This is a genomic window from Pseudomonas sp. KNUC1026, assembly GCF_021650705.1.
Lineage (GTDB): Bacteria > Pseudomonadota > Gammaproteobacteria > Pseudomonadales > Pseudomonadaceae > Aquipseudomonas.
Window position 1 is genome coordinate 2,227,727 of sequence record NZ_CP087138.1, and the last position, 57,671, is coordinate 2,285,397.

The following is a 57,671-nucleotide window of genomic DNA, read 5'->3' on the forward strand; positions in this document are numbered from 1 at the left end:
CACAGCAACAGCCGACTGAACACCCCCCCGAGCAACCCGCAGGCAACCCCTGCCACCAGCACCGCCAGCGCCGTGCCCCAGCCGGATTCCTGCGCGCTGAGCTTGCCGAAATAGTTGTAATTGCCTTGCACACCGATGGCGACCATGCCGGCCAGGATGATGGTCGACAGCAACACGCCGCTGGTACGGGTTTCGAGCTTGCGGCCCAGTTCCTCCACCGCGAAGGCAATGCCGGCCAGCGGCGTGTTGAATGCTGCGGCGATGCCGGCGGCACCCCCGGCAAGGATCAGGTCAGGGGCACGAATGATGCGGGCGTGAGGCAGCCAGCGATGGAACAGGTGCATCACCGAAGCGGCCACCTGCACCGAAGGCCCTTCCCGCCCGGCCGAAAACCCGCCCAGCAGTGCCAGGCAGCCCAGGCCGACCTTGCCCACCGCGATGCGCATCGACACCAGCCGGCCCACTGGCTTGTGCTGGCCGGCCAGGCGCGTTGCGGCAATCACTTGCGGAATGCCGCTGCCTTGAGCACCTGGAAAAAAACGCACCGTCAGGCCCACCACCAGCATGCCGATGGCCGGCGTGATCAGCAGCGCCAGCCACAGGTGCCCTGCGGTGAGCCAGGCAAAGCCGGCCAGTGCCCGCTCGGCGAGCCAGGCGAACCCTACCACCAGCAAACCCGCGCTGATGGCGGCAGCCCATAGCGTCAGCCGGGTACGCCAGCGCACCGAAGACACTCTGCGCCGGATGACACGAAAGAGATTCAACGGCGCCGGCACCTGTAACAAGAAATGAGCATCGACTGTAAGGGGCGCGCCAAGCCAGTGCAAACCCGCTTGAGCGGCACGACTTTTTGAACCGGTTGCACGGCCCGCTTGCCCACATTCAAGTGCTACCGAACCCTCAACCCAAAGGACCGAACCATGAGCCACTCATTCAAGACAGGCGACGCCCTACGCTGGAACGCCGAAGCCGGCGAGATCGACGGCAAGGTGGTCAAGGTACATACCCATGACCTTACCTTCATGGGCAAGCACCGCCCGGCCTCGCAGGAGACGCCACAGTACGAGGTGCGCAGCGAAAAGACCGGCAAGCACGCCCTGCATCACGGGGATGCGCTCAAGCACGCCAAAGGATGAGCGTGCCTCAGAGCGCCGGCTTGAGCTGCTCTACCAGCCACGAGTGCAGCGCCGGGTCGCCCGCTGCGACCACCGCGCCGCCGTGCTGGGCAGTGCTGCCATCCCAGGCAGTCATGCGCCCGCCAGCACCTTCGATGATCGGAATCAGTGCCTGCACGTCGTAGGGTTTGAGGCTGTCTTCGATCACCACGTCCACCAGGCCCATGGCCAACATGCAGTAGGCGTAGCAATCGCCGCCGAAGCGGGTCATGCGCGCCTGGCCGCTCAAGCGTTCGAACGCCGCCTTGCGGCTGGGGATGTCGAACAGTTGCGGCGAGGTGCTCATCACGATGGCATCGCTCAGGCGCTCGCAGGCGCGGGTGCGCAGGCGCCGCTCGCCCAGCCATGCGCCGTCTGGGGTGCCAACGAAACGCTCGCCGGTGAACGGCTGGCTCATCACCCCAAGCACCGGGCGCTGGCCGTCGTTCAAGGCAATCAGCGTGCCCCACAGTGGCAGGCCGGTGATGAAGGCACGGGTGCCGTCGATGGGGTCGAGCACCCAGGTCAACGGCGAGGTGCCGGGCTCGTGCCCGTATTCCTCGCCGAAGATGCCGTGCTCCGGATACTCGGCATGAATCAATTCACGCATGGCCTGCTCGGCGCCCTGGTCGGCCAGGGTCACCGGGTCGAAGCCGCCCTTGAGCTTGTTCTCCACCGCCTGAGCGGTACGAAAGTACGGCAGCGCAGCATCAGCGGCGGCCTGCGCCAGGGTGTCGGCGAAGGCGCGCAACTCGGCGAGCGGCAAAGGGGTGGCAGGCATGGCGAAGTCTCCGTCGGATCGTGCGCGCATGCTGCCTGAAAGCGCTTTATCGAGCCAGCGCTTTGCCCAGCGTCTCGATGTTGCTGCGGTAGAAGCCAAGGTAGGTGCTGCCCGGCCCTTCTGCGCTCAGCGCGTCGGAGTACAGCGTGCCGCCGATACGCGCGCCGGATTCCTCGGCGATCTGCTTGAGCAGGCGCGAGTCGGAGATGTTCTCCATGAACACCGCCTTGATGTGCTGCTCGCGAATCTGCCTGACCAGCCCGGCCACATCGGCGGCGGTGGCTTCACGCTCGGTGGAAAGGCCCTGGGGTGCGATGAACTCGATGCCATAGGCCTGGCCCAGGTAGCCGAAGGCGTCATGGGAGGTGACGATGCGCTTGTTGCCAGGCGGCAGGCTGCCGAAGGTCTTGGCGGCGACTTTCAGCAGGTCGTCGATCTTCGCCACATAGGCATCGTGGTTGCGCTGGTAGTCGGCGGCATGCGCCGGGTCGACGGCGTCGAGCCCCTTGAGGATGTTGGCGGCATAGATGCGCGCGTTGGCCAGGCTGTTCCAGGCATGCGGGTCGGGGATGGTCTGGCCGTCTTCTTCGAGCGTGCGCGGCAGCACACCATCGCTGGCCTTGATCACCTTGGCATGGGTTTCGGTGCTGGCCACCAAGCGGTCGAGCCAGGGCTCGAACTGCAGGCCGTTCTCGACGATCAGGTCGGCGGCCAGCACCTGCTTGCCATCGGCCGGCGTGGTTTCGTAGGTGTGGGCATCGGAGTCCGGGCCCACCAGGTTGGTCAGAGCGATGTGGTCGCCACCGATCTGGCGGGTCATGTCGGCCAGGATGCTGAAGCTGGTCAGCACCTTGACCGGCTCCGCCGCCTGGGCGCTGAAGGGTAATGCGAGGGCAAGCAACAGCAGGGCACGGCGCATGGCAAGGTCCTTTTACAGGGGGATGGGCAGAGCGGGACCGGTGCATGACCCCATGCACCGGCCCAATGATCACGGACACCAGGTAGAACGCCCCGGCCACCACCACAATGGCCGGGCCACTGGGCAACGAGGCGTAGAACGACAGCAGCAGCCCCAGCGCCACGGCCACGCCACCGAGCAACGACGCCAGCAGCAGCCGCGGCGGCAGGCGGCGGGTCCAGAAGCGTGCGGCGGCGGCCGGCAAGGTCATCAGCCCGACCATCATCAGCGCGCCGATGGCCTGGAAACCCACGACCAGGTTCAGCACCACCAGGCCGAGGAACAGGCCGTGGGCCCACGGGCCGAGGCGGCTGACGCTGCGCAGGAACAACGGGTCGAGGCAATCGAGCAGCAAAGGCCGGTAGAGCACAGCCAGCAGGACGAGGCTGAGCACGGCGACCCAGGCCATCGCCTCAAGGGTTGCCGCGTCCACCGCGAGCGCCGAGCCGAACAGCAGCCCGAGCAGGTCCAGGCGCTTGCCGGCCAGCCCCAGCAGCAATACGCCGCTGGCCAGGGAAATGGGATAGAGCGCCGCCAGGCTCGCGTCTTCGCGCAAGCCGGTATTGCGCGTGACCCAGGCCGACAACCCGGCCACACCCAGGCCGGCACCGAGCCCGCCAAGGGTCAATGCAGGCAGCGACAGCCCGGCGATCCAGAACGCCAGGGCCGCGCCCGGCAGAATGCCGTGGGAAATCGCATCGCCCATCAGGCTCATGCGCCGCAACATCAGGAAAACGCCCAGCGGCGCAGTGCTCATGGCCAGCAGCACGCCGCCGAACAGGGCGCGGCGCATAAAGGCGAATTCGACGAAAGGCTGCCAGAGGTGTTCGAGCATCACGCCACCTGGCTCAGGTGCAAGGCATCGGGGCCGAGGCTCAGGCAGCACTGGGCATGGCGCTGGACACTGGCAAGGTCATGGCAAACGACCACCAGCGTGCGGCCCTCGCCATGCCAGCGGCGCACCTGCTCCCACAACACGGCCTGGCCGGCTTCGTCGAGGTTGGCGTCAGGCTCGTCGAGCAGCAGCAGCGGCGCTTCGGTCAGGCTCATGCGCGCCAGCAAGGCGCGCTGCAACTGGCCGCCGGACATCGCCTGCAAGCTCAGGCCCGCCAGCCCTTCCAACTGCCAGGTGGCGAGGGCTTGCTCCAGCTGGGCCTGGCGGCAGGCACGTGACAACCGCCGGCCCCAGAACCCGGCCGACACCAGCTCACCCAGTTGAACCGGAAACTGCCGGTCGATCGCCTGCTGCTGCACCAGGTAACCCAGGCGCCCGCCTCGGCCGAGGTTGACCTCAAGCTTTCCAGCCAATGGTTTCTGCAAGCCGGCGATCACTTTGAGCAAGGTGGTTTTGCCGGTGCCATTGGGGCCGGTGATGGCCGTGAAGCTGCCGGCGGGAAGATGCAGGTCCAGAGGCGGCGTCAATGGGCGGTTGACCGGCCCCCATTGCAAAGCGGTGCAGTGGATCATGGTGTCGACATGCGCAGGATGGACACGCATTGTTACACTATAACGTGTCGAAACAAAATGAATCCTTTGTCATTCACATCGCCCCACGCGCAGATCCAGGGAACCGGTACGCCTGAACGCTGACCAACTCTTTTTGCCACAACCGTTGCGGAGGCTACCGTGAACTACCCCGACATCCTGCTTCACATCGACGGCCAATGGCGCCCTGCCCTGGCTGGCGCCACGTTGCCGGTGACCAACCCAGCCAATGGTGAAGTGATCGGCCAGCTGGCCAAGGCTGACGAAGCCGACCTGGACGCCGCCCTCGCCGCCGCCGAACGCGGCTTCCAGACCTGGCGCCGCACGCCCGCCTTCGAGCGCTACAAGACCCTGCGCAAAGCCGCCGAGCTGCTGCGCGAACGCGCCGAGGGCATTGCCAGGCTGATGACCCTGGAGCAAGGCAAGCCGCTGGCCGAAGCGCGCGCCGAAACCCTGGGCGCCGCCGACACCATCGACTGGCTGGCCGAAGAAGGCCGCCGTGCCTACGGGCGCATCATCCCGGCGCGTGCCGAGGGCGTGGAGCAGAAGGTGATCCGCGAGCCGGTCGGCCCGGTCGCTGCATTCACCCCCTGGAACTTCCCCATCAACCAGGTGGTGCGCAAGCTCACGGCGGCGCTGGCCACCGGTTGCTCGATCATCGTCAAGGCCCCGGAAGAAACCCCGGCCTCGCCTGCCGAGCTGGTGCGTGCCTTCATCGATGCCGGCGTGCCCAAAGGCGTGATCGGCCTGGTGTATGGCGACCCGGGGCAGATCTCCAGCTACCTGATCCCGCACCCGGTGATCCGCAAGGTCACCTTCACCGGCTCCACCGGCGTGGGCAAGCAACTGGCGGCACTGGCCGGCCAGCACATGAAACGCGTGACCATGGAGCTGGGCGGCCACGCCCCGGCGCTGGTGTTCGCCGACGCCGACCTGGACGAAGCCGCCAAGCTGCTGGCTGCGAGTAAATTCCGCAACGCAGGCCAGGTGTGCATTTCGCCGACCCGCCTGCTGGTGGAGCGCAGCGTGTACGACGCCTTCGCCGAGCGTTTCGTCGCTCACGCCAAGGCACTTAAAGTGGGCGACGGCCTGGCCGAAGGCACCCAGCTGGGCCCGCTGGCCAACGACCGCCGCGCCCTGCCTTGCGCAAGCTGATCGAGGACGCCAAAGCCAAGGGCGCGACCGAGCTGCTGGCGACCGAAGTGCCCAAGGGCCCAGGTTACTTCTTCGGCCCCACGGTGCTGGGCAACATGACGCCCGAGATGGCTGCGATGAACGAGGAGCCCTTCGGCCCCCTGGCCCTGCTGATGCCGTTCGACACCCTCGAACAGGCCCTGGCTGAAGCCAATCGCCTGCCCTACGGCCTGGCCTCCTATGCGTTCACCACCAGCACCCGCACTGCGCAGGCGCTGAGTGACGGTATCGAAGCCGGCATGCTGACCATCAACCACATGGGCCTGGGCTTGCCCGAGGTGCCGTTTGGCGGCGTGCAGGATTCGGGCTACGGCTCCGAGGGCGGCACCGAAGCCATCGAGGCGTACCTGAACACCAAACTGGTCACCCAGCGCGGCTGAAACCTTCATTGGAGAGCAGTGCCCGCCCCTGCTAGGCTCAAGGCTTCGTTCACGGCCCCGAAGGAGGTCATTGCCATGCCCGAAGCCCACAGCCTGCCGCGGCTTTTCCCGCAACCGGATGAAATCCCCGAGGCTTACCGCCTCGGGGCACCGCAAGAGCAGCGCGAGTATCTGGTGGACGGGCGCTTCGAGCAGTGGCCCGGCCCGCTGGCGCTAGTGCGCAGCCCCATCTACCTGCACACCCCGAAGGCGACCAGCAAGTGGTGCTCGGCGCCACACCCCGGCTGGACGCTGCGGCAGCGCTGACTGCATTGGATGCTGCCGTGCGCGCCTACGACAAAGGCCGTGGCGCCTGGCCAACCCTGCGGGTGGCCGAGCGCATCGGCTACGTCGAAGGGTTCCTGGCCCGCATGCGGGCGCAGCGTGAGGCCGTGGTCACTCTGCTGATGTGGGAAATCGGCAAGAACCTCAAGGACGCGCAGAAGGAATTCGACCGCACCTGCGATTACATCGTCGACACCATCAATGCCCTCAAGGAACTTGACCGCCGCTCCAGCCGCTTCGAGCTCGAACAGGGCACACTCGGGCAGATCCGCCGCGTGCCGATGGGCGTGGCGCTGTGCATGGGCCCCTACAACTACCCGCTCAACGAAACCTTCACCACGCTGATCCCGGCGCTGATCATGGGCAATACCGTGGTGTTCAAGCCGGCCAAGTTCGGCGTGCTGCTGATTCGGCCGCTGCTCGAAGCCTTCCGTGACAGCTTCCCTGCCGGGGTCATCAACGTGATCTATGGCAGCGGCCGCGAGACGGTCACCGCCCTGATGCAGAGCGGGAAAGTCGATATCTTCGCCTTCATCGGCACCCACAAGGCCGCCGCTGACCTCAAGAAACTCCACCCCAAACCGCACCGGCTGCGCTCGGCGCTGGGCCTGGATGCGAAAAACCCCGGCATCGTGCTCGCCGACGCCGACCTGCCCAATGCCGTAGAAGAAGCAGTGACCGGTGCGCTGTCATTTAACGGCCAACGCTGCACGGCGCTGAAGATCCTCTTCGTGCACCGCAGCATCGCTCAGGCTTCACCGAACAGTTCTGCGCACGCCTGGCCAGGCTCAAGCCGGGCATGCCGTGGGAAGACGGCGTGCAGCTCACCCCGCTGCCCGAAGCCGGTAAGCCTGATTACCTCGCAGGCCTGGTGACCGATGCCCTGGACAAAGGCGCGCATGTCGCTAACCCGGGCGGCGGCACGGTGCGCGAGTCGTTCTTCTACCCCGCGGTGCTCTACCCGGTGGATGCGCGCATGCGTGTGTACCACGAAGAGCAGTTCGGCCCTGTGGTGCCCATCGTGCCGTTCGATGAGGTCGACGAGGTGATCGACTACGTGCTCGATTCGCAATACGGCCAGCAGCTTTCCCTGTTCGGCAAAGACCCTGAACTGATCGGCCGGCTGGTGGACACCTTCGCCAACCAGGTCGGGCGCATCAACCTCAATGCCCAGTGCCAGCGGGGCCCAGACCAGTACCCGTTCAATGGGCGCAAGGACTCGGCCGAAGGCACGCTCTCGGTAGACGACGCACTGCGCACCTTCTCCATCCGCACCCTGGTGGCCACGCGCTTCACTCCGGCCAATCAGCAACTGGTGAGTGACATCCTGCAAGAGCGCCGCTCCAGCTTCCTCACCACGGACTACCTGTTTTGAAGGCGCTGTGGTGGTGCCTGGCCCTGGCGCCGATGGCCCAGGGCGCAACAACCTTCGAGCATTTCGAGCCCGTGCCGGGGCAAGGCACGCTGGGGTTCTACAGCAACCAGGCAGCCAACCCACGGGAGGCGATCATCGCCTTCCATGGCCACCCTCGCGATGCACGCCATACCTTCGAAGCCGCGCAAACCGCTGCCACGCCAGGCACGCTGGTGCTGGCGCCGCTGTTCCAGGTGCCTGAAGGCCGCGCCGACCGTTGCCATAGCCGGGGCGAGCCCGAAGCACAACGCGGCGACCTGCTCTGGACCTGCAGCACCTGGCTGACCGGCGGGCCGGCCAGTAACGCGGCAGAGGTGACCGCCTTCGGCGCCATCGACCAGTTGGTGGCCGAGGTTCACCGGCGCTGGCCACAGGTGCAGCGCGTGACCTTCGCCGGTTTTTCTGCCGGAGCGCAGTGGGTGCAGCACTACGCAGCTTTTGCCGCGCCGGCGCCTGCGGGTATGCACTTGCGCTTCGTGGTCGCCTCGCCCGGCACCTGGCTTTACCAGAGCGAGCAGCGGCCGCAGCCACAGGCCGGTTGCCCTGAGCAGAACCAGTGGAAGTACGGCTTCGAGCAGTTGCCCGCCTGGCTGCCTTTCGATGCCGAAAAGGCGCGCCAGCATTACCGCCAGGCCGATATCACCTACCTGGTCGGCGAACGCGACCAGGGCGATGCGCCTGGCGCTCACGACCGCATCCTTGACCGCAGCTGCGCCGCCCAGGCGCAAGGCGACAGCCGCCGGGCACGCGCCGAGGCCTTCACCCAGAGCGTGCAGGCGCCGCTGGCGGTGGTGCCCGAATGTGCCCATGAGGTCAGCTGTGTGTTCCCGTCCACCGAGGGGCGCCAGGCGTTGAACCCGGGTTGATGCCTCAGGCGGGCAGCCGTAAGCTGTCGCCCTTTTCCCTGCCAGGGCCCTGCCATGCCTAAAGCCTCACGCTATGCCTTGATCAGCCTGCTGGTGGTGCTGTGCGTGGCCGCGCTGGCGTGGTGGGCGCGCCCGCAACCTGCGCAAGCCCCCACCGAGGCCGCCAAACACAGCTATTCGCAAGCGCTGGAGCAGGCCCGTCAGGGCCAGCCGGGCGCCGCCCGCGTGCTCTACCAGCAGCTGGCACGCACTGATCTCACCGCCGACCGCCGCGCCAAGCTCTATGCCGAGCTGCCCCATTACCCGAGCGCGCGGGCATTGGCCCTGGCCAAGGCCGACCTGCTCGAAGGCGACCTGCTGGTGCGCCATGCGGCGATCGATGCAGTCAGCGAACTGGCGCAGGGCAACGGCCGCGCCAAGCTGCTCGGCCCGTTGCTCGACGACCCTATGGCCGACGTGCGCTACCACGCTGCGCGCGCGCTGATGAACCTTGCGCCCGATGACCTGGGGGTTTACTTCGGCCCGTTGCAGGCAGTGCTCGACGACTACGTCAAAACCCTCGAAAACGAGCACGATAAACCCGCCTCGCAAGCTGAACTTGCGCGCATCTACCTCCACGATGGCGACTACCAGCAAGCGATGCTGGCGGTGGAGCGAGTGCTTGCGCTCACGCCGGGCGACCTTGATGCGGTGGTGATGAAAGCCCGCGCCCTTGACCTCGAAGGCCAGCCCGACAAAGCCCGCGCCGTGCTGGCCGAGCCCCTCAAACGCGAACCGGATTCGGCCTTCATGCAGCACCAGCTGGGCCTGTGGCTGCTGGCGCACCAGCAGGAGGAATTCGCCCTGCTGGCGCTGACCCGCGCGGTGGAGCTGGCGCCGGACGCCGGCGACTACCGCTACGACCTCGCCCTGGCGCTGCACGGCATGGACCAGCTTGACGCAGCGCAAACCCAACTCGACGAACTGCTGCGCCGCGACCCTGCCAACCGGCGTGCTCGCCTGACGCTGATCGATTACTGGAAACAAAGCGGCCAGCTGCAGAACGTGCAGGTGTTGCAAGCGGAGCTGGAACGGCAGAACCCGGACGACCCGGCGCTGCAACAAGGCCTTTGACCTGCCTGAAGCTTCGTTCAGTCTGCATACAGCAACAATGCGTTACAAAGAAGTCGTCATCACTTGCCGATGAGGCTTGCTCCCATGAAAGTTCGTCTGATTGCCCTGGTAGTCGCGCTGGCCAGCGCCAGTGGTTGCGTGGTTCATGAAACGCCCCGCTATGCCTACCGTGAACCACCGCGCCGGGAATATGTGGAGGAAGTGGTGGCGCCGCAGCCGCCGCCTCAGGAAGTGATCGAGGTCGAGCCAGCGCCGCGCCCCGGGTACGTCTGGGCCCGAGGTTACTGGCGCTGGAACGGCAACCGCTACGTTGCTACCCGTGGCCACTGGGAAGCGGTGCGCCCTGGCTACCGCTACGTGCATCCTTACTGGGAGCAGCGCGGAGACGGCTGGCACTGGCACGTGGGCGCCTGGGTGAACGGCTGATCGAACACCCCGGTTGCAATGGCCAGGCATGTCGCCTGGCCGACCATATGCGTCACCTCACGCAGGGCGGCATTGTCATCGAATTGTAATAATCGACCGACAATAGCTACAGACCCGGAGTCTGAATGTTCGCCCTCTTCCGCCCTGCCCCGCATCGCACACCCCTTCCCGCCGACCAGGTCGACCCGCTCTACCGGCGCCTGCGCTGGCAGATCTTCGCCGGCATTTTCTTTGGTTACGCCGGCTACTACCTGCTGCGCAAGAACTTCTCGCTGGCCATTCCCTACCTGGTCGAGGAAGGCTACAGCCGCGCCGAGCTGGGCGTTGCGCTATCGGCGGTGGCCATCGCCTATGGGCTGTCGAAGTTTTTGATGGGGCTGGTTTCGGACCGCTCCAACCCGCGCTACTTCCTCACCGCAGGGCTGCTGATGTCGGCGGGGGTGATGTTCCTGTTCGGCTTCGCACCGTGGGCCACCTCCAGCGTCGGGGTGATGTTCGTGCTGCTGTTTCTGAACGGCTGGGCCCAGGGCATGGGCTGGCCGCCGAGCGGGCGCACCATGGTGCACTGGTGGTCGCAAAAGGAACGCGGCTCGGTGGTGTCGGTATGGAACGTGGCCCACAACGTGGGCGGTGGCCTGATCGGGCCGCTGTTCCTGCTCGGCCTTGCCTGGTTCAACGACTGGCACGCTGCGTTCTACGTGCCGGCCACCGTGGCCGTGGCGGTGGCGGGTTTTGCGTTCCTGACCATGCGCGACACCCCGCAATCGGTCGGCCTGCCGCCGGTGGAGCAATACCGCAACGATTATCCGGAGGGCTACCAGAGCACGCACGAGAAGGAATTCAGCACCCGGCAGATCTTCGTCGACCATGTACTGCGCAACCGCATGCTCTGGTACATCGCCCTGGCCAACGTGTTCGTCTACCTGCTGCGCTACGGCGTGCTCGACTGGGCCCCGACCTACCTCAAGGAAGCCAAGGGCTATTCGGTCGACACCAGCTCCTGGGCCTACTTTTTCTACGAGTGGGCCGGCATCCCCGGCACGCTGCTGTGCGGCTGGCTCTCGGACAAACTGTTCAAGGGCAACCGTGGCTTGACCGGCATCGTCTTCATGCTCGGGGTAACGGCCGCGACGCTGGTGTACTGGCTCAACCCCAGCGGCCACCCGGCGGTGGACCTGGCGGCGCTGTTCACCATCGGTTTCCTGATCTACGGCCCGGTGATGTTGATCGGCCTGCAGGCCCTTGAACTGGCGCCGAAAAAGGCCGCCGGCAGCGCGGCGGGCTTCACCGGCCTGTTCGGTTACCTGGGCGGCTCGGTGGCCGCCAGCGCGCTGATGGGCAAGGTGGTCGACCACTACGGCTGGAACGGCGGGTTCATCCTGCTGGTCAGCGGTTGCGTGCTGGCCATCGTGTTCCTGTTGCCGACGCTGCGTCAGGCGCCGCGCCACAGCTCCTCGTAGAGCAGCCAGAAGGCCGTGCCTGCCAGCAGCGCGGCCATGCACAGGTTGAACAGCATCAACGCCCGCGGGTTGCCCAGCCACACCCGCAGGCGCTCACCGCCCCACACCCAGGTCAACAATGACGGCACGCCGATGCAGAAGGCCGTGGCGGTGATGGTGAGCGCGCCTACCAGCTTGCCGCCGCTGGGCATGAACAGCACGCCGGCGTTGAGCACCATGAGCCAGGCCTTGGGGTTCACACACTGAAACAGCATGCCGCCGACAAAACCGATCGGCTCGGCGATCGCCTTGCGCCCTGGGGCACTGGCGCGGGCCAGTTTGAGCGCGATCCACAGCAAGTAAAGGCAACCGGTCACGGCCAGTGGCTTGCGGATCGGGTCCATCACCCCGGCTGCGCCGGCCAGCAGCAGGGTGCCGATGAAGAACTGCGTGGCATTGCCTACCAGGATGCCGGACAGGTGCGGCAGCGTGCGGCGCACCCCGAAATTGGCGCCGGAAGCAGTCAGCATGATGTTGTTCGGGCCGGGGGTGATGATCATCACCAGCAGGTAGCTGAACAGGGCGAGAAATTCGGTCATGGCACAGGCTCCTTGTCGATGGGCCTATGCTAGCGAGCTGTAACAGATGGATACAGATCCAGAGAAGCTGTGTTTCAATGGTGACAGTTCCCGCCAGCCGAGCCTTCGCCATGAGTACAGCCCTCGCCCCCCGCACCCGCTACCAGGCGCTCGCCGAAGAACTCGCCCAGGCCATCCACGCAGGCCGCCTGCCCGCTGGCAGCGGCCTGCCCTCGCTTCGCGAATGTGCAAGCCAGCGCGGGCTGAGCCTGAACACCGTAACGGCAGCCTACCGGCTGCTCGAAGACCAGGGCCTGATCGCCGCACGGCCGCAGTCGGGCTTTTACGTGCGCAGCGTGCTGGCCGAGCCCGATGCGTCGCTGCGCCGGCAGCCCAGCCAGGTACAGGGCAGCGCACAGCAGCAATTGCTGGCGGAGGTGATGGAGGCGCAGGCGCAGCCCGGCATGCTCAACCTGGCACTGGCCATTCCCAAGGGGCCACGCTTCTACCCGCAGGAGCGGCTGGCCAAGGTCACCGCACAACTGCTGCGCCAGCAGCCGGAGTGGCTGAGCCGCTATGCACTACCCCCCGGCCCTCTGGCGCTGCGCGAACAGGTGCGGCTGCGCGCACAGCGCCTGGGCATGGCCCTGCGCGCCGAGGACATCGTCATCACCCACGGCGCCATGGAGGCGCTGCAACTGGCCCTGCGCGCCTGCACCCGGCCCGGCGACACGGTCGGCATCGAAGCGCCGGCCTACTTCAACATCTACGACCTGCTCGCCAGCCTCGGGCTCAAGGCACTGGAGCTGCCGACGCACCCGCGCCATGGCCTGTTGATGGACGAGCTGGAGCAGGCCATGGCCGACGGCCGCATCGACGCGCTGGTGTGCATGCCGACGGTGCACAACCCGCTGGGCTGCAACATGCCGCTGGCCAATCGGCAACGCCTGGCGGCCCTGGCGCAGCAGCATCAGGTGCCGGTGATCGAGGACATGGTCTATTCCGAGCTGCAATACGCCGAGCCGCCGGCCCCGGCCGCCCGCGCCTTCGACAGCGAGGGCTGGATACTGGTGTGTTCAAGCTTCTCCAAGGCCATCGCCCCGGATTACCGGCTGGGCTGGATCGACGCCGGCCGCTACGCCACCGCCGTGCGCCACCTGAAATTTGCTTCCAGCGGCGGTGAGTCGGAACTGCTCTGCCAATCGCTGGCGGCGTTTCTGCAAAGCGGGCATTACGACCATCACCTGCGCAGCATCCGCAGGCTCTATGAGCAGCAGGTGGCGAGTGTGCGCGGGCTGGTGGCGCGTCATTTTCCCGAAGGCACTCGCGCCACGCAGCCAGAGGGAGGCTTTCTGCTGTGGCTTGAATTGCCGGCTGGGGTCGACAGCCTGGCGCTGTTTCGCGCAGCGCTGGCCGAGGGCGTGGTGATCATGCCCGGCCAGGTGTATTCACAGGGCGCGCGCTACAGGCACTGCATTCGGTTGTCCTGTGCGCAGGTGCTGGATGAGCGCTATGTCGATGGGATGAAAGTGTTGGGGGCGCTGGCTTGTGAGGCGGCTGGTGTTTCCGAGGTAAGTTGAGGGTGTCAGAAATTTTGTGTTCGGGCATAACATGAGTAAGAGGTGCATGTATGCCAACCAAAAAGAAACCGGTTCGAGAGTTACCGAAGGTTCCGAAAGAGCTGCTTGGAGCGCTTACGGCTGTGATGGCTGTGCAGTGGCGATCAATGGGGATCAATGGCGATACGATTACCGTGATGGTGATGGATGCGAAGTCTTCGGTGAATGGCGTGAGTAAGGCCGGTACACCGCATGGGGATTCGAGGACGCGGTTGGTGGGGTGGCTGGCTAATAAATCAATTGCCGACTCTGATCCTGCTTTACGCGATTCTTTACAAGCGGCGTTGGATTCAGGAAAAGCCAAGGTTCAAGGTGTAACAGTCAAAGTCGGTGTTCCCGCTCCCGGTCAAACAGGTGTAGCAGAATCTAAGGTGGAACCATGGAACAAGAAGTAATTCAGCGCGAGCGCTTGGGCATAAATCCGAAATGGCCCTCCTACAAGAGTGTGCTAGGGCGCATAGCCAAGGGGCCACACGTCTCAGATGAATACGAGTTGAATGGCATTCGTGAATATGTTGAGCGCGGCGATGCATTTGCGAAGCCATCAATGCCTGTACCGAATAGTGACAACGTTACGCGTAGTAGCTCCGAATGGATGGCAGTCACACGAGCGCACAAGGTCTTGGCAACCGCACCAGATAATCCGCAATGGCTTCTGAAATTGGTCCATTGGCTGCGATATTACCAAGTGGGAATTTGGCAGTTGTTCTTCTGGGCGGGTCAGTTCGACATTATTGGCAAAGCGGCAGGCAATGATCGACGCCGCCAAAACTTCAGCATCCAAACTGCCACGAATATGATGGCCGCCATGGCGATCGTGGGCTGGAAGGACGCCGTCATCCATCAGGGCTATCTCACCCATGCGGCTCTCAAGCGTGGGCATCAATTAGTGGTTGAGTACGAAGAGCAACACCGCCGCGCCCAAGCCTTTATGCTACGTGTATTTGCCGATTGGGTGGGCGATGTCTCGCATCAATGGCCTGCTTATGCTTACGACGAACCCATCTACGAAGCCTTGTTGGCCAAGTGGCGCACTCCCAGCCCTGATGACCTTCTGCCCTGCCTGTTGGCTGCGTGTGACCGCCACACTTGGCAAACCGGCAAAGAGAGCCAGAAGAATTCCTACGACTTCAATCAGGACTGGCACTTGGAGCGCGTGCCGGTGGAAATTATCTATATCCTGCGCCTGCGTCAGTGGGAAGGATTAGTCAATCCGCTGAAGATTAATCATCCGCTGATGGCCGCGCCCTTTGACCAATTGCCGCCCGAGCAGCCGGTGCCTGAATTGGACGAGCTAATGCAAGGTGTGCTAAAGCGAGCAAGGGAAGACTGGCGACAGTACGATGAAGTGCTGTCTTTACCAGCATTGAAGAGTTGAACAGGTGCAAAAAGGGCTAGATAAGATCGTTGTGCGCGCCGATAATGATTTCGGCGCGAAGGTCAACGGAAATGGCAAATTCTGAGGCATGGCAGGATCAGCCGTCTGCTCGGACTTACGTCCGAACAAGAGCTAACGCAGCAGCGCGTTTTCCTCCTCAAGAAAACCGACCCGCGACTGCCTCTTCGCAAGCATCTGCTTGAGAAGTTGAAGATCGTCAGGGAGGTTTTCTCATGCCCTGGATTATACGGAATCACGCCACAAATCCCGGCGTCAAAACGTGATGAGGACGGTTACGCCATAAGGTCAAAACCGTCGAGCATCCGGTTGAGTTCCTAGACAGTCAGAACAATTGCTTCGTCGGTCTGATCGGGCGATGTTTTGAAACGCTCAGACTCCAGGCGCTTGAGCCAAAGGCAGAAGCCGTTGCGTTCCTAGTACAAGATTTTCAAGCGGTTGCGTGGCTTGTTGAGGAAGACGAAGAGCACGGAAAGCCGACGGGCTTGGGGTACAGATACACTTTTTCGACTCTTGCATCGGGACGCATCATGGTTGGCGGGCTCCAGAAAGAAATCGGGAGCACAGCATCCGGGATCAAGCAGCGACTTTGAATGTGGGGTTCATGGAGCGCTTACCAAACAACTTCGCCAAGGCGCCTCCATCGAGCAGGCTAGGGAAGCTGCCAAGGCAACCGCAAGCTTTGCTGGGCCTATGCAAAACAACTTGGTCAACATGCTCGATCACGTAGGTGTCCACACGCTGCTAGGCATCGGCAGCTGCGCTCGACTCTTCGATACGCACCGTCATCTGGTGCACTACACTTCAGCGTTGCGCTATCCAGTTTTCATAGACGGTCAGAATTACAGCGGCAGCCCAGCCATCCTCAGTCGCCCCAGCTTACGTCGCCAGGTTGAAACCCATCTGGCGCCAACGCAGAGCGAATCAGCTATTTCCTAGGCAACAAATCTCGGGAAAAGCTATCGGCCAAAACTAATCCTGCAGCATTAGACACCGCAAAATCACGAATTATGGAGAAGCTAAATACGCTCCAGGAGGCGAACAGTTTTTAATCCCCAAGAGATTTCTGCTGCAAGTAGTCACCGCCTGGGGCGGGCGGCAATTTCCCTCTCTCTCGCGGGGCTAGCCCGGCTTACTACCCGAGTAGTACAGCGGCTCTGGTTCTCAGTAGCCGCTTTTCTTTTACCAGCAGCATTTTCAGCATGCTGAAAACACCCAATGTTGGAAGATCACCTGCTCAAGTATTTTCCTTTCACTCATTAAGATGATGCATCTAACGCTGACAAAAAGCCTCAAAACTGCAGCAAACTTTTTCGAGTCGGCGCTCATCTGCCAGCCATAAAAAAACATTTTCATAGCCATCTTCATTCAAGCACAACATAAATTCATTGCCTCCATCATCATAGGCAAAAGGAACAAACCCTTTTAATTCAGGCCAAGCTTGATAAAAATCTAGAATCAGTTTATCTATAGGTAATCGACCGTACCTGACTGAATGAAAACCGTTGATACTGTAAATGAAATCATCAACTTCCAGGCGAGTAACCTCTGGAAAACCACCATTGTTTTTTATATAAAGACGTTTGAAGATTGAGGGTAGGTTTCCTTTTACAATTTTTTCAATCTCTTGAAAATCGCCTAAGCTTATCTCGGCTTCAGACTCTTTGAGTACTAACATCCTGCTGTTCCTCTTCTTGCAATAACAGTGGAATTTCCACGTGCCGGAAAGATATAAGCTTTTCCAGTCGCCTCTTTGTATTATGGTACTCCCCTGTAAACGGCATCCCCCTGTCAGCGTTTCGCTCCCCCGTTGCATTGTACCCCTATCTGTTTTGGATCATGATCCTCCAGATGATGCCAGACATATCCTCGCGGGGTGATTTTTTTCCAAGCTTTCCACCTTATGAGATCAGCACTGAAGTAGTGCCGAAGACTCGCCGGGCCGGCACCGAATAATTTTTTCAGATGATTGAACTGACGGCCTTTAAGGTGCGAGGAAAATGCGTGATAACAGAACAATTGCCAGGACCCATCTACGCTTGGAAATTGACACAGATCAAAATAGCAAACAGTAAAATTCAAAAGCCAGATACTTTTTCAAACTTCTCTCTCCCTCAACTACATCTATTGCCGACAGTTCTTATGAAACGTCAGCCGCCAAGCAGGATGCTGCACTGATGTAGAAACGGAAGTGGAGTGGCTCTGCAGAAATGCATTTCAGAAGCGGCCAGGCAAGGCGGAACAGGCAAAGAAACGGCCAAGCTCACCTTCCATTTCGCAGATCATCTATTCGCGAAAGCCGCCCACCACCCCTGCGGTTCTCAGCGATCATCCTCACGAATCGAAGACGGATGCCGGCACAACCCGTCAATCTCGATCTCCATATAGGGAAACAGCGGCAACTGCATCAGCAGATCATGCAGCGCCTCGACGCTCGGCACATCGAAAACGCTGTAGTTGGCGTAATGCCCGGCGATGCGCCAGAGGTGGCGCCAGGTGCCGTCGCGCTGGAGGTTCTGCGCCAGTGCCTTTTCGTCGGCCTTGAGCTGAGTGGCTTGAGCCGGGGCCATGTCGGCTGGCAGTTTTACCGTCATCTTTACGTGGAACAGCATGGTGGTTTCCTTATCAACGGCGGGCGAAGCGCGACAATTGCGCCTCGTCGAGGGCCAGGCCCAAGCCTGGGGTGTTCGGCACATGCAGCTCGAAGTCGCGGTACACCGGCGCTTGGCGCACGATCTCCTCGGTCAGCAGCAACGGGCCGAACAGTTCGGTGCCCCAGGTCAGCTGGCGCAGGGTGAGGAAGGCGTGGGCTGAAGCCAGGGTGCCGACCGAGCCTTCGAGCATGGTCCCGCCGTACAGGGCGATGCCCGCCGCCTCGGCGATCTGCGCAGTGCGCAGCACGGCGCGGGGGCCGCCGTTCTTGGCGATCTTCAGGGCGAAGATGCTGGCAGCACCGTCGGCGGCCAGGCTCAAGGCGTCTTCGACGCTTTCGATGGATTCATCGGCCATGATCGGCGCAGGGCTGCGCCGGTTCAGGCGCACCTGGCCGGTGCGGTTGGCCCGCGAGATCGGCTGTTCGATCAGGTCGATGCCGTGTTCGCCCAGCACCTGGCAGCCGCGGATGGCCTGGGATTCGTCCCAGTACTGGTTCACATCCACGCGCACGCTGGCGTAATTGCCCAGCGCCTTCTTGATCGCCACCACGTGCTTGAGGTCCTGCTCCAGCGGGTTGGCACCGATCTTGAGCTTGAAGATGCGGTGTCGGCGCAGTTCCAGCATCTGTTCGGCCTCGGCGATATCCCGGGCGGTATCGCCACTGGCAAGGGTCCAGGCCACTTCCAGGCTGTCGCGTACGCGCCCACCCAGCAGCTCACTCACCGGCAGGCCCAGGCGCTTGCCGTGGGCGTCGAGCAAGGCGCTTTCCAGGCCGGACTTGGCGAAAGTGTTGCCCTTGGCGAGCTTGTCCAGCTTGAGCATGGCCGCGTTGATATTGACCGCTGCCATGCCGACCAGGGCCGGGGCCAGGTGCGCGTCGATATTGGCCTTGATGCTTTCCGGGCTTTCATAGCCGTAGGCCAGCCCACCGATGGTGGTCGCCTCGCCGATGCCCTCGATACCGTCGCTGCAGCGCAGCCGCAGGATCACCAGCGTCTGCTGCTGCATGGTGTGCATCGCCAGCTTGTGCGGGCGGATGGTGGGCAGGTCGACGATCACCGCCTCAACCTGTTCGATCACTGCATGGCTCATGTGCCTGGAAACCTCGTGGCGGGCGGCGCCATCGCGCTGCTGTCTTCGTTGAATGGACGGGCAAAGGATTGCCTGATGGTGGCTGGCAATCCAATATCGTTTACCTCTGCCACCATACCCAGGAAGTCTGATGGAGCTTCGCCACCTGCGTTACTTCAAGGCGCTCGCCGAAACCCTGAACTTCACCCGCGCCGCCGAACGCCTGCATATGGCCCAGCCGCCGCTGAGCCGGCAGATCAGCCAGCTCGAAGAAGAAGTCGGCACGTTGCTGGTGGAGCGGGGGCGGCCGCTGCGCCTGACCGAGGCGGGGCGCTACTTTTATGAGCAGACCAGCATCCTGCTCCAGCAACTGGAGCAGATCGGTGCCACCACCCGGCGCATCGGCCAGGGACAGCGGCACTGGCTGGGTATCGGTTTTGCGCCCTCGACCTTGTATGGGTTGCTGCCGGAGCTGACGCGCAAACTGCGAGGCGACGCCGAGCTGCAACTGGACCTGGCCGAGATGACCACGGTGCAGCAGGTCGAGGCGCTCAAGGCCGGGCGCATCGATATCGGCTTCGGGCGGATCCGCATCGACGATGCGGCCATCGAGCAACGGGTGTTGTACGAGGAACCGCTGGTGGCCGTGCTGCCGCGTGGCCATGCGCTGGGCGGCACCACGCCCAGCCTTGCGCAACTGGCCGCCGAGCCCTTCGTCCTCTACCCCGCCACCCCTCGGCCCAGCTATGCCGACCACCTGCTGGCGCTGTTCGCCCAACAGGGCTTGAGCATCAAGGTCGGGCAGTGGAGCAACGAATTGCAGACGGCACTGGGGCTCGTTGCGGCTGGGCTTGGCATTGCCCTGGCGCCCACTTCGGTGCGCCAACAGCATCGCGCTGACCTTGAATACATCGCCGTCAGCGACAGCGAAGCCGTCAGCCCGATCATCCTCAGCCGGCGCAAGGATGACGCGGGGCCTGAGTTGCAGCGCTGCCTGGAACTGATCGAGGGGTTGCTGGCAGAACGAGGCCGATAACCTCCCTCAGCGGCAAGTTGGTCTGTTCCTTGCTCGGAGACAGGCAAGCCGACGGTGATCGGCACCAAGGATCACATTGCCGCCCGGTCATTATCCAGATCCTGCAACGACCCTCCGGTCACTGCAGGATCGGCTGCCCGAAAGCGTGCAAGCGTGGTTGCCTGTGTAACGAGAGGTGACAATGATCTCCAACCCAGCAAGCCTTGCGAGCGGTGAATGCTTCAGTGATTTGCAGCTGTTCACCCAACAGAACCAGTTGTTCCTGCATTACGACCTGGACAGCGTGCGCAGCAGTGTCGGGCGCATCTTCAAACCCCATGAGCTGGCCGCCGTGCGCGGAAGCGAAACGGTCGGTGCCAGCATGCACCACGTCGCCCGCGGCGGCCTGGCCCTGAGCCGCCTGGAATACGCCACTGAAGTGGATATCGACCCCGGCCGCCTGGAAGACTTCTACCTGATCCAGATCCCTATCCAGGGCGGCGCGCTGATCCGCTGCGAGGGCTTCGAGTTCGAGTCTTCGCCCCAGGTCGCCTCGCTGCTGTCGCCCACGTTGCCCGCGCGCATGCGCTGGCAAGGGCACTCGCCCCAGCTGACCCTGCGCATCGAGCAGGCCGACATGGCCTACCACTGCCGCCAGCACATTGCCCAGGCCAGCCAGCGCCTGCCGCAATTCGACCCGCGCCTGGACTTCTCGCGGCCGGGCGCGGCGTACTTTCTGCAACTGCTCAACACTCTGGCCAGTGCCATCGGCAGCCCCGAGCACCCATTGCACCAGCCACTGGTGCTCAAGCAGTTCGAATCGGCGCTGCTCAACTCCCTGCTCTACGGGCAGCAGCACAGCGTGCTGGACACGCTGGAGCGCCCGGCGCAGAAGAACGTCTCGCCCTACTTCATCAAGCGCACCGAAGCGTACATCCGCGAGCACCTGCATGAGCCACTGAGCGTCGAATCGCTGGCCGAGCAAGCCGGGGTCAGCGTGCGCACGCTGTTCGCCGGTTTCCGCAGCTTTCGCAATACCAGCCCGATGGCTTACCTGCGCGAATTGCGCCTGGAGCGGGTGCACGAAGAGCTGACCAGCAACGAACAGGCGCTGGTGACGGACGTGGCATTCAAATGGGGGTTCGCTCACCTGGGGCGGTTTGCCCAGGAGTACAAGCGGCGGTATGGGGAATTGCCTTCGGCGACGCGGCGGTTTCGGGTGTCTTGAAACTTCGATCTTGAGCGCCCGGGTGCGAGGGCGCTCAACACGCGTTCACGAGGCGAAGGTCAGCGCAAACGCGCCAACGTGCCGGACGGCGACTCGCCAAACGCCTTGCGGTAATCGCTGGCAAACCGCCCCAGGTGCCCGAACCCCCACTCCAGCGCCACATTCGACACACTCGCTGCCGTGCCGCCGCGCAGCAGCTCGCTGCGTACCGAAGTCAGCCGGTAGTGCTTCAGATAGGCCATGGGTGTCAGCCCATGATGGCGCCGAAACCCATCGAAGAGCTTTTCCCGGGATACCCCGGCGGCGTGCTCCAGGTCATCCAGGCGCAGCGGCTCACGGGCATGCTCCTGAAGAAACTGCCGGGCGCGCACCAGGTAATGCGGCACGCGCTCCTGCCCGCCCTCGGCCAGTTCATCGGAGCAGTTGTTCGGCTGCGCCAGCAGCAGCGCGCGGATCAGCAGGCTTTCCATGTCGCGGGCCAGGCGTGGCTGGGCGTACAGCGCGCTGAGCTGCGGCCAGTTATCCAGCAACTGGCGCACGCTCAGCCACCAGGCGGCCACCTCCTCGCGGCCGATATCCATCTGCCCTTGAAAGCGGATCGGCTCACGCAATGGACGCTGCAACATGCCTTCGGCCACCTCTTCCAGCGCCTGCCGGCGCACCACCACCTGAAGCTTCTCACAGTCGCCGCCCAGTTCCAGCGAATGCGCTTCAAGGGGTGACACCACCAGCCCGCAGCCGGCATCCGAACGCAGCTGTTCACGGCCGCTGCGCAAGCGCTGCCGCCCGCGCAACGGCAGGCTGATGCTGTAGGCGTCGAGGGAGCGGATACCGATGTTCACCGCCGTGCCGTAGGCGATGCGCCCCAGCACCGTGCCCAGCGCTGGCAGGCGCGCGCCGAGGTGGCTGAAGCAAAGCTGCTCGGGGTGCCGGGTGCGCAACTGGTGGGGGCCGCAGATGGCACTCATCCATTGCTGGGCCTGGGCCAGTTCCGCACAGCGGTTGTGCAGGGTGGCGATTGCGCTGTGCATGAGCGTTTCCTCGGGCTGGCTGGGCTGGCTCGATTGTCGGGCGCAACCGCCCTTGCCCACTATCCAGTTTGTGCAGCTATTCGCACCGGCGCCATCCGCACCCTGCAAAGGCGGAAAAAATGGCTGGTCAACGCCCACTAACCGGCTAGAGCCCCCCCGCCGCCCGCGCTTGAATCGAGCACAGAACTCCAAAAACGAGGACACGCCCGATGAGCGCCCGCAACCTGAGCCAATGGCAAGACTACGTCCGGGATTGCCTGGACTTCCGCCCCGTCGAAGGGGTCTATCGCGTCGCCCGCGACATCTTCACCGAGCCTGAGCTGTTCGACCTGGAGATGGAGCTGATTTTCGAGAAGCAGTGGATCTACGCCTGCCACGAAAGCGAAATCGCCAAGCCCAACGACTTCATCACGATGCGCGCCGGGCGCCAGCCGATGATCATCACCCGCGATGGCAACGGTGAGCTGCACGCACTGATCAACGCCTGCCAGCACCGCGGCGCCACCCTGACGCGCCACGGTGCAGGCAACCAATCCACCTTCACCTGCCCGTTCCATGCCTGGTGCTACAAGAGCGACGGCCGCCTGGTGAAGGTCAAGGCCCCCGGCGAATACCCCGAAGGCTTCGACAAGGCCACCCGTGGCCTGCGCAAGGCGCGCATCGAGAGCTACAAGGGTTTCGTGTTCATCAGCCTGAACACCCACGCCAGCGACTCGCTGCAAGACTTCCTCGGCGATGCACGGATCTTTTTCGACATGATGGTGGCGCAGTCGCCCACCGGTGAACTGGAGGTGCTGGCAGGCAAGTCCACCTACACCTACGACGGCAACTGGAAACTGCAGAACGAGAACGGCCTGGACGGTTACCACGTGTCGACCGTGCACTACAACTACGTGTCCACGGTGCAGCACCGCCAGCAGGTCAACGCCGAAAAGGGCCAGGGCGACAGCACCCTGGACTACAGCAAGCTGGGCGCGGGCGACGCCGAAACCGACGACGGCTGGTTCAGCTTCCACAATGGCCACAGCGTGCTGTTCAGCGACATGCCCAACCCCACCGTGCGCCCCGGCTACGCCAGCGTCATGCCACGGTTGATCGAGGAGCACGGCCAGGTCCGCGCCGAGTGGATGATGCATCGCCTGCGCAACCTGAACATCTACCCCAGCCTGTTCTTCATGGACCAGATCAGCTCGCAGTTGCGCATCGTGCGCCCAGTGGCCTGGAACAAGACCGAAGTCACCAGCCAGTGCATCGGAGTCAAGGGCGAGTCTGCGGCCGACCGGCGCAATCGCATCCGCCAGTTCGAGGATTTCTTCAACGTCTGGGCATGGGCACGCCGGACGACCTGGTGGAATTCCGTGAACAGCAGCGTGGCTTCCAGGCGCGCCTGGAGCGCTGGAGCGACATCTCCCGCGGCCATCACCGCTGGGCCGAGGGCGCCACGCCCAACAGCGAAGCGCTGGGCATCCAGCCGGTGCTGACCGGCCGCGAATTCACTCACGAAGGGCTCTACGTCAACCAGCACGGCACCTGGCAGCGCCTGCTGCTCGAGGGGCTGGCCCGCCAGGCGCTGCAACCGAAGGAGGCCCAGGCATGAACCTCAACCTTCACTTCAGCATCGAGCAATTCCTGCTGCACAAGGCCGAACTCTGCGACGCTCAGGACTGGGACGCCTACCTTGAGCTGTTCGATCCGGACAGCGAGTTCCATCTGCCGCAATGGGAAAGCGAACACCGCTACGTCCAGGACCCCAACCAGGGCCTGTCGTACATCTACTACGAAGACCGCTCGGGCCTGGAAGACCGGGTGTTCCGCCTGCGCACCGGCAAGTCTGCGGCGTCCACACCGCTGCCGCGCACCCTGCATCAGATCAGCAACCTGCGGGTGCGCGCGCTTGAGAATGAGCAGTTCGAAGCCCGCGTGGTCTGGCACACGCTGTACGCCCGGCAAGGCCGCCAGGGCAGCTTCTTCGGCCATTGCACCTACCTGCTGCGCCAGGACGGCGAGCACTTTCGCATCCGCCGCAAGCACGTGGTGCTGCTCAACGACACCATCGATTCCGTGCTGGATTTCTACCACCTCTGAGGGCTGCCCAGATGACCCATAACGTTGCCCTCAGTTTTGCCGACGGCAAGACATTGTTCATTGCGGTCAAGCCTGGCGAGCTGCTGCTCGATGCTGCCCTGCGCCAGGGCATCAGCCTGCCGCTGGACTGCCGCGAAGGGGTGTGCGGCACCTGCCATGGCCGCTGCGAATCCGGCCGCTACGAGCAGGAGTACGTCGACGACGAAGCCCTCAGCGCCGGCGACCTGGCCCAGCGCAAGATGCTCGCCTGCCAGACCCGCGTGCAGTCCGACGCCACGTTCTATTTCGACCACGACTCCAGCCACTGCCATGCCGGTGAGCCGCTGCGCTTGCAGAGCACGGTGCTGCGGGCCGAACAGGTGTCGGCCAGCACGGCCATTCTGCACCTCGATGCCAGCGCCCAGGCCGATACCCTGCAGTTCCTGCCGGGCCAGTACGCCCGCCTGCAGGTGCCGGGCACCGATCAGTGGCGCGCCTACTCCTTCGCCAACCGGCCCAATGCCGGCAACCAGTTGCAGTTCCTGATCCGCCTGCTGCCGGACGGGGTGATGAGCAACTTCCTGCGTGAAGACTGCGTGCCTGGCCTGACCATGCAGCTGGAGGCACCGTTGGGCAGCTTCTACCTGCGCCAGGTCGAACGGCCGCTGGTGATGGTGGCAGGCGGCACGGGGCTTTCGGCCTTCCTCGGCATGCTCGACGAGATCGCCGAGCGCGGCGGTTGCACGCACCCGATCCAGCTGTTCTATGGCGTGAACCAGGAAGCCGACCTGTGCGAGACCGCGCGCCTTGAAGCGCTGTGCCAACGCATCCCGGGCTTCGAGTTCACCCCGGTGGTGAGCCAGCCCGGCGCGGGCTGGAGCGGGCGCAGCGGCTACATCCACGAGCACTTCGACGCCGCGCGCCTCAACGCCGAACCCTTCGACATGTACCTGTGCGGCCCACCGCCGATGGTGGAAGCGGTGAAAGGCTGGGTCGCCGACCAGGCACCAGGCCAGGTGCAGATCTACGCCGAGAAATTCCTGCAAAGCGCAACCACCCGAGCTTGACCAGAACAATCACAACAACAGAGGTACACACCATGACCGTAGCCATTTCCCAGAACGCCGAGATACAGCGCTTTTTCGAAGAAGCCGCCGGCTACCGCAACGCAGGCGGCAACCCGCGGCTCAAAAGCATCATCCTGCGGGTGCTGCAAGACGCTGCGCGGCTGATCGAGGATTTGCAGATCAGCGACGACGAATTCTGGACCGCCGTGGACTACCTCAACCGCCTCGGTGGCCAGAGCGAGGCCGGGCTGCTGGTGGCAGGGCTGGGCCTGGAGCACTTCTCGACCTGCTCGCCGATACCCGGGACGCCGAGGCCGGCCGGCTCGGTGGCACGCCGCGCACCATCGAGGGGCCGCTGTATGTGGCCGGCTCGCCAATGGCCGAGGGCGAAGTGCGGATGGACGACGGCAGCGAGGACGGCAAGGCGACAGTGATGTTCCTCGACGGCCAGGTACTGGGCCTGGACGGCACGCCGATTGCCGGCGCCATCGTCGATCTGTGGCATGCCAACACCAAGGGCACCTACTCCTACTTCGACTCCACCCAGTCCGAATACAACCTGCGCCGGCGCATCATCACCGATGCCGAGGGCCGTTACCGCGCCCGCAGCATCGTGCCCAGCGGCTATGGCTGCAACCCGCAAGGCCCCACTCAGCAGTGCCTGAGCCAGCTGGGCCGCCACGGCCAGCGCCCGGCACATGTGCACTTCTTCATCTCGGCACCGGGCTATCGGCACCTGACGACCCAGATCAACCTGTCCGGTGACCGCTACCTGTGGGACGACTTCGCCTACGCCACCCGCGATGGGTTGATTGGAGAATTGACCTTCAGCGAGGGCGGCCCGAACGGGGTGAACGGACGCTGCGCGCAGATGACCTTCGACTTCACCTTGCAGCCGGCCATCGATGCAGAGGATCAGGCACGCAGCCAGCGGCCTCGGGCGTTGCAGGCGCATTGATCGGCAGTTCTGCCGTTATGAAACCGGCGGTTCGGGACCCTGAACCGCCGCGATCTGCCGGCTGGCGTCAGCGGTCGAAATAACCCGCCAGGCTCAACAATCCCTCCGACTGGCGCATCAACTCGCCACTCACCCCCTCTGCCACCTTCGCCTGCTCCACGCTGCGCCCGATGGCCTGGACATTGCCCTGCAACTGCTCATCCAGCAGCTGCACCACCTGCTCCTGCTCATGCATCGCCACGGCGATCTGCTGTCCAAGGCTGTCGACACACTGGAGTCGTCCGGCGACCGCGCTCAGGGCCCTGCCAACCTCCTGCACCTGGCCGGCACCCGCCCGAGCCAGCTCCTCGCACTGCCGGGCAATCTCGCGGTTACGCCCATTGGCCTGCTCCAGGCGCTCCAGCAGTGGCCGAATGCGCGCCGTGGCGTCCTGAGTCCGGGCTGCCAACTGCCGCACTTCGTCAGCCACCACGCTGAACCCGCGCCCCGCTTCACCGGCACGGGCAGCTTCGATGGCGGCATTGAGCGCCAGCAGGTTGGTCTGACTGGCAATGGCATCGATCAGGCTGGTGAAGCCGCCAATGGCTTCTACCTCCTGCGCCACCTCTCGGGCCGCGCGGGCACTGGAACCGATGGCCTGCTCCAGCGTGCCAAGCGCCTCCCCGCCTCCAGCGCCTGTCGCTGGCCGCCATTGGCCAAGGTGCTGGCCTCGCTGGTAGATTGGCTGGCGACCTGAACATTGCGCGTCACTTCCTGGATGGTCGCCGCCAGCTCATGCAACGCCGTGGCCACCTGCTGATTGGCCTCGCGTTGGCGGTCAAGTTGCAGTGCCTCGTCGCGGATCATCACGGCCATGTCCCCGGCCTGCCCGCCCAGCCCGGCGCCAGCGCCAGCGATACGCACCAGTGCCGCGTGCAGGCGCCGTTGTTCACTGCGCAGGCCCCAGGCAACCCGGGCCAGGCTGGCGGGCCGCTGGAGAAAACCGGCCAGCCAAGGGTCGGCGCACACCTTCAGGTGGCCCTCCAGCAGTTCGGCAATCCGCCGCCGCAACAGCAGTTGCGGCATCAGGCTGCCGAGTGCTGCGCAGATCGCGCGCCACCAGGCCGCCCCGCCCGGCGCGCCATACCGAGCGATGAGCCGGTAGCCCCGGCGCGCCTGCTCGATGCCTGCATCGTCCAACGGCAGGTACACTGCCCCGTAACCGCTGATCCCCGTGGCTCCGTGCACCGGTTTGATGTAGAGCTCCAGCCACAGTTCGTCCCCGTCGCCACGCCGATGGCACAGCGGTCCAAGCCAGGGCCGGCCGCGGCCGAGGGTGTGATGAAGGTGCTCGACCAGGCGGTGTGGCACCTGCCGATGCAGCAGCTCATCGAGGCACAATTGCTGTGCGGCCGCCGCCGTCAGCCCGTGGGCCTGGCAGAACGCGTCGTTGGAAAAGACCAACCGCCCTTGCAGGTCGGTTCGGCAGATCAATGCATCCAGCTCCATGGCACTTCCTCCAAAAAAAGGCCTGCCACTCAGGGCAGGCCAGACGCTGATCAACGGGTGCGCCCTGGGCGCCGATCAGAAGTGATGGATGTACCGCACCTGCAGCCGCGAGCCGTCCGGGCGGTTTTCCACGTCCTGCTCGAAATAGGCGTTGAACACCAGGTGATCGTCCCTGGAGAAGCTGTACATCGCCCCCGGCCCGATGGCCCAGACCTTTTCCCGGCGTCCGGCCACCTCGTGGCCGTCGACCCGGTGTCGCTGATCTGCCTGAGCCAGTAGCCGTTGATGCCCAGACGCAGTTGCGGGGTGATTGCGTAGTCGGTGGCGAAGTTGGCGTGCAGGGCCTGGCCGGCCTGGATGTCGCTGGCGTCGCCGAAGCTGTAGCCGGGGTCGTGGTTCTTGAAGTTGTAGAGGTAGTGGGCGCGCACCGAGGCCGTCCACTTCGGGGTGAACCAGTAGGTCGCCGCCCAGTACGGGTTGAATGACACCGCGTTGTTGCCGGGGTTGATGTCCTTTTTGTCGCTGTACTCGCCGGTGGGCAGGTTGACCTGCAATTCGATGCGGTGCACGAAACGCGGGCCGTCCTTGCCCATGATCGGGTCGAACTGGATGAACGGGCCGATCAGCCAGTCGCCCACCCCGCCCTGGCTCTTGAGGGCTGCATTGTCCAGCCCATCGTCGACCTTCATTTTGGTGACGATGGGTAACACCGTGTTCAAACCGAGGCTGGCGTTGCCCAAGCGCAGGCCCGAGAGATAACTGACCTGGGTGACGGCGACCTGATAGTCCAGCTCGGTTTTGGGCAGGCCGAGCTTGTCGCCGTTCCTGTCCACCAGGCGATTGGCGCTGTAGTTCTGAAAGTACTGCTGCAGGTACCAGCCCTGCCCCGCTGGCAGGCCGCCGTCGAGAAAGCTGGTGAGGCCGAGGTTGACCACCGGCAGGTCGTAGGCGTGGGCGGCACCGCTGCCCAGGGCGAGAACGCAGGCCAGGTTACGGACATTGTGCATGCAAGGCTCCTAGTGTTGTTTTTGGAGGCAGGAGGCTCAAGCGCCGAGTTCGGGGTGCGCGACGGCAACCCGGTATTGCCCGGCGTGGAAGACCAGCGGTTCTCCACCGCTGTGTCGGTAGTGCTCGATTTCACCGAGGAAGATCAGGTGGTCGCCGCCTTCGTACTGGGTGAGGTTGCGGCACACCAGCGAGGCGATGGCGCCGTCGAGCAGCGCCACCCCCGCCGTGGCCTCGACATGCTCGATACCGGCGAACTTGTCCGCCGACGGCCGCGCAAAGTGACCGGAAAGGCCGTGCTGGTCACTGCCCAGCACGTTGATGGCGAAGTGGCTGGCGGCGACGAAGTCGTTCACGCTCGGTGAGGTGCGCGCCAGGCTCCAGAGCACCAGCGGCGGGTCCAGGGACACCGAGGAAAACGAATTGGCGGTCATGCCGACCTTGCGCCCGTCGGCGCCGCGTGTGGTGATCACGGTAACGCCGGTGGCGAACTGGCCGAGCAGGTTGCGCAGGGCGCGGGGCTCGCTGCTGTCAGCGGCGAGCAGGTCGAGCGGCAGTTGTATTGCGTTCATATCCATCACTCCTCAGGCAGCCACGGGCAAGCGTTCGGCGATGAAGGCCTGGCAGGCCTGGGCATCGAACCACCACGGCGCGAAGCGGCGCGGGTCGTCGAAGTTGTTGGCGATGGCCGAGGCCAGGGCTTGCGACTGGCCAGCGGCACCGAGCAGTTGCAACAGGTGCTCGGGCGGCGGCAGCAGCATGCTGTTGGTCCAGCCGACCACGTGCTGGGCGTAGTCCCAGTAGCGTTCGAAGGTCTGCTCCATCCACTGCGGGGTGAAAGGCTGGTCGCCGAGGGCGAGGATGGCGTCGAGGTAGACCTTGCTGCACTTGGCGGCGTTGTTGGAGCCTTGGCCAGTGATCGGGTCGTTGACCACCAGCGCATCGGCCATGCCGAACACCGGCAGGCCCGAGGGCAGCTCCAGCACCGGCTTGCGCACCATGGGCGTGAAGCGCCCGGCCAGCACGCCGCCGGCATCGGTCAACTCCACATGGCGGCAGCGCTCGGCTTCCCATGGCACATAGCGGCGCACCAGCTCCAGGCTGCGTTGCAGGTGCTGCTCGGGGGTCTGCACATCCTGCCAGCAGTCCATCGGGCCGCCGGGGATGCCTTCGAAGACCATGATTTCGCACGGCCCGCTCAGGGTCAGCGCCGGGAACACGAAGTACTCACCGACCCCTGGGATGAGGTTGAAGGCGACCCGCGAGTACGGCGACATCGGCGTCATGCCCTTCACGTAGGTCAAGGCCAGGGCTCGCTGCGGCCGGTCGAAGCGGGTGCGCTCGGCATCCTTGGGGAACTGGTTGACGATCTCGCCCTTGCCGGCTGCCAGCAGCACCAGGTCGTGGCTGGTGGCAAGGCGCTCCAGTTCGGCGATGCCGACGTCTTCGATCTTCAGCTCGCCGCCACGGCGGGCGAACTCAGCCATCCACGCCGGCATCTTCAGGCGCTGGTCCACCGCCTGGGCGTAACGCTCAAGGCGCGCGCTCCAGTCGATAGCCTTGCTGCCGGGCTGCTGCGGGTCGGGCACGGCCAGGCCGATGCCTTCCACGGCGGGGCACTGTTCTTCCCAGAAGTTCAGGCCCAGTTCGCGCTCGGTCTGCAAGGCGGTGTTGAACATGCACTGGCTGGACATGACCTTGCCGGCGCGGATCTGCTCGGCGGTGCGGTTGGTGGTGATGCTCACCTGGTAGCCCTTGGCAAGCAGCCCGAGGCCCAGTTGCAGGCCGGCTTGCCCGGCCCCGACGATAGCGATGCGACGCATGGAGTGTCTCCTGTTGTTCGAATGTCTTGAGGAAAAAGCCCGCGCACCCGGCGCGAGAAGAACCCGTTATTCGGCCAGCCGCGAAATCGCAGGCTGGTTGCGCTCCGGGCCCATGACCGAGTACCCGCCATCGACGGCGTAGTCCGCGCCGGTGACGAAGCTGGCCGCCGGTGAACAGAGAAACGCCACCACCTGGGCCACTTCGGCCGGGTCGCCGAGGCGCCCGAGCAGGTGATAGTCGGCGGCCACTCGGTCGGCCTTGGCGCGGTCGCCGCCACTGACCTCCGCGATCACCCGCGACCAGGTCCAGCCCGGCGACACCGAGTTGACCCGGATGCCATCAGCGGCAAGGTCCATGGCCATGCTCCGAGTCAGTTGCTGCAGGGCGGCCTTGGACACCGGGTACAGCCAGCGCCCGGTCTGGGCGCAGCCTGCGGAAATCGAGGTGAAATTGATCACCACGCCCCCCTGAGCCTTGAGGTCGGCGTGCACCGCGCGCACCAGTTGCACCGCCGACACCAGGTTGATGTCCAGCGCGCGCAGCCACTCGCTGCGATCAGAGGCGATGCCCTGATCGAGGTAGGTGCAGGCCAGGTTGATCACCAGGTCGATCCGGCCCCAGCGTCGGCGGACCTGCCCCAGCGCATCGCTGACGGCGGCATCGTCGGTGAGGTCCACCGCCACGAACAGGCCGCTGTCGGCGAAACCTGCCGCCACCTCGGCACCCCTGGGGTCGATATCCAGAAGCGCCACCCGGGCGCCAGCGGCGACGAGCGCCTCGGCCACGGCGGCACCGATCAAGGTCGCGCCGCCACTGATCAACGCCACCTTGCCTTCAAGGTTTTTGTGCAGGTTCATGGCTCAACCCTCGATCGGCAGGTCGGCGCTGGTGGCCCAGCCGGGCATCAGCGTGTTCGACGGCAGGCTTTCATCGAGCAGCTTGTGCGCCGTCACCGCCCCGGCCACCGGCAGGCCGGCAGGGTCGAGCAGGCCGATCTGCACCAGCACGCTGGCCTGGTCCCAGTAGATGTGCTCGTGATAGAGCTTCGGCCCACGGAACTCGACCACACCCAGCATAGGGATTTCGACCGCCCGCCCGGTAGGGGCAACGCCCGGCAGCAGCCAGTCGATCTCGCGGTCGTGGGTGAAGCTCATGATGAACTCATCGACGATCTGCGACGCGCCGACCGTGCGCGAAATCGGTGTCAGGCGCATGTCCTGCGGGTTGCCATGCACGAAGTGGTAGCGATAGAAACGCGCAAGCTCGCGGTAGCCGACGCCACCTGTCATGGTCGGGATGTGGTTGACGTACGGCTGCGGCACCATGGTCGCCATGGTGGCGGGCACGTCGCGGGTGTCGAACTCGTGGCGGATGTGCTCTTCCCACAGGTCCGACAGGTTGTAGTCCGGGCCGATGCTGCGGCGCAGCGCGGCAATGCTGCGTTCATGGGCCAGCAGCGCCGAGGGCTTGTGATAGTGATCGCCGGCAGGCCGGGCAAAGGCGTGGTCGACCTGCGGGTAAACGTAGGCTTCGGTACCGGCTTTGCGTTTGAGCGCGTCGATGATCGCTTCGCGGGCCTCGGCCGGGCAGAAGCGGTCCAGCTCGGCGAAATGCAGCACCAGCCGGCCGCTGAGGCCTTCGAGCTCATGCAGTGCCTGTTCGATGCCGACGCCGTAGTAACCCACCGCGCAGGCCACCTCCGGCAAACGGCAGGCCGCAAGGTAGGCCAGCTTGCCGCCCAGGCAGTAGCCGACCACGCCCAGGCCGGCATCGCTGCAAGCCTCAAGGCTTCTCAGGTGGCTCAGGCTGGCGGCGATATCAAGAACGCCGAGGCCTTCGTCGAAGGCTTCGTACAGGGCAAAGGCGCGCTGGAAATCGGCCTCGGTGTAGCCTACGGTCGACCCCGGCCTGCTGGCGCCAGTAGAGGTCCGGCACCAGCACGGTGTAGCCCTCCTCCGCCAGTTGGTCGGCCACTGCGCGCATGGCGGCGTTGACCCCGAAGATTTCCTGGCAGAGACCACGCCCGGGCCACGGCCATCGATGGACGTTACCAGGTAGGCCTGGAACGGCTCGCCGGAGTCCGAGCGGACGTGAACGTAGTGTCCCTTCATTGCGATGTCTCCAGTCGTTGACGGTGGAGACATCTTCACGGGGTTGGGGAAACGGGGCTGTCCGGTGGGTGCGGGTAAAGTCCGCTGGCTGCGGAAAGTTGTGTGCGCCTGAACATCACCGGGCTGCGAGGCCGGCTAGACCTCGCACAGCGGCGTCTCGAGCCACACCAGTGTCTGCTGCGCCGGCATCGGCTTGGCGAAGTAGTAGCCCTGCACCAGCTTGGCCCCCAGGCTCTCCAGCGCGCTGAGCTCCTGCGCGCTTTCCACCCCTTCGACGATGCAGTCCAGCTGCATGTCAGCGCTTAGCGCCAGCAGCGATTTGACGATCTTGAAGCTCGCCGGGTTGATGTGCATGTCGCTGACGAAGCTGCGGTCGACCTTGAGCTTGGTCAGCGCCAGGGCGTGCAGCTGCGAGAGGCTCGAATAGCCCGTGCCGAAGTCGTCCAGCGAGATACCGCAGCCCATTTCGCGGAACATCGCGATGACCAGCTGCACCTGCTGCAAATCCTGCATCACGGCGGTTTCGGTGATCTCCAGGTCCAGCCGCGCGGGGTCGAAACCGCTGGCACGGATCGTGTCGATCAACACCTGGGCCGCTTGTGGCGAACCGCAATCGCGGGCCGACAGGTTGAACGAAAGGCGCACATCGCCCGGCCATTGGCTGGCAGTCGCCAGGGCCTTGCGCAGCAGCGGCACGGTGAGCTGGTTGATCATGCCGATGCGCTCGGCCACTGAAATGAACTGCCCCGGGGGCACGAACCCCAGATGCGGGCTGTGCCAGCGGGCCAGGGCTTCGAAGGCCACGGTGCCGCGCCCGTCGAGAGCGATGATCGGCTGGAACACCACAGCCAGCTCTGCGTCCAGGTCTGCCCGGCGCAAGGCCTGCTCGGTGAGGATGTCGCGCTCCAGCTGCGCCTGATGCTGCTCGCTGAACACCGACACCTGGCCGCGGTGGTTGCGCTTGCTCTGGTACAGCGCGTAGTCGGCGAACTCGAAGGCCTGCTCGGCATCGGCAGCACGGTCCGGGTAGGTGGTCACGCCCAGTGAAGCGCCTATCTGCACCGGCACGTCGGTGAGGGTGATCGGCACCGCCAGCACCTGGCAGATCATTTGCCCGAAGGCCAGCAACTGCGCATCGCTCTCCACCCGCTCGATGATCAGGGCGAATTCGTCGCCGCCCAGCCGAGCCAATTGCGTGCGCGTATCGATCAGCGCCCTGAGGCGTTCGCCCACTTGCACCAGCAGGCTGTCACCGACGCTGTGGCCATAGAGGTCGTTGATCGGCTTGAAGCCGTCCAGGTCGAGGATGCCTACTGCCAGGCGCGTGTTGTCTTGCTGCGCGCGTTCCAACGCCTGGCCCAGGGCGGTGAAGAACTGGCGCCGATTGGGCAAGCCGGTGAGGCTGTCTTCGTGCGCCAGGCGCAGGTTTTCGTCGCTCAGCTGCTCGCTGCGCGCCTGTTCGGCCACGAGCCGGGTGAAGGTGTTGTAGTGGCTGTTCAGAATCACCAGCATGGCAACCGACACCAGCAGAATGTTGACCGCGCAAGCCACCAGCACGGGCGTACCGGTGTTGAAGAAAAACAGGATGAACGCGGTGTCGACCACCGCTGAGGTGATCAGCGCGGCGCAGCGCAGGTGCATCATCGAGAAGATGCAGCCAATGACCGTGATCGCCATGTAGAACGCCACATGGGCGCGGGCGTAGTCGTCACCGTAGGGGTACAGCGACAGCGACCAGGCAGCGAAGCCCACCGCCACCGGCAGCGAGAGCACGGCGGTGCGCAGCAGGCTGGCATGGATTTCCTGGTCGTCGGGCATCTGCCCGCGCCGGCGCCACCAGTAGGAGGTGCGCCAGATGCTCACCGCAGTGAGCAAGGCCGGGACCACCAAGGTCAGCGCCAGTGGCGCCAGGTGTACGTGGGTGGCCACCAGGATCCAGGTGTTGACCACCAGGATGAAATACATCATCGGCAATTGCCGAGCCAGGGCCGTGTACTGCGCGCGAAGCAGCCGTGGATCGTCGCGAGGCAGAGCCATCAGTGCACGCAGGCGTTCGCCCAAGCCTTTGATCAACGCCATGTGCCCTCGTTGCGCTGGAGTTTGTAGGAGCGCGCGCGAACGCGCCGTTCCTTGAACGTGTCGGCACCACCCAGCAGAACTGTAGGCTACGGTTGCACGCAGCGCGCCCCCAGCGCATCGATCACCTGGCGCAGCTCGTCGCCGGGATGCGCCACTTCCACGCTCAACCCCTCTACCTCGCGGCGATACGGGTAAGCCTTGCGCAAACGGTCGAAGCCGGCGCGCTGCGCCGCGTCATCGGCCACCAGGCTGCGGCGCAGGTCAGCGTCGTCCCGGCGCGGGTCGTAAACCGCGCGGCACAGGGTGGCCAATGCCCACTGCGCGTCGCACGCCGGGTGCAGGCGAACGCTTTGCAACCAAGGCTCGGGAGCAGATCGGCCAGCCTCACCGCCTCTTCCACCCCCAGCCAGCGGCACAGGGCCTGGTAGATCTGCGCGGTGCCGCGCTGTTTGCCGTCCAGGCTGTGGCCGGCGATGTGCGGGGTGGCGATCAGGCAGCGGGCAGCCAGTTCGCGGTCGACGCTCGGTTCATGCTCCCAGACATCCAGCACCGCCAACAGGTCGGGCCGTTCGGCCAACACCTGCTTGAGCGCCAGGTTGCTGACCACCGGCCCCCGCGCGGCATTGATCAGCCAGGTGCCAGGGCGCAGCGCTCGCAGGCGCTGGGCATCGAGCAGGTGCCAGGTGGCGTGCTCGCCTTCGCGGGTGAGCGGTGTGTGCAAGCTGATGACGTCGCACTGCGCCAGCAAGGCGTCCAGCCCCACATAGCCTTGGCCACCGGCGGCCTCGCGCACCGGGTCGCACACCAGCACCTTCCAGCCCAGTGCGCGCAACACACTGATCAGGCGCCCGCCCACCTCACCGGCACCCACCACCCCATAGGTGCGTGAGGTGAGCGCGCAGCCTTCCCGCTCGGCCAGCAGCAACAGGCTGCCCAGCACGTACTCGACCACCCCCGAGCATTGCAGCCCGGCGCGCTGGCCCAGTGGATGCCGGCCTCGGCAAACCAGGGCAGGTCGAGGTGGTCGGTGCCGATGGTGCAGGTGCCGACGAAACGCACCGGTGTGCCTTCGAGCAGTGCGCGGTCCACGCGGGTGATCGAACGCACGATCAGCGCATCGGCATCCTGCACGTGCTCACGGCGGATCTCTCGGCCCGGCGCCCGGCGGATCTGGCCAAACCCTGCAAAAAACTCGCTGGCCAATGGAATGTTTTCGTCGACGACGATCAGCATGGCGCGTCAGGCCCCTTTGCGAATCCAGTAGAGGTAGGTGTCCCCCTCGGCCAGCTGGCGTACCAGCTCGTGGCCGAGGAAGGCGCAGAACTTGGGAATGTCGCGCTGCGTGGAGGGGTCGGTGGCAATGACCTTGAGCACGCCGCTGGCGGGCAGGTCGCGTACTTTCTGGTGCAGCATCATCACAGGCTCCGGGCAGTTCAGGCCGGTGGCGTCGAGCAGGGCGTCTTCTTTGAGGTCGTCAGGCATAGGGGTATCCACAGGTCAGAGGCGTCGCTCCGTTACACGTCGCCCGGCAAGCCGGCCTCCCACATTTCCACCTCTGGATGGGAGACCTGCCTCTCACTGGTAATAAGAGGTGGGAGGCCGGCTTGCCGGGCGACGTGTAACAGGCGACGCCGCAAAGCAGTTATTCAGTGATCGAGCCGGCGCAGGTGGCAGGTGACTTCTTCGCGGTCATGGTAAAGCTGCTTGCAGGCGATGCTCACCTTCACCTTGCGCGCCTTGAAACCGGCCTCGATGCGTTCGAGCAGGCGCTTGACCTCAGCATAGCGCTGCTTCATAGGCAGCTTCAGGTTCACCACCGCCTCACGGCAGTAGCCCTCCCCAGCCAGGTTTCGAGCAAGGCGGCATTGCGCGCGGGCTTTTCGACGATGTCGCAGACCATCCAGTCCACTGGCGGCCTGGGTGCGTAGGTGAAGCCGTCGGTCATCAAGTGCCGCACCAGGCCTGTGTCCATCAGGCTCTGCGCCATCGGGCCATTGTCGATGGCGGTGGTGAGCATGCCGCGGCGCACCAGCTGGTAGGTCCAGCCACCGGGGGCGGCGCCCAGGTCGACGGCGGTCATGTCGCCGTGCAGGCGCTCATCCCACTGCTCGCGGGGAATGAACTGGTGCCAGGCTTCCTCAAGCTTGAGGGTCGAGCGGCTGGGGGCTTCGCGCGGGAACTTGAGCCGGGGGATGCCCATCGGCCACAGCGCCGAGTTTGCGGCCTCGGCAATGCCGGCGAACACCTCGCGCCCGCTTTGCACGGTGAGCAACAAGCGCGGCCCGGCGCCGCCTTCCACCAGCCGGCCGGCATTGATCAACGCCTTGCGCAGCGGCGCTTCGAACTTGCGGCAAAAGGTCGCCAGCTCCTTGCCGTCATTGGTGTCGACCATCTCCAGCCACAGGCTGCCGCACACGGGATAGTCGGCCAGCGCCGCCAGCAGCACGCCGATACGATCGGTTTCCGGCAGCGAAACCCAGCTGCCACGCGCCCATTGCCGCGGGAAGATCAGCCGGCTGAAGGGCTGCGCCATCAGCGCCTGGGCGCTCTGGGCATCGTTGCAGACGAATTCGGCGCAGGCGCTGTGCGCCCGGCCCTTGGCATAGCCGGCGATACCGGCGTGGGCCGCCAGGTCGCTCAGCTCGGCGCACACTTCGGCCTCGAACCCCGGCCGGCAATGCATAAACAAGGTGTTCATGAAAAACCCTGAGACACTAAAGGCGCGGATGATAAAGGAATTCGGAACCGCTGGCGCGCAGGTGAAGTCCACTTTCAAAGACCAAACCCATCAGGGCCCGTGCCGTGCGGGCCGCGCAGGAGACCGTTTCAATGCCCTCCCACGATAGCCTGAACACCCTTCGCACCCTCAAAGCCGGCGGCCGTGAGTACCACTATTACAGCCTCCCGGAAGCCGCCAAGAGCCTGGGTGACCTGCAAAAGCTGCCGATGTCGCTCAAGGTGCTGCTGGAAAACCTGCTGCGCTTCGAAGACGGCACCAGCGTGACCCGTGACGATATCCAGGCCCTGGCCGGCTGGCTCAAGGAGCGGCGCTCCGACCGCGAGATCCAGTACCGCCCAGCGCGGGTGTTGATGCAGGACTTCACTGGCGTGCCGGCGGTGGTCGACCTGGCCGCCATGCGTGCCGCAGTCGCCAGCGCCGGTGCCGACCCGCAGAAGATCAACCCGCTGTCGCCGGTGGACCTGGTGATCGACCACTCGGTGATGGTCGACACCTATGGCACCCCGCAGGCGTTCGGGGAGAACGTCGACATCGAGATGCAGCGCAACGGTGAACGTTACGCCTTCCTGCGCTGGGGCCAGAATGCTTTCGACAACTTCAGTGTGGTGCCACCGGGCACCGGCATCTGCCACCAGGTAAACCTTGAGTACCTGGGTCAGACGGTCTGGACCAAAGAAGAAGACGGCCGCACCTACGCCTTCCCCGACACGCTGGTGGGCACCGACTCGCACACCACCATGATCAACGGCCTGGGCGTGCTGGGCTGGGGCGTGGGCGGTATCGAAGCAGAGGCAGCCATGCTCGGCCAGCCGGTGTCGATGCTGATCCCTGAAGTGGTGGGCTTCAAGCTCAGCGGCAAACTCCGTGAGGGCATCACCGCCACTGACCTGGTGCTGACCGTAACGCAGATGCTGCGCAAGAAAGGCGTGGTGGGCAAATTCGTCGAGTTCTACGGCGACGGCCTTGCCGACCTGCCGCTGGCTGACCGCGCCACCTTGGGCAACATGGCGCCCGAGTACGGCGCGACCTGCGGCTTCTTCCCGGTCGATGAGGTAACCCTGGACTACCTGCGCCTGTCCGGGCGCAGCGATGAAACCGTGCAGCGTGTCGAGGCCTACTGCAAGGCCCAGGGCCTGTGGCGGTTGCCTGGCCAGGAGCCGGTATTCAGCGCGCAGCTGGAGCTGGACATGGGCAGTGTCGAGTCCTGCCTTGCCGGGCCCAAGCGCCCGCAGGACCGGGTGCCACTGCCGCAGGTGGCGCAGGCGTTCAACGACTTCGTGGGCCTGCAACTCAAGCCTGCGAGCAAGGAAGAAGGCCGCCTGGAAAGCGAAGGCGGCGGTGGTGTGGCGGTCGGCAATGCTGCCCAGGCCGGGGAAGCGACCTACAGCTTCGGCGGCCAGAGCCATTCGCTGCGTAATGGCGCCGTGGTGATCGCGGCAATCACCAGCTGCACCAACACCTCGAACCCCAGCGTGATGATGGCGGCCGGCCTGCTGGCGAAAAACGCTGTCGAAAAGGGCCTCACGCGCAAACCCTGGGTCAAGAGCTCACTGGCCCCCGGGTCGAAAGTGGTGACCGACTACTTCGAAGCCGCAGGGCTCACGCCATACCTGGACCAACTGGGCTTCGACCTGGTGGGCTACGGCTGCACCACCTGCATCGGCAACTCCGGCCCGCTGGACGCGCCCATCGAAAAAGCCATTCAAGAGGCTGACCTCACGGTTGCCTCGGTGCTGTCCGGCAATCGCAACTTCGAGGGCCGGGTGCATCCGCTGGTGAAAACCAACTGGCTGGCCTCCCCGCCGCTGGTGGTGGCCTATGCGCTGGCCGGTAACGTGCAGGTCGATATCAGCAGCGAGCCGCTGGGCGAAGATAAGGACGGCAAGCCGGTTTACCTGCGTGATATCTGGCCGAGCCAGCAGGCGGTGGCCGACGCGGTGGCGAAAGTGCAGACCTCCATGTTCAACCGCCAGTACGCCGATGTGTTCAAAGGCGATGAGCAATGGCAGTCCATCGCCGTGCCACAGGCGGCCACCTATGAGTGGCAGGCCGATTCCACTTACATCCAGCACCCTCCGTTCTTCTCCGACATTGCCGGCCCACTGCCGGCCATCGTCGACATCAAGGGCGCCAATGCCCTGGCGGTGCTGGGCGACTCGGTGACCACCGACCACATCTCCCCTGCCGGCAACATCAAGGCCGACAGCCCGGCCGGGCGCTACCTGCGCGAGCACGGGGTCGAACCCAAGGATTTCAACTCCTACGGCTCGCGCCGCGGCAACCATGAAGTGATGATGCGCGGCACCTTCGCCAATATCCGGATTCGCAACGAAATGCTCGGCGGTGAGGAAGGCGGCAACACCGTGCACATTCCGACGGGCGAGAAACTGGCCATCTACGACGCCGCGATGCGCTACCAGCAGGCCGGCACGCCGTTGGTCATCATCGCCGGCCTTGAATACGGCACCGGCTCGAGCCGCGACTGGGCGGCCAAGGGCACCAACCTGTTGGGGGTCAAGGCGGTGATCGCCGAGAGCTTCGAGCGCATCCACCGCTCCAACCTGGTGGGCATGGGTGTGTTGCCGCTGCAGTTTCTTTCCGAGCAGAGCCGCAAAAGCCTGAACCTCACCGGCCGGGAAACCTTTGACATCACCGGCCTTGAAGGCCAGGCGCTCAAGCCGCGCATGCACCTGACCCTGGGCATCACCCGCACCAATGGCGAGCGCGAGGAAGCCGAAGTGCTGTGCCGCATCGACACGCTCAATGAGGTCGAGTACTTCAAGGCTGGCGGCATCCTGCACTATGTGTTGCGCCAGCTGATTGCCTGAACGAGGCGGCGCGGGACGTTCCTGACTATCCCGACGCCGCTTTTCCTACAGGCCACCCTCAGCCCCCTACCGATAATCGGGTTTACCGTTCGATCGACTGGGGGCTTTCATGACGCAACATACCGAGCCACAAGTTCCACCGGCCACGCTGCGTAAAGTGATCGCTGCTTCCGCTATCGGCAACTTCGTCGAGTGGTTCGATTTCGCCGTATACGGGTTCCTCGCCACGATCATCGCCAAGGCCTTTTTCGCCAGCGGTGACACCAGCGTCGCGCTGCTCAAGACCTTTGCGGTCTTCGCGGTGGCGTTCGCACTCCGGCCATTGGGCGGAGTATTTTTTGGTGCATTGGGCGACCGCCTGGGCGCAAACGCATCCTCTCGCTGACCATCCTGATGATGGCGGGTGCCACCACGGTGATCGGGCTGCTGCCTACCTATGAAAGCATCGGCCTGTTGGCGCCGCTGCTGCTGACCTTGACCCGCTGCATCCAGGGTTTTTCCGCCGGCGGTGAGTACGCCGGCGCCTGTGCGTACCTGATGGAGCACGCGCCGCGTGACAAACGTGCCTGGTACGGCAGCTTCGTGCCGGTGTCCACCTTCTCTGCCTTTGCCTGCGCCGCTGTGCTGGCCTATACGCTGGACGCCACCTTGCCGGCCGAGGCGATGAATGCCTGGGGCTGGCGCATTCCGTTTCTGGTAGCGGCACCGCTGGGCATCGTCGGCCTCTACCTGCGCTGGCGCATGGAAGAAACCCCGGCGTTTCGCGAAGCCATGAGCGAGGCGCCGGCCCACAGCCATTCGCCGCTCAAGCAGACCTTGCGCAACCACGGCGGCGCGATCTGCCGGCTGGGGGCGTTCATCTCGCTGACGGCGTTGTCGTTCTATATGTTCACCACCTATTTTGCGACCTACCTGCAAGTGGTGGGGCACCTGACCCGCGCCCAGGCGCTGATGGTGTCGACTGTGGCATTGCTGTTCGCCGCTGCTGCCTGCCCGCTGGCGGGGGCGTTTTCGGATAAGGTCGGCCGGCGCAAGACCGTGGGTTTCACCTGCCTGTGGGTGATGATCACGGTGTTCCCGGCGTTCTGGCTGGCAAGCTCGGGCAATGTGGGGGCGTCGATTCTCGGGGTTCTGTTGTTGGCGGTGGGGGCACTGTTGTGTGGCGTGGTGACCGCAGCGCTGCTGTCGGAGACCTTCCCGACGCGTACCCGGTACACCGCTTCGGCGATCACTTACAACCTGGCCTATACAATCTTCGGCGGCACCGCGCCGCTGATGGCGACCTGGCTGATCGACCTTTCCGGCAGCAACCTGGCGCCGGCGTTCTACCTGGTGGTGATTGCCCTGCTGGCCATGGCCGGCGGCCTGGCGCTGCCGGAGACCTCGCGGATTTCACTGCATGAGGCGGGGGAATGGGAGGATGACCCGGTGGCGCGGGCGCTGCGGCCTTGAGGCCAGAGCGTCGTCGCGCGGCTAGCCGCCCTCCCACCGAGTGATCTGTGCTGCTGGGCTAATGAAGTGGGAGGCCGGCTCGCCGGGCGACGTGTAACGGGCAACGTCGCGCGGCGAGCCACCCTTCCAAGGGAGCGCACATCAGGTAATCGGCGCAGGGTTGAAGAGCACGATATCGTTATGCAAACGATGCTGCTCGGCCCAGGTCTGTTTGCGGCCGCTGGCCACATCCAGGTAGTAATGGAACAGCTCCCACCCCAGTTCCTCGATGCTCATGCGCCCGGTGGCCACGCGGCCGGCGTCGATGTCGATCAGGTCATGCCAGCGCTTGGCAAGCTCGGTTCGGGTACATACCTTGACTACCGGCGTCATTGCTAGCCCGTACGGTGTGCCGCGGCCGGTGGTGAACACGTGCAGGTTCATCCCGGCCGCCAGTTGCAGCGTGCCGCACACGAAGTCACTTGCCGGCGTTGCGCAGAAGATCAGCCCTTTGCGATCGACACGTTCGCCCGGGCCGATCACGCCGTTGATGGCGCTGCTGCCTGACTTGACGATCGAGCCCAGCGCTTTTTCCACGATGTTGGACAACCCGCCTTTCTTGTTGCCCGGTGTGGTGTTGGCGCTGCGGTCGGCGGCGCCGCGCTCGAGGTATTGGTCATACCAGTCCATCTCGCGCACCAGGGCATTGGCCACTTCCATGTTCTCGGCTCGAGCAGTGAGCATGTAGATGGCGTCGCGCACCTCGGTGTTTTCCGAGAACATCACCGTGGCGCCGGCGCGCACTAGCAGGTCTGCGGCATAGCCCAGGGCCGGGTTGGCGGTGATGCCGCTGAAGGCGTCGCTGCCGCCGCACTGCATTCCCAGGATCAACTCGCTGGCCGGCACGGTTTCGCGGCGGCGTTGGTCGAGCTTTTTCAGGCGGACTTCAGCCAGCTCCATGATCTGCTCGATCATTTCGCCGAACCCCTGCCCGGCATCCTGCAGGCGGTACAGCCAAGGGTCGGACAAGTCCACCGAAGGGTCATCTTCATGCATCACCTGCCCGGCCTGCAGCTTTTCGCAGCCCAGGCTGATCACCAGCGCTTCGCCGCCAAGGTTGGGATTGCGCGACAGGTTGCGCACGGTGCGGATGGGGATGTAGGCGTCGCGGGCGTTGATCGCCACGCCACAGCCGTAGCTGTGGGTCAGCGCCACCACATCGTCGACATTGGGGTACCTGGGCAGCAGCTCCTGGCGAATGCGCTTGACTGCGTGCTCCAGCACGCCGGTCACGCACTGCACGGTGGTGGTGATGCCAAGGATATTGCGCGTGCCGACAGTACCGTCGGCGTTGCGGTAGCCCTCGAAGGTGTAGCCTTCGAGCGGCGGCAAGGGTGCCGGCACGGCGGTCGACATCGGCAAGCTGTCCAGCGCCGGTGCCGTGGGCATGCGCAGTTGGTGCTCCTGTACCCAACTGCCCTTGCGCAGCGGCTGGTTGGCGTAGCCGATCACCTGGCCGTAGCGGCGTACTTCGGCGCCCTCGGGAATGTCCACCGTGGCCACCTTGTGGCTCTGCGGTACACCTTCGACCGTCACCAGGCCATCGGGAAACGCGCTGCCTTCGGCAACGCCCTGGTCATTGACCACCACCACGACGTTGTCATCCTCGTGCAGGCGGACATAACGGGGGGAGTCAGAATGTTCGATCAATTGCATGGGGTGTTCCCCTTGTAAGTCTTGTTATCAGGCGTATTCGAACCAAGGCTCGGCCGGGCCGGAATGGCCTGCGAGCAACGAGGGATACGTTATCGTACAGGCTGAATAAATGATAGCCCTCTGACCGGGTACGATTTCCCTTTTGAAGCGCTTCGAACACCTCGAAATCCAAAAGGTTGTCGTACTACGATCACAGCAACCAAGATGTTTTGAAAATGCCCGGAACATTTTGCCCTGCGCCCTGTCGCCGCCGCGCACGCAACACTGGACAACCTCACTCGGCCGGTCTATGTTCGCGCTTTCAGCCCGGCGCAATGGATGCGCCCGACTCACAGTGGTCGTGTATCGAGGGATCCAGACTGTGAAGATTTCATCGATGTTGGCCCTGGTGCTGGGTGCGCCGCTGCTGAGCGGGTGCAGTTCCCCTGCTCCGACCCAGTGGCGCTACGTGCTGTACGATGACAGCCATGTCGCCCCACAGGCCGACTACAGCGGCCTCACCAAATTCACCCTCGCCCGCTCGTTGCTGCTGGTGCAGCCGCCCAGCAAACCGGGGGGCGCCGCCGAAATGCTGTCGGTACCGGCAGAGGCGCTGGGCGCCGGCACCCATTATGGTTTCCAGCCCCTGGCCCCGGCCGCTCCGCCTCAGTTGACCACCTATGAAGGCACGCGGCTGGTTCACAGCCTGGTGATGAATGCCAACCCGGCGCAGCGCCCACAGGCACCGGTTACGGTGACAGCCGCTCAGAACACCGCTGCCGAAAAAGGCCAGAAACGCCAACCTGCCCTGCCCTTGGCTGTCGACACCCAGCGCCTGATGGAGCAACCCGACAGCAGCGCCGGCACCCGCTATGCCGTGTTGCGCAACGCGGGCAACAGCGTTGCCATCCGCTTCGACTATGGCGCAGTGCCCAGCGATGCGATCGCCACCGCCAAGCTCGACCTGGCACGCGCCTCCGGGGTCTACTTCCACTCCGCCTGCCGTACCGCCACGCTCACCTTCCTGAGCGAGCCGCTAAAGCAACAGCAGTTCACGGTCACCGTGGCCGACCCCAATTTCGTCCAGACAGTCGCACTCGACGGCCAGCTGCAACTCACCAGCCATGCCGGTTGCGGCGTCGATCAAGGGCTCAAGGGTGAGGATGGCGCTACGTTGGCAGCGCTTAATCAGAACATCGCGCAGGCTCGCACCCTGGCCCATGCCTGGGCGACGCAGCCAACCGCTGACCAGGCCCAGGCCATGGCTCAGGTTCAACCGGCCCCACGCGCGGCAAGTGCCGAGCGCAAGGCAGTTGCCGCCGCCAAGGCCGCAGCCCAGCAGCGGCGCCAGCAGGAAGAAGCAGTGCGCAGTTCACAGGTGCAGCAGCCTGCCGCGGTTCAGCTGGAGACCTTCAGGTTCTGAGGCTTTTCTCAGTCCTTGGCCAGCTCCTGGCTTTCGCGAATCTCGTCTTCTTCGTCGGCCGCGAACAGCCGCGCCAGCTCTGCCCTCGCCTCTTGCGCGGTCTGGCGAATCCTGGCGGCATCGTCGGCCTGCACATGCTGGGCCCGCAGCACTTGCTCGTCATGCTGGCGAAACCTGCGAATCCGTGCCTGCGCCTGAGTTTCGCTCAGCCCCAGGCCCATCAGCGCCAGGCGGGTCATTTCAAGGCTTGAGTGGTAAGTCTCGCGCACTGCCGTGGCGCCGATCTCCACCAGCTTGTGCACGTGCTGGCGGTTGCGCGCACGGGCGATGATGCGCACATGCGGGTAGAGCCTGGCCACCAGCGCGGCGGTCTGGATATTGGTGTCGGGGTCGTTGGTGGCGATCACGAAGTATTCCGCCTCACCCACCCGCGCGGCATGCAGGATCTCCTGGCGCAGCGGGTCGCCGTAGAACACCGGCGCGCCGCCGAAGCTGCGTGACAGCTCAATGGTTTCGACGGAGGTGTCGAGCGCCACGAACGGGATTTTCTGGGCCCGCAACACCCGCGCGACGATCTGGCCCATACGACCCATGCCGGCGATCACCACGCGCGGTGCGTCGGTGTCGATGGCACGGTATTCGTCAGGCACCACCGGCGCGGGCTTGGGCCGCGAGGCCAGCCAGCGGCCGAAGAGCAGCATCATCGGCGGCGTCAGCGCCATCGACAAGGTAATGGTGAGCACCAGCACGTCGTGCAAGCGGGCATCGAACAGCCCTTGTTCAAGGCCCAGCTTGAAGACCACGAACGCGAACTCACCGCCTGCAGCCAGCACCATGCCCAGGCGTAGCGCACTCTGGCGTGACAACCCACCGGCAAGCCGGCCGATGCTCCAGAGGATCGGCAGCTTGGTCAGCAGCAACAGCAACGTCAAACCCAACACCAGCACCGGGCTTTGCAACAGCAGCCCGAGGTTGGCGCCCATCCCGACGCTCATGAAGAACAGGCCCAGCAGCAGCCCTTTGAACGGCTCGATCTGCGCCTCGAGTTCGTGGCGGTATTCCGAGTCGGCCAGCAGCAGCCCCGCCAGAAAGGCGCCCAACGCCATGGACACCCCGGCCAGCTCCATCAGCCAGGCGGTGCCGATCACCACCAGCAATGCAGTGGCGGTGGATACCTCACGGATGCCCGCCCGGGCCACGACGCGGAACAGCGGCCGCAACAGGTATCGCCCACCGACCACTACCACGGCAACGCTGCCGAGGATGCGCAGGCCATGCTCCAAAGTGCCCCCTTCGGCGGCCGGGGTGCTGCTGCCGGCCAGCAACGGCACTACGGCGATCAATGGAATGGCAGCGATGTCCTGAAACAGCAGGATGGCAAAGGCCAGCCGGCCATGGGGCGCGTTCAGCTCCTTGCGCTCGGCCAGGCTTTGCAGCCCGAATGCCGTAGAGGACAACGCAAGGCCCAGGCCCAGCAGCACGGCGCTGTTGAGCGGCTGGCCAAAGCCAAGCAAGGCGATGGCGCCGATTACCAGTGCGGTGAGCAACACCTGCGCAAGGCCGACGCCGAACACCGAGCGGCGCATCACCCACAACCGCCTGGGCGACAGCTCCAGGCCGATGATGAACAGCAACAGCACAACGCCCAGTTCGGAGATCTGTGCGATGTTCCGGGTGTTGCTCACCAGCCCCAGCACGCCCGGGCCAATCACCACACCGGCCAGCAGGTAACCGATGACCGCACCCAGTTGCAGGCGGCGCGCCAGCGGTACGGCAATTACAGCGGCGAGCAAAAAGACGACCGCGGCCTCGAGCAGATGGCTTTCGGCGGGCATGGACACTCCTTGTCTTTAAAACTAGAAACCGGCGGGGTCGACGAACTCGCGGATCTTGGCGATCACCGCCTGGATATCGAAGGGCTTGTCGAAGACTTCGGCGAACAGCTCAGGGCTGGCGCGGCCGATGCTGCCCTGCGCCCCGCTCATCAGCAGGATGGGCAGGTGCGCGAACGCCGGCCGGGCGCGTACTGCGCGGGCGAACTCGAGGCCGTCCATGATGGGCATCATGAAGTCGGTGATCACCAGCGCCGGGCGCTCGCGGTCGAGAACGTCCAGGCCTTTCTTGCCATTGCTGGCCTTGACCACCATGTACCCTTCATCCTCAAGGGCATACCCAAGGATATCGGCGATCAGGTACTCGTCATCGACGATGAGGATGGTTGACATGTCAAATTGACCTGGCTGGCATTAATGGCCCCTGCCCTGGGTAGCGCTACCGGTCAGCACTGCCTGGGCATCAGTGAAAGCCTTTTTCAGTTCCACACCTTGTTCGCCAATTACCAGTTCGCGAAGCGAAGCATCGTAGTCACTGTCTCTGATCTTCAGAATGGTGAGGCAACGCTTAAGTTCAGATTGATGCTCTACGAAACGCATCACCACGACGTTGTCGAGGATGCTCGACAGGTCAGGCAGTGGCGAATTGACCTCTGGCCCGAACAGGCTGCGCAGCTCGAAGGTGCCCATCACTGTCACGCCACGGCCGCGCAGTTCCCCAACCAGCACACTGAAGAAATCGCACAACCGTGCCGGATTGCTGGTCATGCGCGTCATGCCGCCGAAGCTGTCGATCAGGACTCGCTTGATGCCGTGCTTGTCTACCTGCGCGAGCAACCGCGCGGCGAGCGCGTCCATCATGCCCTCGGTGGCCGGGTGCCAGTCCAGGTGCAGTGCGCCGCTGGCCTGCAACGCCTCGAAGTCCAGGCCCAGCGAACGAGCCTTGGCGACCAGGCGCAGCGGCGGCTCATAGAAGCCGAAATGCAATGCCGGCTCTTCAGGCGTGCCGGCGCTGAGAAAGTGCAGGCCCAGAGTGGTTTTGCCCACACCCGAGGGCCCCATCAGCAAGGTCGACGAACACTTGGCGAGGCCGCCGTGCGTGAGCTTGTCGAAGCTTGGAATGCCGCTGCTGACCTGCTCGCCACTCCAGGAATCGAGGCTCGCCGGGCGGCTGTACAGGCTCTCCAGGCGCGGGTAGACCATCAGGCCATCGTCGGTGATCTCGCACTCGTGCAAGCCGGAGAGCGCCCCGCTACCGCGGGTTTTGCGCAATTGAATGCGGCGCACCGCCCGCGTGCCGAACAGCTCCTCGCCCATCTCGATGACGCCATCGACCATGGTGTGTTCCGGGCTGCCGTCGTCGAGCCGGGCACTGGTGAGGAACAGCACGGTGCAGCCAGCGAAAGCCGCATGGCCTTGCAGTTCGGAGATGAACTTCTTGGTGTCGATCTGCGAGTCGGCCCTGGACCGTGCATTGAGCAAACCATCGACGATCAGCACCGTCGCCTTTTGCCGGCTGATCTCGCGACGGAGCAGCTTGACTACCTCGTCCAGGCCCTCGTTTTCAAGGGTGTCGAAGGCGCTCACGAACTGAATTTCGGCACCGATGCGCCGTGGCTCGAAGAAACTCAGCGTGGACAGAAACTGGAACAGGCGCTCGTGCGACTCGGACAGCAGCGTCGCCACCAGCACTCGCCCGCCCTCGCGGGCGTGATAAAAGCCCAACTGATTGGCCAGGATGGTTTTGCCAGACCCCGGGCGACCCTGCACGATGTAGGAGGCACCGGCGACAAAACCGCCCTTGAGCAAAGCGTCGAGGCCCTCAATGCCGCTTTTGAGGCGTTTTAGCTTATCCAAAGTCTGCCCTGCCTATGAATGTGACATGAGCCGAGGCGAAAACGCCTGGAGGCCCACATGTTAAAGAGCGAAATTCTACCTCGCTTTTGGCCCGGTGGGGGAGCAATGTTTCCAAGGCATTGCAACCACCAACAGCGCCCGGCGGTCACAACGCAATACCCGCCATAGAAGGCCGCCATGAGTTTTTTGTTGTACGTTGCCCTGCTGGGGGCGCTGCTTTTGATGCTGGCGCTTGCCTCGGCTTATCTGCGCTGGCTGCCGGTGACCACCTCGGCGGTGTGCCTGGCATTTGGCCTGGCCATCGGGCCGGCGGGCGCCGCCCTGATCGATCTCGACCTTGCACGTGCAAGCCCCTGGTTCGAACGCCTGGCCGAGGTAGCCGTGCTGGTGTCGTTGTTCGGCACTGGCATCAAGCTGCGCCTGACCCTGGGGCGCAGCGCCTGGCGCGTTGCCTATTGCCTGGCGGGGCCTGTAATGCTGGCGACCATCGCCGGCGTGGCGGCCCTTGCGCACTTCGGGCTGGGCCTGGGGCTGGGAGTCAGCGTGCTGCTCGGCGCGATGCTGGCGCCTACCGACCCAGTACTGGCAAGCATGGTGCAAGTGAACAACGCTCAGGACGAAGACCGCGTGCGCTTCGGCCTTTCAGGCGAAGCTGGCCTGAACGACGGCACCGCATTCCCGTTCGTGCTGCTGAGCCTGCTGCTGATCGGCCAGCCCGGCGACAGCCAGCAGTGGTTCATGGGCTGGCTGCTGCGTGATCTGCTCTGGGCGCTGCCGGTAGGGATCGCGGTCGGCTACGGGCTGGGCCGTGGCCTTGGGCACCTGATGATCGCGCTGCGGGTGCGCCACGAAGACAGCACCCTCTCGCCCAATGATTTTCTCGCCCTGGCCTTGATCGCGGTGGCCTATGCCCTGGCCAGTGCCCTTGGCGGGCTGGGCTTTCTTGCAGTGTTCGCCGCTGGCGTAGGGTTGCGCCAGGCCGAGGCGCGCCTGAGCGCGTCGGAGGTGCCCGCCGAACACCTGGCCCGGCCTGTGCTGGCCCACCATGAACAGCCAGTGGACCAGGCGATCGTCGCCGACTTCGACGCCCTGGAAAAACCTCAGTTGGCCGCCGGCGTGATCATGGGTGACATCCTGGCATTCATCAGCCTGCTGGAGCGGATTCTCGAAGTGGTGCTGATCACCCTGCTGGGCACCCTGCTCTGGCGCTATTGGGACAGCCGCGCGCTGTTGCTGGGCGCGGGTTTGTTCTTCGTTCTGCGGCCAGTCTGCGTCTGGGCGCTCGGCGGCGGCCGGGCGTTGCTCAACGGCCACCAGCGCGCACTGCTGGGGTGGTTCGGCATCCGCGGTATCGGCACGCTCTATTACCTGTGTTACTGCCTGGACCACCACCTTGCGCCAGATGCAGCGGCGGTAGTGGCACCGCTGGCGCTTTCGGTGGTAGCGCTCTCGATCGTGCTGCATGGGGTCAGTACCCAGCCCCTGCTCGCCCACTACGCCAGGCGCAACCGCTCGACCGGAGGCGGCTCGAAGGGTTGAACTTGCAGCCCGCAGCGCTGACCGACGCTTATAAGCTCATAACCGTTCGTGAGGGAGCACCGCTGATGACCACCCCATTGCCACAGGCCCGCCACCTGCAATCCGCCCAGCGCGCTCCCCGACCCGAGCGTGAACTGCGCCAGCGCTACGATGCGGTACGCAGCCATAGCCTGGGCCTGGCTGCGCCACTGTCGGCCGAGGACATGGGCGCGCAGTCGATGCCTGATGCAAGCCCTACCAAATGGCACCTGGGGCACACCACATGGTTCTTCGAAACCTTCCTGCTGATCCCGCACCTGGCCGGTTACCAGTGCTTCGATGAGTCTTTCGGTTACCTGTTCAACTCCTACTATGAGGCGGTGGGCCCGCGCCAGCCCCGGCCACAACGCGGCCTGATGACACGGCCTGCCCTCAGCGAAGTCCAGGCCTATCGCGCCCATGTGGACGCGCACATGCAGGCGCTGTTGTCACAGCAGCTGGCAGAACCCGAGCGGGCGCTGGTCGAACTGGGCCTGAACCATGAGCAGCAGCATCAGGAGCTGATCCTGATGGACATCCTGCACCTGTTCAGTTGCTCGGCGCTCAAACCTGCTTACGACCCCGCCTGGCCTCGTGACGCTGGCGGCCGCGCCGGGCGCATGCGCCACCATACGGGCGCGCTGGTCGAGATCGGCCATGAAGGTGAGCAGTTCGCCTTCGACAACGAAGGGCCCAGGCACAAGGCTTACCTGGCACCGTTCGAAATCAGCGACCGGCTGGTGACCAATGGGCAGTGGCTGGCCTTCATCGGCGCCGGTGGTTATCGCCAGGCCGCGCACTGGCTCTCCGACGGCTGGGCCACGGTGCAGGCAAAGGGCTGGGAAGCCCCGGGCTACTGGCAACGTGTACCGGAGCACCCTGAGCACCTGGCCGAAGGCTGGTTGGCCATGACCCTGCGCGGCCTGGAGCCGCTGGACCTGGCGGCCCCCGTGACGCACCTGAGCTACTTCGAAGCCAGCGCCTATGCCAGTTGGGCAGAGGCGCGGCTGCCCAGCGAGGCAGAGTGGGAGGTTGCCGCGCGTGCCGGTTGGCTTGAACAAACCGACGATGTCGCCTGGCAGTGGACGCAGACGGCTTACAGCGCCTACCCGGGTTTCAAGACTGCCAAAGGTGCGGTGGGCGAATACAACGGCAAATTCATGTGCAACCAGTTCGTACTGCGTGGCGGCTGCCAATTCACGCCGGCTGGCCATTCACGCCACACTTATCGCAACTTCTTCCCGGCCGACGCGCGCTGGGCGCGCTCGGGCCTGCGCCTAGCGCGCGACGGGCGCGCCAATGCGCTGCAGTCGGTACCCACTCCAGCCGCCGCAACTGACCCACTCGCAGGTTTTCGCCAGGATGTGCTGGCGGGCCTGAGCACCACGCCCAAGGCGCTATCACCCAAGTATTTCTACGACGCCCGCGGCTCGCGGCTGTTCGAAGACATCTGCTGCCTGCCTGAGTACTACCCCACACGTGCCGAGGCCGGCCTTTTGCAGCGCATCGCGCCAGCATTGGCTGCGCTGATCCCGGAAGGTGCCGCATTGGTCGAATTCGGCAGTGGCGCGAGCGAAAAGACCCGCCTGCTGCTCGATGCAGCCCCTCAATTGGGCGCCTACGTGCCGGTGGATATCAGCGAAGACGCGCTCGAGCGGGCCAGCCAGGCGCTGCGCCTGAGCTACCCACGGCTGGAAGTTGCGCCACTGACCGGTGACTTCACCCAGCCGCTCAGCCTGCCAAGCGCTGCCCGAGAGCGGCCGCGTGTCGGGTTTTTCCCAGGTTCGACCCTGGGTAATTTCGTCGAGGAAGATGCCATCGCCTTTATGCGTGCGGCCCGCCAGTCGCTTGGCCGCAACGCGTGTTTCATCGTCGGCGTGGACATGCTCAAGCCTGTATCCCTGTTGGAAGCGGCGTACAACGACCGGCAAGGTGTAACGGCTGAGTTCAACAAAAATCTGCTGGCGCGGATCAATCGTGAGCTGGGCGCGAACTTTGACCTCGACGCCTTCGACCACCAGGCGCGCTGGAACCCTGAGCATGAACGCATCGAGATGCACCTGGTTGCCCGCACCGCGCAGCGAGTTACGCTGGCTGGGCGTACGTTCACCTTCGCTGAAGGCGAGAGCCTGCACAGCGAAAACTCGCACAAGTTCAGCGTGGCCAGGCTCAGCGAGCTGGCCGCACGCGCCGGGTGGAAGGTGAGCGAGCACTGGCTCAGCGAGGCGCCACAGGTGGGGATGTTCTGCCTGCGCTGAACTTTCATGGAATTTTTGTGACAACCAAGCCTCTGTTTGCATGGATTAGCAATGGAGGCTCTTACTGCAATGGCTGCGCAATTGTTCGTTATCGACTACACCTTGCACGGTGCGCCGAAATCTTTCGTCATTCGCGCCGATCGCATGGACAACCAGGAAGCCTGGCACTGGGCAAGCTGCGACGCCGGAATCGGCCGGATCGCGCGTTTTGGCCGTGAGCGGGTACAAAAAACCAGCGTACCGGTGGCTCAGCAATACGGCATTGAAAGGGTCGCCTGGCGCCGCGCTTGAAGTGGCTCATCGCGGCGTTCGAAGCAGGGCTTTCCATGTGGCCAGCATTTTGCCACACTGCGCCTGCGCCGAGCGCCGCGGATGCTCAAGCCAGGCCAAGGCAAGCCGATAGCAAGGCTGAGGCGCTTGATCTGTGAATGCTCTACGCAGGGTTAGGTGGTGCGAGCATTGAGGTAGCCCAGGCAGTTCTGGCGCAGGCAGGCATTGAAGCTTCCATCGAGGTGGTGCCTTGGACCTGCGCCTGTGGCCCCGCCCAACACCAGGACACCGTGTTGATCTATTCCAGCTCCCGCATTCCCGAACGTGATCCCCTCCTCCCCTTGGCAGGTGCCACCGCGCACCCCTGGCAGTGACCGTGCGCACAGAGCCGAACCAGGCACCCGTCAGCCAGCCCCTGGGGCGCCGCCTGGTATTGGCGACTCTGGTCTTCTGCCTGCTGTACACCGGTGTCACCGTTGCGGTGCGCAGTTGGCATGCCTGGAGCACGGGCGTCGCTGCCATGAACGCAGAGCTCGAATTGATCGAGCAGGTGTTTCGTGGCCCGTTGGCGCGTGCGGTATGGGAGCTGGACCACGACAATCTGGATACTCAGCTCGACAGCGTCGCAGAAGCCCCGCCGGTGGGCCGCCTGGTGCTGAGCGTGCCACGCCCCGGCAGAGCCGACGAACAGCATGTTCGCCAGCGTGCAGGCTTCACTCAGCCAGGCAGTGCGCCCGTGCTGTTGCGCGAACTGGCTATTGCACCCTGGCCCGGCGCACATCAGGTGGTGGGCACCCTGCGCCTGGAAGGCGACCCCGCCCTGCTGTGGCAACGCCTGTGGCGTGAGCTGCTGGGCATCCTGCTGACGCAGCTTGTGCAGTCGCTGCTGCTGGCCGGGCTGATCATGGCCATCTTCAACCGCCAGGTGACAGTGCACGTGCGCCACATGGCTCGCCACCTGGGCGAAATGGGCCCGGAAAACCTCAGCCAGCGCCTGCGCCTGAACCGGCGCAAGGTGCGCAACGATGAGCTCCACCTGCTCGAAACCCGCATCAACTCACTGCAGGAAAGCATGGCGGAATACCTTGAGCGTCACCGCCTGGCCGAGCTGGCGCTGGCCGAAAGCCGCGATCAGTTGGCCAACCAGGTTGCCCAGCGCACGGCCCAGTTGCAGGAAGCCAACCTGCGGCTCGAGCACCTGTCACGCCACGATCCACTCACCGGCCTTGCCAACCGCCGCCAGTTCGACGAACTCAAGGAACAAGCGTTTCGCCGCGCGCTGCGCGATGGCCAGCCCCTGACCGTGCTGATGTGCGATGTGGATTTCTTCAAGCGCTACAACGACAGTTACGGGCATGCTCAGGGCGACGATTGCCTGCGCCAGGTGGCGCACCTGCTGGCGCAGAGCTTTGCCCGTGCAGGTGAAGTCCCGGCTCGGCTGGGCGGTGAAGAGTTTGCAGTGCTGCTGCCAGGCATCGATGCCGAACAGGCGCAGGTGGCAGCCGAGCGCCTGCGCGCCGGGCTTGCCGACTTGCGCCTTCCCCACGTCGGCTCGCCCATCTCGCCTTGGGTAACGCTGTCGGTAGGCATCGCGCAGCTCGATGCGGGGCTTACGCACTTCGACCAATTGCTGCAACGCGCCGACCAGGCTCTGTACCGCGCCAAGAGTGATGGCCGCGATCGGGTCGGCCAATGGCTCGGCGGAGGTGCCGGATGAAGCGAAGCGTTCAACGCATGCTGTGCCTGCTGGCAGTGTGGGCCGCGGCCACCTGCGCCCAGGCACAGACTCTGGAGCTGGTAACCGAAGAGTCTTCGCTTGCCTACATTCAGGATGGCGAAGTGGCAGGCCCGGACATCGACTTCGCCAAGGTACTGATGGCCAAGGCCGGTATCAGCGACTTCCACATCAGCCTGTTGCCCTGGGCCCGTGCTTATGACCTGGCGCTCTCGGGCAACGCAGTGATGATCTTCCCGATCATCCGAACGCCGGCCCGTGAGAGTTCCTTTCACTGGGTGGGCGAGTACGACCGTACCGTGCCGACGCTCTACCGCCTTCGCGGCATGGGCAAGCCGCCGGTGGCGCATCTGGAGGATGCCCGCGAGCTGAGCGTGGCAGTGGTGCGCGACGACGTGCGCGAACACTACCTGCAGGCCAATGGCTTTACCCGCCTGTTGCAGACCGCCAACGGCAGCGAGGCCTTCCGGCGACTGATCAATGGCCAGGCCGACCTTGTCGCGATGAGCCCCAGCGAAGTGAGCCGCCGCTGCGAGCTGGAAGCGTTCGATTGCACCGCACTGGAAGCGGCGCTGCCGCTGAATGAAATCGCGGCAGGGCTCTATCTCGCGCTGAGCCGGAACACAGAGCCTGCAATGGTGGTCACAATCACCAGAGCGTTCAACGCGCTCAAGGCCCAGGGCGCGCTGCCACACCGCCCGTGACTGACAGGGAACGCCTATGCCCCAGCTGACCAAACATCGTGCGACCATCCTCTGCTGGCAAGGCGACAAAGTTTTGCTGGTGCGCAAGCCCAATGCGAAGTGGAACCTGCCCGGCGGCAAGCTGGAAGCGCGGGAGACGCCCGAGCAGGCTGCGATCAGGGAACTGGCTGAAGAAACCGGCATCAATGCTGCCGCGCTCGGGTTTCTTGACCAACGTGCGGTCAAATCGACGCAGCATTACGTTTTCGAAACGCACCTGCAGCCGGACCAGCAGGCAGTCGCGCTGAACGAGATAGCCGACTGCCGCTGGTTCAGCCAGCACGAGTTGCTGGAGGAACGATTGAACAAAAGCGCGCTCGCCTTACTTGGCGTTACCGTCTGAGCCACAGGCAGAAAAGCTGGTCGGCTTGCCGTCCTTGTTGTTGGTGCGCTCGAACCATTCCTGATTCGCGCGCAGCTCTGCGCGCAACTCCGCCACCAGGTTGTTGACCGCACGAATACTGACCAGCTCGGTGGTCGGCACGCCTACGTGCAGCAGGTCCACCTGGCCGGTGACCGAATCCCACACTTCGATGGTCATCGTGCCGCCAGGGCGAATGTCGCAGTGGCAGTTCAACGGCAAGAAACTCGACTCGATGATTCGGCGCAATTCAGCGTTGGGTATCACAGGCGCTCTCCAAGGGAATATCGGTGGCCATGCTCGATAGACGCCGCCATTTCGGTAGCCGTTCCACCGAAATGACGATCAAAAGCGTCAGAAACCCGCCAAGCACGCCGTTTCGACCTCACATTTGCAATGTCGATGCCTAACTACGCAACGGAATGGTTTCAGCTGACCAACTGTCATCCATGGTGCTCCTGCGCCGGAGTGCCCAGGGCCGCCAAGGCTGGCTGATCGTGGTCGAAGACGAAGTCGGTTTCGCGCAAGGTTTGCCGGTAATCGCCCGCCAGGCTCACTTGGAAACTGTGGCCATCGCTGTCGGCCTGGTTGTTGCGCAGGTAGGTGCGGTCCAGGCTCTGGTTGTAGGTCACGCTCAAGGTGTGGTTGTTGCCGTTGCCAAGCCCGGTGAAGCCCAGGGCTGCAACATCGATGCGGTCCACGCCAACGGTGAAGTCGGTGATCAGGTCGCTGGTACCGTTGCCGCGGTAGCTGTCGCCGATGGCCTGGTAAAGGAACGTATCGGCACCCGAGCCGCCCGTCAGCACGTCGGCCCCCGCTCCGCCGATCAATACGTCGTCGCCGGCACCGCCGTCCAGCTGGTCGTTGCCGCCCAGGCCTTCCAGGCGGTCGTCGGTCCAGTCACCGAACAGCTGGTTGGCTTCATCGGTGCCCACCAGATGTGCGTTATCGAATGGCTGCGAGGTGGTCACCGCCTGCGCGTCCCTGGCCGGGGCAAACAGCACGCTGTAGGCGTTGAGCTCGTTGGCGTGATCGCCCTTGAGCAGGATCTCGAAGCGATCACCATTGGCGTCGGCTTCCAGCGACTTGAGCGCAGTCATGGTGCCAGCCTGATTCAGCACGACCTTGAGCGTGCCACCGTAGCCATTGCCAAGGCCCGTGAAGCCCAGCGCACTGACGTCGATCTGGTCGTGGGCATTGCCGTTGAAGTCGGTGATCAGGTCGCGGCCGCTGTAGCTGCCGGTCAGGTCATTGCGCACGCTGTCGCTGATGTGGGTGTAGACGAAGGTGTCGGCGCCGCTGCCGCCGGTCAGGATGTCGCCACCCTTGCCGCCGATGATGCGGTCATCGCCCGCCCCGCCGTCCACCGTGTCACGGCCGTCTCCGGCTTTGATGGTTTCACCGGCATCGGTGCCGGTGATGATGTTGTTGTGGCGGGTGCCAGTGATCAGCGGTTGCAGGTTGGCGTCGCTGAAGCTGTCGCGGTAGTCGCCTTGCAGGCCGACTTCAAAGCGGTGCCCGCTGCGGTCGGCGTCCAGGCTGCGCAGCCAGGTCACCCCGTCGCTGAAGCTCAGTTGCAGCGTGCCGCCGTGGCCGTCGCCGAGTTTGCTGAAGCCGAGGCTCGCGGCATCGACCACATCGCGCTGGGTGTCGAAATCGGTGATCAGGTCGCTGCGGCCCTGGTAACTGTCGCTGATGCGGTCGAAGCGGAACACATCGCTGCCGGTGCCGCCGGTCAGCACATCTGCGCCAGCGCCGCCGACCAGTACATCATTGCCGGCACCGCCCGAGAGCTGGTCGTTGCCGGCACCGCCCATGATCAATTCGTCCTGGCGCCCGCCGTCGATGGTGTCTGCGCCGGCAGTGCCTTGCAGCACCAGCCCGGCAGGGTTGTTGTTCACCTGGCTGCCAGGGCTCTGCACCAGCAGGTCGCCCTGGGTGGTGTGGTTGATGACGTTGCCAAAGGCCAGTGTGCCGCTGACCTGGCCGCTGGTGGGGTCGACTTCGGCGATGCCGTAGGTGGCTGCGCCGCCGCCGGTGATCAGGTTGTCATAGATGAAGTTCTTTTCAGCGGCCTGGCCTTCCTGGCCGCGCACGGTGATTTCGGCCACCGATGCCGCCTGGGCATTGCCGTAGATCGTGTTGGATGCCACGTTGATGTGCGAGCTGCCCTGCAACTCCACCGCCGAGCTGCCGTTGCCATGCAACTGTACGTTGT

General features: G+C 64.4%; 43 protein-coding genes and 10 pseudogenes (2 of these 53 running past the window's edge). 25 read left to right on the top strand and 28 right to left on the bottom strand.

Features of this window, described 5'->3' with window-relative positions; all coding sequences use genetic code 11:
- Window positions 1-725, bottom strand: the 5' portion of a protein-coding gene (locus tag LN139_RS10305; protein WP_236359806.1) for a chloride channel protein. The gene continues 559 nt to the left of window position 1, outside the view; 725 of the gene's 1,284 nt are visible here — the first part of the coding sequence; the start codon lies at window positions 723-725; its stop codon lies off the left edge, out of view.
- 195 nt (window positions 726-920) lie between these two features.
- Between LN139_RS10305 and LN139_RS10310 the strand changes: the two genes are divergently transcribed.
- Complete coding sequence (locus LN139_RS10310) at window positions 921-1,136, top strand: DUF2945 domain-containing protein (protein WP_236359807.1); 216 nt, start codon at window positions 921-923, stop codon at window positions 1,134-1,136.
- A gap of 7 nt (window positions 1,137-1,143) precedes the next feature.
- On the opposite strand, the gene hisN is transcribed toward LN139_RS10310, so the two are convergent.
- The 4 genes and pseudogenes from hisN to LN139_RS10330 all read right to left on the bottom strand — a co-directional run bounded on the left by hisN (window position 1,144) and on the right by LN139_RS10330 (window position 4,360).
- Window positions 1,144-1,935, bottom strand: a complete 792-nt coding sequence (gene hisN / locus LN139_RS10315) for a histidinol-phosphatase (protein WP_236359808.1) — start codon at window positions 1,933-1,935, stop codon at window positions 1,144-1,146.
- A 46-nt stretch (window positions 1,936-1,981) separates the two neighbouring features.
- Entirely contained in the window at window positions 1,982-2,854 is an 873-nt protein-coding gene (locus tag LN139_RS10320) for a metal ABC transporter substrate-binding protein (protein ID WP_236359809.1), read from the bottom strand.
- Window positions 2,855-2,891: 37 nt separating this feature from the next.
- A pseudogene (locus LN139_RS10325) lies at window positions 2,892-3,728 on the bottom strand (metal ABC transporter permease); the annotation flags it as partial.
- The gene (locus tag LN139_RS10330; protein ID WP_236360353.1) at window positions 3,728-4,360 is read right to left on the bottom strand and encodes a metal ABC transporter ATP-binding protein; all 633 of its coding nucleotides are present in this window, start codon (window positions 4,358-4,360) and stop codon (window positions 3,728-3,730) included. The gene LN139_RS10330 and the pseudogene LN139_RS10325, both read right to left, overlap by 1 nt.
- Window positions 4,361-4,615: 255 nt before the next feature.
- Here LN139_RS10330 and LN139_RS10335 point away from each other — a divergent pair.
- The 6 genes and pseudogenes from LN139_RS10335 to glpT all read left to right on the top strand — a co-directional run bounded on the left by LN139_RS10335 (window position 4,616) and on the right by glpT (window position 11,555).
- Window positions 4,616-5,952: pseudogene (locus tag LN139_RS10335) on the top strand (NAD-dependent succinate-semialdehyde dehydrogenase).
- 75 nt (window positions 5,953-6,027) lie between these two features.
- A pseudogene (locus LN139_RS10340) lies at window positions 6,028-7,651 on the top strand (NADP-dependent glyceraldehyde-3-phosphate dehydrogenase).
- Window positions 7,648-8,556 carry a hypothetical protein gene (locus LN139_RS10345; RefSeq protein ID WP_236359810.1) on the top strand — a complete coding sequence of 303 codons (909 nt, stop codon included), beginning with the start codon at window positions 7,648-7,650 and terminating at the stop codon, window positions 8,554-8,556. The pseudogene LN139_RS10340 and the gene LN139_RS10345 overlap by 4 nt, the downstream one beginning before the upstream one ends.
- A gap of 54 nt (window positions 8,557-8,610) precedes the next feature.
- Window positions 8,611-9,669 carry a tetratricopeptide repeat protein gene (locus LN139_RS10350; RefSeq protein WP_236359811.1) on the top strand — a complete coding sequence of 353 codons (1,059 nt, stop codon included), beginning with the start codon at window positions 8,611-8,613 and terminating at the stop codon, window positions 9,667-9,669.
- A gap of 84 nt (window positions 9,670-9,753) precedes the next feature.
- Window positions 9,754-10,095: a hypothetical protein gene (locus tag LN139_RS10355; RefSeq protein ID WP_236359812.1), complete on the top strand. Its 342-nt coding sequence runs from the start codon at window positions 9,754-9,756 to the stop codon at window positions 10,093-10,095.
- 125 nt (window positions 10,096-10,220) lie between these two features.
- A complete protein-coding gene (glpT, locus tag LN139_RS10360) occupies window positions 10,221-11,555 on the top strand; it encodes a glycerol-3-phosphate transporter (protein ID WP_236359813.1) in 1,335 nt (444 codons plus the stop codon).
- Here the strand turns inward: glpT and LN139_RS10365 are convergent.
- Window positions 11,528-12,133: a LysE family translocator gene (locus LN139_RS10365; RefSeq protein ID WP_236359814.1), complete on the bottom strand. Its 606-nt coding sequence runs from the start codon at window positions 12,131-12,133 to the stop codon at window positions 11,528-11,530. The two genes, glpT and LN139_RS10365, sit on opposite strands and share 28 nt — an antisense overlap.
- A gap of 110 nt (window positions 12,134-12,243) precedes the next feature.
- Between LN139_RS10365 and LN139_RS10370 the strand changes: the two genes are divergently transcribed.
- The 3 genes from LN139_RS10370 to LN139_RS10380 all read left to right on the top strand — a co-directional run bounded on the left by LN139_RS10370 (window position 12,244) and on the right by LN139_RS10380 (window position 15,109).
- A complete protein-coding gene (locus tag LN139_RS10370; RefSeq protein ID WP_236359815.1) occupies window positions 12,244-13,692 on the top strand; it encodes an aminotransferase-like domain-containing protein in 1,449 nt (482 codons plus the stop codon).
- A 50-nt stretch (window positions 13,693-13,742) separates the two neighbouring features.
- Window positions 13,743-14,126 carry a hypothetical protein gene (locus LN139_RS10375; protein WP_236359816.1) on the top strand — a complete coding sequence of 128 codons (384 nt, stop codon included), beginning with the start codon at window positions 13,743-13,745 and terminating at the stop codon, window positions 14,124-14,126.
- Between the two features lie 308 nt (window positions 14,127-14,434).
- A complete protein-coding gene (locus LN139_RS10380; RefSeq protein ID WP_329611047.1) occupies window positions 14,435-15,109 on the top strand; it encodes a hypothetical protein in 675 nt (224 codons plus the stop codon).
- Window positions 15,110-15,444: 335 nt separating this feature from the next.
- On the opposite strand, the gene LN139_RS25630 is transcribed toward LN139_RS10380, so the two are convergent.
- From LN139_RS25630 to LN139_RS10395, 4 genes are all read right to left on the bottom strand, one after another.
- Window positions 15,445-15,510, bottom strand: a complete 66-nt coding sequence (locus LN139_RS25630) for a hypothetical protein (RefSeq protein ID WP_442964427.1) — start codon at window positions 15,508-15,510, stop codon at window positions 15,445-15,447.
- A gap of 890 nt (window positions 15,511-16,400) precedes the next feature.
- Window positions 16,401-16,805 (bottom strand): SMI1/KNR4 family protein, encoded by a 405-nt coding sequence (locus LN139_RS10385; protein WP_236359818.1) that lies wholly within the window; start codon window positions 16,803-16,805, stop codon window positions 16,401-16,403.
- 643 nt (window positions 16,806-17,448) lie between these two features.
- A complete protein-coding gene (gene catC / locus LN139_RS10390) occupies window positions 17,449-17,739 on the bottom strand; it encodes a muconolactone Delta-isomerase (RefSeq protein WP_236359819.1) in 291 nt (96 codons plus the stop codon).
- A 13-nt stretch (window positions 17,740-17,752) separates the two neighbouring features.
- Window positions 17,753-18,874 (bottom strand): muconate cycloisomerase family protein, encoded by a 1,122-nt coding sequence (locus tag LN139_RS10395; RefSeq protein ID WP_236359820.1) that lies wholly within the window; start codon window positions 18,872-18,874, stop codon window positions 17,753-17,755.
- 130 nt (window positions 18,875-19,004) lie between these two features.
- On the opposite strand from LN139_RS10395, the gene LN139_RS10400 reads away from it, so the two are divergent.
- Both LN139_RS10400 and LN139_RS10405 read left to right on the top strand, forming a co-directional pair.
- Window positions 19,005-19,889, top strand: coding sequence for a LysR family transcriptional regulator (locus tag LN139_RS10400; protein WP_236359821.1), 885 nt, complete (start codon window positions 19,005-19,007; stop codon window positions 19,887-19,889).
- Between the two features lie 181 nt (window positions 19,890-20,070).
- On the top strand, window positions 20,071-21,096 hold the full coding sequence (locus LN139_RS10405) for an AraC family transcriptional regulator (RefSeq protein ID WP_236359822.1): 1,026 nt from the start codon (window positions 20,071-20,073) through the stop codon (window positions 21,094-21,096).
- 59 nt (window positions 21,097-21,155) lie between these two features.
- Here LN139_RS10405 and LN139_RS10410 read toward each other — a convergent pair whose 3' ends face one another.
- Window positions 21,156-22,127 (bottom strand): AraC family transcriptional regulator, encoded by a 972-nt coding sequence (locus LN139_RS10410; protein WP_236359823.1) that lies wholly within the window; start codon window positions 22,125-22,127, stop codon window positions 21,156-21,158.
- 209 nt (window positions 22,128-22,336) lie between these two features.
- Between LN139_RS10410 and antA the strand changes: the two are divergent.
- The 4 genes and pseudogenes from antA (at window position 22,337) to catA (ending at window position 26,216) form a co-directional block, all read left to right on the top strand.
- Window positions 22,337-23,724 (top strand): annotated as a pseudogene (gene antA, locus LN139_RS10415) (anthranilate 1,2-dioxygenase large subunit).
- Window positions 23,721-24,212 carry an anthranilate 1,2-dioxygenase small subunit gene (gene antB / locus LN139_RS10420; protein WP_236359824.1) on the top strand — a complete coding sequence of 164 codons (492 nt, stop codon included), beginning with the start codon at window positions 23,721-23,723 and terminating at the stop codon, window positions 24,210-24,212. Before antA ends, antB begins: the two are co-directional and overlap by 4 nt.
- A gap of 11 nt (window positions 24,213-24,223) precedes the next feature.
- Entirely contained in the window at window positions 24,224-25,258 is a 1,035-nt protein-coding gene (gene antC, locus LN139_RS10425; protein WP_236359825.1) for an anthranilate 1,2-dioxygenase electron transfer component AntC, read from the top strand.
- A 32-nt stretch (window positions 25,259-25,290) separates the two neighbouring features.
- A pseudogene (catA, locus tag LN139_RS10430) lies at window positions 25,291-26,216 on the top strand (catechol 1,2-dioxygenase).
- Between the two features lie 67 nt (window positions 26,217-26,283).
- On the opposite strand, the gene LN139_RS10435 reads toward catA, so the two are convergent.
- The 11 genes and pseudogenes from LN139_RS10435 to rlmM all read right to left on the bottom strand — a co-directional run bounded on the left by LN139_RS10435 (window position 26,284) and on the right by rlmM (window position 37,421).
- A complete protein-coding gene (locus tag LN139_RS10435; RefSeq protein WP_442964428.1) occupies window positions 26,284-26,862 on the bottom strand; it encodes a methyl-accepting chemotaxis protein in 579 nt (192 codons plus the stop codon).
- The gene (locus LN139_RS10440; RefSeq protein WP_236359827.1) at window positions 26,805-27,704 is read right to left on the bottom strand and encodes a methyl-accepting chemotaxis protein; all 900 of its coding nucleotides are present in this window, start codon (window positions 27,702-27,704) and stop codon (window positions 26,805-26,807) included. Before LN139_RS10440 ends, LN139_RS10435 begins: the two co-directional genes overlap by 58 nt.
- A 75-nt stretch (window positions 27,705-27,779) precedes the next feature.
- Window positions 27,780-28,711 (bottom strand): annotated as a pseudogene (locus tag LN139_RS10445) (SphA family protein).
- Window positions 28,712-28,747: 36 nt separating this feature from the next.
- Window positions 28,748-29,281 (bottom strand): flavin reductase family protein, encoded by a 534-nt coding sequence (locus tag LN139_RS10450; protein ID WP_236359828.1) that lies wholly within the window; start codon window positions 29,279-29,281, stop codon window positions 28,748-28,750.
- Between the two features lie 12 nt (window positions 29,282-29,293).
- A complete protein-coding gene (locus LN139_RS10455) occupies window positions 29,294-30,532 on the bottom strand; it encodes a styrene monooxygenase/indole monooxygenase family protein (RefSeq protein ID WP_236359829.1) in 1,239 nt (412 codons plus the stop codon).
- Between the two features lie 66 nt (window positions 30,533-30,598).
- Complete coding sequence (locus LN139_RS10460) at window positions 30,599-31,390, bottom strand: SDR family oxidoreductase (protein WP_236359830.1); 792 nt, start codon at window positions 31,388-31,390, stop codon at window positions 30,599-30,601.
- A gap of 3 nt (window positions 31,391-31,393) precedes the next feature.
- Window positions 31,394-32,644 (bottom strand): annotated as a pseudogene (locus tag LN139_RS10465) (dienelactone hydrolase family protein).
- A 135-nt stretch (window positions 32,645-32,779) separates the two neighbouring features.
- Window positions 32,780-34,717 carry a putative bifunctional diguanylate cyclase/phosphodiesterase gene (locus tag LN139_RS10470; RefSeq protein ID WP_236360356.1) on the bottom strand — a complete coding sequence of 646 codons (1,938 nt, stop codon included), beginning with the start codon at window positions 34,715-34,717 and terminating at the stop codon, window positions 32,780-32,782.
- A gap of 92 nt (window positions 34,718-34,809) precedes the next feature.
- A pseudogene (gene pdxB / locus LN139_RS10475) lies at window positions 34,810-35,956 on the bottom strand (4-phosphoerythronate dehydrogenase PdxB).
- Between the two features lie 6 nt (window positions 35,957-35,962).
- On the bottom strand, window positions 35,963-36,205 hold the full coding sequence (tusA, locus tag LN139_RS10480; RefSeq protein WP_236359831.1) for a sulfurtransferase TusA: 243 nt from the start codon (window positions 36,203-36,205) through the stop codon (window positions 35,963-35,965).
- A 164-nt stretch (window positions 36,206-36,369) separates the two neighbouring features.
- Window positions 36,370-37,421: pseudogene (gene rlmM, locus LN139_RS10485) on the bottom strand (23S rRNA (cytidine(2498)-2'-O)-methyltransferase RlmM).
- A gap of 131 nt (window positions 37,422-37,552) precedes the next feature.
- Between rlmM and acnA the strand changes: the two are divergent.
- Window positions 37,553-40,291, top strand: coding sequence for an aconitate hydratase AcnA (acnA, locus tag LN139_RS10490; RefSeq protein ID WP_236359832.1), 2,739 nt, complete (start codon window positions 37,553-37,555; stop codon window positions 40,289-40,291).
- A gap of 109 nt (window positions 40,292-40,400) precedes the next feature.
- Window positions 40,401-41,743: pseudogene (locus LN139_RS10495) on the top strand (MFS transporter).
- 141 nt (window positions 41,744-41,884) lie between these two features.
- Here LN139_RS10495 and garD read toward each other — a convergent pair.
- Entirely contained in the window at window positions 41,885-43,438 is a 1,554-nt protein-coding gene (gene garD, locus LN139_RS10500) for a galactarate dehydratase (protein ID WP_236359833.1), read from the bottom strand.
- A gap of 376 nt (window positions 43,439-43,814) precedes the next feature.
- Between garD and LN139_RS10505 the strand changes: the two genes are divergently transcribed.
- On the top strand, window positions 43,815-44,840 hold the full coding sequence (locus tag LN139_RS10505) for a hypothetical protein (protein ID WP_236359834.1): 1,026 nt from the start codon (window positions 43,815-43,817) through the stop codon (window positions 44,838-44,840).
- An 8-nt stretch (window positions 44,841-44,848) separates the two neighbouring features.
- Here the strand turns inward: LN139_RS10505 and LN139_RS10510 are convergent, their stop codons facing one another.
- From LN139_RS10510 to LN139_RS10520, 3 genes are read right to left on the bottom strand one after another with little or no spacing between them, the layout of a single operon-like run.
- The gene (locus LN139_RS10510; RefSeq protein ID WP_236359835.1) at window positions 44,849-46,675 is read right to left on the bottom strand and encodes a monovalent cation:proton antiporter-2 (CPA2) family protein; all 1,827 of its coding nucleotides are present in this window, start codon (window positions 46,673-46,675) and stop codon (window positions 44,849-44,851) included.
- Window positions 46,676-46,696: 21 nt separating this feature from the next.
- Window positions 46,697-47,065: a response regulator gene (locus LN139_RS10515; RefSeq protein ID WP_236359836.1), complete on the bottom strand. Its 369-nt coding sequence runs from the start codon at window positions 47,063-47,065 to the stop codon at window positions 46,697-46,699.
- A 21-nt stretch (window positions 47,066-47,086) separates the two neighbouring features.
- The gene (locus tag LN139_RS10520; RefSeq protein ID WP_236359837.1) at window positions 47,087-48,529 is read right to left on the bottom strand and encodes an ATPase domain-containing protein; all 1,443 of its coding nucleotides are present in this window, start codon (window positions 48,527-48,529) and stop codon (window positions 47,087-47,089) included.
- Window positions 48,530-48,706: 177 nt separating this feature from the next.
- Between LN139_RS10520 and LN139_RS10525 the strand changes: the two genes are divergently transcribed.
- From LN139_RS10525 to LN139_RS10550, 6 genes are all read left to right on the top strand, one after another.
- Window positions 48,707-50,068 (top strand): cation:proton antiporter, encoded by a 1,362-nt coding sequence (locus tag LN139_RS10525; protein ID WP_236359838.1) that lies wholly within the window; start codon window positions 48,707-48,709, stop codon window positions 50,066-50,068.
- 65 nt (window positions 50,069-50,133) lie between these two features.
- On the top strand, window positions 50,134-52,344 hold the full coding sequence (gene egtB / locus LN139_RS10530) for an ergothioneine biosynthesis protein EgtB (RefSeq protein WP_236359839.1): 2,211 nt from the start codon (window positions 50,134-50,136) through the stop codon (window positions 52,342-52,344).
- A 51-nt stretch (window positions 52,345-52,395) separates the two neighbouring features.
- On the top strand, window positions 52,396-52,635 hold the full coding sequence (locus tag LN139_RS10535; protein ID WP_236359840.1) for a DUF6555 family protein: 240 nt from the start codon (window positions 52,396-52,398) through the stop codon (window positions 52,633-52,635).
- A gap of 355 nt (window positions 52,636-52,990) precedes the next feature.
- On the top strand, window positions 52,991-54,331 hold the full coding sequence (locus LN139_RS10540; RefSeq protein ID WP_236359841.1) for a GGDEF domain-containing protein: 1,341 nt from the start codon (window positions 52,991-52,993) through the stop codon (window positions 54,329-54,331).
- Complete coding sequence (locus LN139_RS10545; RefSeq protein ID WP_236359842.1) at window positions 54,328-55,053, top strand: substrate-binding periplasmic protein; 726 nt, start codon at window positions 54,328-54,330, stop codon at window positions 55,051-55,053. Before LN139_RS10540 ends, LN139_RS10545 begins: the two co-directional genes overlap by 4 nt.
- Before the next feature lie 16 nt (window positions 55,054-55,069).
- Window positions 55,070-55,435 carry an NUDIX domain-containing protein gene (locus LN139_RS10550; protein WP_236359843.1) on the top strand — a complete coding sequence of 122 codons (366 nt, stop codon included), beginning with the start codon at window positions 55,070-55,072 and terminating at the stop codon, window positions 55,433-55,435.
- Here LN139_RS10550 and LN139_RS10555 read toward each other — a convergent pair.
- Together LN139_RS10555 and LN139_RS10560 are read right to left on the bottom strand one after the other, a co-directional pair.
- Window positions 55,415-55,720: a DUF1652 domain-containing protein gene (locus tag LN139_RS10555; protein WP_268944851.1), complete on the bottom strand. Its 306-nt coding sequence runs from the start codon at window positions 55,718-55,720 to the stop codon at window positions 55,415-55,417. The two genes, LN139_RS10550 and LN139_RS10555, sit on opposite strands and share 21 nt — an antisense overlap.
- A 176-nt stretch (window positions 55,721-55,896) precedes the next feature.
- Window positions 55,897-57,671, bottom strand: partial view of a M10 family metallopeptidase C-terminal domain-containing protein gene (locus LN139_RS10560; RefSeq protein WP_236359845.1) — the 3' portion only. The gene runs 757 nt beyond the window's last position; the window shows 1,775 of its 2,532 coding nt (coding positions 758-2,532); its start codon lies off the right edge, out of view; the stop codon is at window positions 55,897-55,899.

Bases quoted from the DNA above. Each gene is read 5' to 3' on its own strand.
- LN139_RS10310 (WP_236359807.1), top strand. From the start codon at position 921: ATGAGCCACTCATTCAAGACAGGCGACGCCCTACGCTGGAACGCCGAA.
- hisN (WP_236359808.1), bottom strand. From the start codon at position 1,935: ATGCCTGCCACCCCTTTGCCGCTCGCCGAGTTGCGCGCCTTCGCCGAC.
- LN139_RS10320 (WP_236359809.1), bottom strand. From the start codon at position 2,854: ATGCGCCGTGCCCTGCTGTTGCTTGCCCTCGCATTACCCTTCAGCGCC.
- LN139_RS10330 (WP_236360353.1), bottom strand. From the start codon at position 4,360: ATGATCCACTGCACCGCTTTGCAATGGGGGCCGGTCAACCGCCCATTG.
- LN139_RS10350 (WP_236359811.1), top strand. From the start codon at position 8,611: ATGCCTAAAGCCTCACGCTATGCCTTGATCAGCCTGCTGGTGGTGCTG.
- LN139_RS10355 (WP_236359812.1), top strand. From the start codon at position 9,754: ATGAAAGTTCGTCTGATTGCCCTGGTAGTCGCGCTGGCCAGCGCCAGT.
- glpT (WP_236359813.1), top strand. From the start codon at position 10,221: ATGTTCGCCCTCTTCCGCCCTGCCCCGCATCGCACACCCCTTCCCGCC.
- LN139_RS10365 (WP_236359814.1), bottom strand. From the start codon at position 12,133: ATGACCGAATTTCTCGCCCTGTTCAGCTACCTGCTGGTGATGATCATC.
- LN139_RS10370 (WP_236359815.1), top strand. From the start codon at position 12,244: ATGAGTACAGCCCTCGCCCCCCGCACCCGCTACCAGGCGCTCGCCGAA.
- LN139_RS10375 (WP_236359816.1), top strand. From the start codon at position 13,743: ATGCCAACCAAAAAGAAACCGGTTCGAGAGTTACCGAAGGTTCCGAAA.
- LN139_RS10385 (WP_236359818.1), bottom strand. From the start codon at position 16,805: ATGTTAGTACTCAAAGAGTCTGAAGCCGAGATAAGCTTAGGCGATTTT.
- catC (WP_236359819.1), bottom strand. From the start codon at position 17,739: ATGCTGTTCCACGTAAAGATGACGGTAAAACTGCCAGCCGACATGGCC.
- LN139_RS10395 (WP_236359820.1), bottom strand. From the start codon at position 18,874: ATGAGCCATGCAGTGATCGAACAGGTTGAGGCGGTGATCGTCGACCTG.
- LN139_RS10400 (WP_236359821.1), top strand. From the start codon at position 19,005: ATGGAGCTTCGCCACCTGCGTTACTTCAAGGCGCTCGCCGAAACCCTG.
- LN139_RS10405 (WP_236359822.1), top strand. From the start codon at position 20,071: ATGATCTCCAACCCAGCAAGCCTTGCGAGCGGTGAATGCTTCAGTGAT.
- LN139_RS10410 (WP_236359823.1), bottom strand. From the start codon at position 22,127: ATGCACAGCGCAATCGCCACCCTGCACAACCGCTGTGCGGAACTGGCC.
- antB (WP_236359824.1), top strand. From the start codon at position 23,721: ATGAACCTCAACCTTCACTTCAGCATCGAGCAATTCCTGCTGCACAAG.
- antC (WP_236359825.1), top strand. From the start codon at position 24,224: ATGACCCATAACGTTGCCCTCAGTTTTGCCGACGGCAAGACATTGTTC.
- LN139_RS10440 (WP_236359827.1), bottom strand. From the start codon at position 27,704: ATGGAGCTGGATGCATTGATCTGCCGAACCGACCTGCAAGGGCGGTTG.
- LN139_RS10450 (WP_236359828.1), bottom strand. From the start codon at position 29,281: ATGAACGCAATACAACTGCCGCTCGACCTGCTCGCCGCTGACAGCAGC.
- LN139_RS10455 (WP_236359829.1), bottom strand. From the start codon at position 30,532: ATGCGTCGCATCGCTATCGTCGGGGCCGGGCAAGCCGGCCTGCAACTG.
- LN139_RS10460 (WP_236359830.1), bottom strand. From the start codon at position 31,390: ATGAACCTGCACAAAAACCTTGAAGGCAAGGTGGCGTTGATCAGTGGC.
- tusA (WP_236359831.1), bottom strand. From the start codon at position 36,205: ATGCCTGACGACCTCAAAGAAGACGCCCTGCTCGACGCCACCGGCCTG.
- acnA (WP_236359832.1), top strand. From the start codon at position 37,553: ATGCCCTCCCACGATAGCCTGAACACCCTTCGCACCCTCAAAGCCGGC.
- garD (WP_236359833.1), bottom strand. From the start codon at position 43,438: ATGCAATTGATCGAACATTCTGACTCCCCCCGTTATGTCCGCCTGCAC.
- LN139_RS10505 (WP_236359834.1), top strand. From the start codon at position 43,815: ATGTTGGCCCTGGTGCTGGGTGCGCCGCTGCTGAGCGGGTGCAGTTCC.
- LN139_RS10510 (WP_236359835.1), bottom strand. From the start codon at position 46,675: ATGCCCGCCGAAAGCCATCTGCTCGAGGCCGCGGTCGTCTTTTTGCTC.
- LN139_RS10515 (WP_236359836.1), bottom strand. From the start codon at position 47,065: ATGTCAACCATCCTCATCGTCGATGACGAGTACCTGATCGCCGATATC.
- LN139_RS10525 (WP_236359838.1), top strand. From the start codon at position 48,707: ATGAGTTTTTTGTTGTACGTTGCCCTGCTGGGGGCGCTGCTTTTGATG.
- egtB (WP_236359839.1), top strand. From the start codon at position 50,134: ATGACCACCCCATTGCCACAGGCCCGCCACCTGCAATCCGCCCAGCGC.
- LN139_RS10535 (WP_236359840.1), top strand. From the start codon at position 52,396: ATGGAGGCTCTTACTGCAATGGCTGCGCAATTGTTCGTTATCGACTAC.
- LN139_RS10545 (WP_236359842.1), top strand. From the start codon at position 54,328: ATGAAGCGAAGCGTTCAACGCATGCTGTGCCTGCTGGCAGTGTGGGCC.
- LN139_RS10550 (WP_236359843.1), top strand. From the start codon at position 55,070: ATGCCCCAGCTGACCAAACATCGTGCGACCATCCTCTGCTGGCAAGGC.